Source organism: Hyalangium sp., assembly GCF_045802625.1.
GTDB lineage: Bacteria > Myxococcota > Myxococcia > Myxococcales > Myxococcaceae > Hyalangium.
On the sequence record NZ_JBJMQP010000121.1, the window covers coordinates 1 to 55,006 of the forward strand.

At 69.0% G+C, this 55,006-nt stretch carries 55 protein-coding genes and 1 riboswitch; of the genes, 13 read left to right on the forward strand and 42 right to left on the reverse strand.

What is annotated here, in order from left to right; all coding sequences use genetic code 11:
- On the forward strand, positions 1-142 hold a 142-nt coding region (locus tag ACJ8AT_RS22920), incomplete at its 5' end, for an ATP-binding protein (protein WP_407735493.1).
- Positions 143-375: 233 nt separating this feature from the next.
- On the opposite strand, the gene ACJ8AT_RS22925 is transcribed toward ACJ8AT_RS22920, so the two are convergent.
- Both ACJ8AT_RS22925 and ACJ8AT_RS22930 read right to left on the reverse strand, forming a co-directional pair.
- The gene (locus ACJ8AT_RS22925) at positions 376-759 is read right to left on the reverse strand and encodes an ATP-binding protein (protein ID WP_407739945.1); all 384 of its coding nucleotides are present in this window, start codon (positions 757-759) and stop codon (positions 376-378) included.
- Positions 756-896: a hypothetical protein gene (locus ACJ8AT_RS22930; RefSeq protein ID WP_407739947.1), complete on the reverse strand. Its 141-nt coding sequence runs from the start codon at positions 894-896 to the stop codon at positions 756-758. Before ACJ8AT_RS22930 ends, ACJ8AT_RS22925 begins: the two co-directional genes overlap by 4 nt.
- Before the next feature lie 102 nt (positions 897-998).
- On the opposite strand from ACJ8AT_RS22930, the gene ACJ8AT_RS22935 reads away from it, so the two are divergent.
- The gene (locus ACJ8AT_RS22935) at positions 999-1,208 is read left to right on the forward strand and encodes a hypothetical protein (protein ID WP_407739948.1); all 210 of its coding nucleotides are present in this window, start codon (positions 999-1,001) and stop codon (positions 1,206-1,208) included.
- Between the two features lie 924 nt (positions 1,209-2,132).
- On the opposite strand, the gene ACJ8AT_RS22940 is transcribed toward ACJ8AT_RS22935, so the two are convergent.
- Together ACJ8AT_RS22940 and ACJ8AT_RS22945 are read right to left on the reverse strand one after the other, a co-directional pair.
- Positions 2,133-3,053, reverse strand: a complete 921-nt coding sequence (locus ACJ8AT_RS22940) for a DUF2381 family protein (protein WP_407739950.1) — start codon at positions 3,051-3,053, stop codon at positions 2,133-2,135.
- A 113-nt stretch (positions 3,054-3,166) separates the two neighbouring features.
- On the reverse strand, positions 3,167-5,149 hold the full coding sequence (locus ACJ8AT_RS22945) for a serine/threonine protein kinase (protein WP_407739951.1): 1,983 nt from the start codon (positions 5,147-5,149) through the stop codon (positions 3,167-3,169).
- Between the two features lie 333 nt (positions 5,150-5,482).
- Between ACJ8AT_RS22945 and ACJ8AT_RS22950 the strand changes: the two genes are divergently transcribed.
- Both ACJ8AT_RS22950 and ACJ8AT_RS22955 read left to right on the forward strand, forming a co-directional pair.
- Positions 5,483-5,722, forward strand: a complete 240-nt coding sequence (locus ACJ8AT_RS22950) for a helix-turn-helix domain-containing protein (protein ID WP_407739952.1) — start codon at positions 5,483-5,485, stop codon at positions 5,720-5,722.
- Positions 5,719-6,069 (forward strand): helix-turn-helix domain-containing protein, encoded by a 351-nt coding sequence (locus tag ACJ8AT_RS22955; protein ID WP_407739953.1) that lies wholly within the window; start codon positions 5,719-5,721, stop codon positions 6,067-6,069. The genes ACJ8AT_RS22950 and ACJ8AT_RS22955 overlap by 4 nt, the downstream gene beginning before the upstream one ends.
- Positions 6,070-6,113: 44 nt before the next feature.
- On the opposite strand, the gene ACJ8AT_RS22960 is transcribed toward ACJ8AT_RS22955, so the two are convergent.
- The 9 genes from ACJ8AT_RS22960 to ACJ8AT_RS23000 all read right to left on the reverse strand — a co-directional run bounded on the left by ACJ8AT_RS22960 (position 6,114) and on the right by ACJ8AT_RS23000 (position 15,000).
- Positions 6,114-7,385 (reverse strand): serine/threonine-protein kinase, encoded by a 1,272-nt coding sequence (locus ACJ8AT_RS22960; RefSeq protein WP_407739954.1) that lies wholly within the window; start codon positions 7,383-7,385, stop codon positions 6,114-6,116.
- 173 nt (positions 7,386-7,558) lie between these two features.
- The gene (locus tag ACJ8AT_RS22965) at positions 7,559-8,911 is read right to left on the reverse strand and encodes a sensor histidine kinase (RefSeq protein WP_407739955.1); all 1,353 of its coding nucleotides are present in this window, start codon (positions 8,909-8,911) and stop codon (positions 7,559-7,561) included.
- A complete protein-coding gene (locus tag ACJ8AT_RS22970; RefSeq protein ID WP_407739956.1) occupies positions 8,908-10,332 on the reverse strand; it encodes a sigma-54-dependent transcriptional regulator in 1,425 nt (474 codons plus the stop codon). The genes ACJ8AT_RS22965 and ACJ8AT_RS22970 overlap by 4 nt, the downstream gene beginning before the upstream one ends.
- Before the next feature lie 121 nt (positions 10,333-10,453).
- On the reverse strand, positions 10,454-11,134 hold the full coding sequence (locus tag ACJ8AT_RS22975; RefSeq protein WP_407739957.1) for an ABC transporter ATP-binding protein: 681 nt from the start codon (positions 11,132-11,134) through the stop codon (positions 10,454-10,456).
- A gap of 5 nt (positions 11,135-11,139) precedes the next feature.
- Positions 11,140-11,802 carry an FtsX-like permease family protein gene (locus ACJ8AT_RS22980; protein WP_407739958.1) on the reverse strand — a complete coding sequence of 221 codons (663 nt, stop codon included), beginning with the start codon at positions 11,800-11,802 and terminating at the stop codon, positions 11,140-11,142.
- Positions 11,803-11,877: 75 nt separating this feature from the next.
- Complete coding sequence (locus ACJ8AT_RS22985) at positions 11,878-12,645, reverse strand: ABC transporter ATP-binding protein (protein WP_407739959.1); 768 nt, start codon at positions 12,643-12,645, stop codon at positions 11,878-11,880.
- Complete coding sequence (locus tag ACJ8AT_RS22990; RefSeq protein WP_407739960.1) at positions 12,642-13,886, reverse strand: HlyD family secretion protein; 1,245 nt, start codon at positions 13,884-13,886, stop codon at positions 12,642-12,644. Before ACJ8AT_RS22990 ends, ACJ8AT_RS22985 begins: the two co-directional genes overlap by 4 nt.
- Positions 13,887-14,113: 227 nt before the next feature.
- Entirely contained in the window at positions 14,114-14,737 is a 624-nt protein-coding gene (locus ACJ8AT_RS22995; protein WP_407740000.1) for an IS3 family transposase, read from the reverse strand.
- Complete coding sequence (locus ACJ8AT_RS23000) at positions 14,686-15,000, reverse strand: transposase (RefSeq protein WP_407739961.1); 315 nt, start codon at positions 14,998-15,000, stop codon at positions 14,686-14,688. The genes ACJ8AT_RS22995 and ACJ8AT_RS23000 overlap by 52 nt, the downstream gene beginning before the upstream one ends.
- A 184-nt stretch (positions 15,001-15,184) precedes the next feature.
- Here ACJ8AT_RS23000 and ACJ8AT_RS23005 point away from each other — a divergent pair, with 184 nt between their 5' ends.
- Positions 15,185-16,474, forward strand: coding sequence for a hypothetical protein (locus ACJ8AT_RS23005; RefSeq protein WP_407739962.1), 1,290 nt, complete (start codon positions 15,185-15,187; stop codon positions 16,472-16,474).
- A 77-nt stretch (positions 16,475-16,551) separates the two neighbouring features.
- Here the strand turns inward: ACJ8AT_RS23005 and ACJ8AT_RS23010 are convergent, their stop codons facing one another.
- From ACJ8AT_RS23010 to hisG, 18 genes are all read right to left on the reverse strand, one after another.
- Positions 16,552-17,124: a hypothetical protein gene (locus tag ACJ8AT_RS23010; RefSeq protein WP_407739963.1), complete on the reverse strand. Its 573-nt coding sequence runs from the start codon at positions 17,122-17,124 to the stop codon at positions 16,552-16,554.
- A 51-nt stretch (positions 17,125-17,175) separates the two neighbouring features.
- Entirely contained in the window at positions 17,176-17,844 is a 669-nt protein-coding gene (locus tag ACJ8AT_RS23015) for an NlpC/P60 family protein (protein ID WP_407739964.1), read from the reverse strand.
- 221 nt (positions 17,845-18,065) lie between these two features.
- Positions 18,066-18,572, reverse strand: a complete 507-nt coding sequence (locus ACJ8AT_RS23020; RefSeq protein ID WP_407739965.1) for a MarR family winged helix-turn-helix transcriptional regulator — start codon at positions 18,570-18,572, stop codon at positions 18,066-18,068.
- A gap of 134 nt (positions 18,573-18,706) precedes the next feature.
- Positions 18,707-19,399: a polysaccharide deacetylase family protein gene (locus ACJ8AT_RS23025; RefSeq protein WP_407739966.1), complete on the reverse strand. Its 693-nt coding sequence runs from the start codon at positions 19,397-19,399 to the stop codon at positions 18,707-18,709.
- 155 nt (positions 19,400-19,554) lie between these two features.
- Positions 19,555-19,764: a hypothetical protein gene (locus ACJ8AT_RS23030; RefSeq protein ID WP_407739967.1), complete on the reverse strand. Its 210-nt coding sequence runs from the start codon at positions 19,762-19,764 to the stop codon at positions 19,555-19,557.
- Positions 19,761-20,717, reverse strand: a complete 957-nt coding sequence (locus ACJ8AT_RS23035; RefSeq protein ID WP_407739968.1) for a hypothetical protein — start codon at positions 20,715-20,717, stop codon at positions 19,761-19,763. Before ACJ8AT_RS23035 ends, ACJ8AT_RS23030 begins: the two co-directional genes overlap by 4 nt.
- Entirely contained in the window at positions 20,714-21,781 is a 1,068-nt protein-coding gene (locus tag ACJ8AT_RS23040; protein WP_407739969.1) for a TadE/TadG family type IV pilus assembly protein, read from the reverse strand. The genes ACJ8AT_RS23035 and ACJ8AT_RS23040 overlap by 4 nt, the downstream gene beginning before the upstream one ends.
- A complete protein-coding gene (locus tag ACJ8AT_RS23045) occupies positions 21,781-23,766 on the reverse strand; it encodes a Tad domain-containing protein (protein WP_407739970.1) in 1,986 nt (661 codons plus the stop codon). Before ACJ8AT_RS23045 ends, ACJ8AT_RS23040 begins: the two co-directional genes overlap by 1 nt.
- Positions 23,763-24,491, reverse strand: coding sequence for a TadE family protein (locus ACJ8AT_RS23050; protein ID WP_407739971.1), 729 nt, complete (start codon positions 24,489-24,491; stop codon positions 23,763-23,765). The genes ACJ8AT_RS23045 and ACJ8AT_RS23050 overlap by 4 nt, the downstream gene beginning before the upstream one ends.
- Before the next feature lie 122 nt (positions 24,492-24,613).
- On the reverse strand, positions 24,614-25,252 hold the full coding sequence (gene hisIE, locus ACJ8AT_RS23055) for a bifunctional phosphoribosyl-AMP cyclohydrolase/phosphoribosyl-ATP diphosphatase HisIE (RefSeq protein ID WP_407739972.1): 639 nt from the start codon (positions 25,250-25,252) through the stop codon (positions 24,614-24,616).
- Complete coding sequence (hisN, locus tag ACJ8AT_RS23060; protein ID WP_407739973.1) at positions 25,252-26,034, reverse strand: histidinol-phosphatase; 783 nt, start codon at positions 26,032-26,034, stop codon at positions 25,252-25,254. The genes hisIE and hisN overlap by 1 nt, the downstream gene beginning before the upstream one ends.
- Positions 26,031-26,792 carry an imidazole glycerol phosphate synthase subunit HisF gene (gene hisF, locus ACJ8AT_RS23065; RefSeq protein ID WP_407739974.1) on the reverse strand — a complete coding sequence of 254 codons (762 nt, stop codon included), beginning with the start codon at positions 26,790-26,792 and terminating at the stop codon, positions 26,031-26,033. The genes hisN and hisF overlap by 4 nt, the downstream gene beginning before the upstream one ends.
- Positions 26,792-27,328: an imidazoleglycerol-phosphate dehydratase gene (locus ACJ8AT_RS23070; RefSeq protein WP_407739975.1), complete on the reverse strand. Its 537-nt coding sequence runs from the start codon at positions 27,326-27,328 to the stop codon at positions 26,792-26,794. Before ACJ8AT_RS23070 ends, hisF begins: the two co-directional genes overlap by 1 nt.
- A complete protein-coding gene (locus tag ACJ8AT_RS23075; RefSeq protein ID WP_407739976.1) occupies positions 27,325-28,038 on the reverse strand; it encodes a HisA/HisF-related TIM barrel protein in 714 nt (237 codons plus the stop codon). The genes ACJ8AT_RS23070 and ACJ8AT_RS23075 overlap by 4 nt, the downstream gene beginning before the upstream one ends.
- Positions 28,035-28,628 carry an imidazole glycerol phosphate synthase subunit HisH gene (hisH, locus tag ACJ8AT_RS23080; protein ID WP_407739977.1) on the reverse strand — a complete coding sequence of 198 codons (594 nt, stop codon included), beginning with the start codon at positions 28,626-28,628 and terminating at the stop codon, positions 28,035-28,037. The genes ACJ8AT_RS23075 and hisH overlap by 4 nt, the downstream gene beginning before the upstream one ends.
- A complete protein-coding gene (locus ACJ8AT_RS23085) occupies positions 28,625-29,662 on the reverse strand; it encodes a pyridoxal phosphate-dependent aminotransferase (RefSeq protein ID WP_407739978.1) in 1,038 nt (345 codons plus the stop codon). Before ACJ8AT_RS23085 ends, hisH begins: the two co-directional genes overlap by 4 nt.
- Positions 29,659-30,960 carry a histidinol dehydrogenase gene (gene hisD, locus ACJ8AT_RS23090; protein WP_407739979.1) on the reverse strand — a complete coding sequence of 434 codons (1,302 nt, stop codon included), beginning with the start codon at positions 30,958-30,960 and terminating at the stop codon, positions 29,659-29,661. The genes ACJ8AT_RS23085 and hisD overlap by 4 nt, the downstream gene beginning before the upstream one ends.
- Positions 30,957-31,814 (reverse strand): ATP phosphoribosyltransferase, encoded by an 858-nt coding sequence (hisG, locus tag ACJ8AT_RS23095; protein WP_407739980.1) that lies wholly within the window; start codon positions 31,812-31,814, stop codon positions 30,957-30,959. The genes hisD and hisG overlap by 4 nt, the downstream gene beginning before the upstream one ends.
- A gap of 292 nt (positions 31,815-32,106) precedes the next feature.
- Between hisG and thiO the strand changes: the two genes are divergently transcribed.
- From thiO to moaA, 3 genes are all read left to right on the forward strand, one after another.
- Positions 32,107-33,219 carry a glycine oxidase ThiO gene (thiO, locus tag ACJ8AT_RS23100; protein WP_407739981.1) on the forward strand — a complete coding sequence of 371 codons (1,113 nt, stop codon included), beginning with the start codon at positions 32,107-32,109 and terminating at the stop codon, positions 33,217-33,219.
- Positions 33,220-33,333: 114 nt separating this feature from the next.
- Complete coding sequence (locus ACJ8AT_RS23105; RefSeq protein ID WP_407739982.1) at positions 33,334-34,524, forward strand: HD-GYP domain-containing protein; 1,191 nt, start codon at positions 33,334-33,336, stop codon at positions 34,522-34,524.
- A gap of 164 nt (positions 34,525-34,688) precedes the next feature.
- Entirely contained in the window at positions 34,689-35,711 is a 1,023-nt protein-coding gene (gene moaA, locus ACJ8AT_RS23110; RefSeq protein ID WP_407739983.1) for a GTP 3',8-cyclase MoaA, read from the forward strand.
- A 68-nt stretch (positions 35,712-35,779) separates the two neighbouring features.
- On the opposite strand, the gene ACJ8AT_RS23115 is transcribed toward moaA, so the two are convergent.
- Both ACJ8AT_RS23115 and thiC read right to left on the reverse strand, forming a co-directional pair.
- Complete coding sequence (locus ACJ8AT_RS23115) at positions 35,780-36,163, reverse strand: DUF4870 domain-containing protein (protein WP_407739984.1); 384 nt, start codon at positions 36,161-36,163, stop codon at positions 35,780-35,782.
- A gap of 141 nt (positions 36,164-36,304) precedes the next feature.
- Positions 36,305-38,179: a phosphomethylpyrimidine synthase ThiC gene (thiC, locus tag ACJ8AT_RS23120; protein WP_407739985.1), complete on the reverse strand. Its 1,875-nt coding sequence runs from the start codon at positions 38,177-38,179 to the stop codon at positions 36,305-36,307.
- A 40-nt stretch (positions 38,180-38,219) separates the two neighbouring features.
- Positions 38,220-38,328: riboswitch (TPP riboswitch) on the reverse strand.
- A gap of 184 nt (positions 38,329-38,512) precedes the next feature.
- On the opposite strand from thiC, the gene ACJ8AT_RS23125 reads away from it, so the two are divergent.
- From ACJ8AT_RS23125 to ACJ8AT_RS23140, 4 genes are read left to right on the forward strand one after another with little or no spacing between them, the layout of a single operon-like run.
- Positions 38,513-38,944 carry a CBS domain-containing protein gene (locus tag ACJ8AT_RS23125; RefSeq protein WP_407739986.1) on the forward strand — a complete coding sequence of 144 codons (432 nt, stop codon included), beginning with the start codon at positions 38,513-38,515 and terminating at the stop codon, positions 38,942-38,944.
- A gap of 7 nt (positions 38,945-38,951) precedes the next feature.
- Positions 38,952-39,431, forward strand: a complete 480-nt coding sequence (locus tag ACJ8AT_RS23130; protein ID WP_407739987.1) for a hypothetical protein — start codon at positions 38,952-38,954, stop codon at positions 39,429-39,431.
- Between the two features lie 4 nt (positions 39,432-39,435).
- Complete coding sequence (locus ACJ8AT_RS23135) at positions 39,436-40,848, forward strand: sigma-54-dependent transcriptional regulator (protein ID WP_407739988.1); 1,413 nt, start codon at positions 39,436-39,438, stop codon at positions 40,846-40,848.
- A 60-nt stretch (positions 40,849-40,908) separates the two neighbouring features.
- Positions 40,909-41,064, forward strand: a complete 156-nt coding sequence (locus tag ACJ8AT_RS23140) for a hypothetical protein (RefSeq protein WP_407739989.1) — start codon at positions 40,909-40,911, stop codon at positions 41,062-41,064.
- A 16-nt stretch (positions 41,065-41,080) separates the two neighbouring features.
- Here ACJ8AT_RS23140 and ACJ8AT_RS23145 read toward each other — a convergent pair whose 3' ends face one another.
- From ACJ8AT_RS23145 to ACJ8AT_RS23165, 5 genes are all read right to left on the reverse strand, one after another.
- A complete protein-coding gene (locus tag ACJ8AT_RS23145; RefSeq protein WP_407739990.1) occupies positions 41,081-43,273 on the reverse strand; it encodes a fused MFS/spermidine synthase in 2,193 nt (730 codons plus the stop codon).
- Between the two features lie 12 nt (positions 43,274-43,285).
- Positions 43,286-44,407 (reverse strand): sensor histidine kinase, encoded by a 1,122-nt coding sequence (locus tag ACJ8AT_RS23150; RefSeq protein ID WP_407739991.1) that lies wholly within the window; start codon positions 44,405-44,407, stop codon positions 43,286-43,288.
- A complete protein-coding gene (locus tag ACJ8AT_RS23155) occupies positions 44,404-45,114 on the reverse strand; it encodes a response regulator (protein WP_407739992.1) in 711 nt (236 codons plus the stop codon). Before ACJ8AT_RS23155 ends, ACJ8AT_RS23150 begins: the two co-directional genes overlap by 4 nt.
- On the reverse strand, positions 45,089-46,279 hold the full coding sequence (locus tag ACJ8AT_RS23160) for a protoglobin domain-containing protein (RefSeq protein ID WP_407739993.1): 1,191 nt from the start codon (positions 46,277-46,279) through the stop codon (positions 45,089-45,091). Before ACJ8AT_RS23160 ends, ACJ8AT_RS23155 begins: the two co-directional genes overlap by 26 nt.
- A gap of 73 nt (positions 46,280-46,352) precedes the next feature.
- Positions 46,353-47,123, reverse strand: coding sequence for a hypothetical protein (locus ACJ8AT_RS23165; RefSeq protein ID WP_407739994.1), 771 nt, complete (start codon positions 47,121-47,123; stop codon positions 46,353-46,355).
- A gap of 382 nt (positions 47,124-47,505) precedes the next feature.
- On the opposite strand from ACJ8AT_RS23165, the gene ACJ8AT_RS23170 reads away from it, so the two are divergent.
- Positions 47,506-51,072: an ATP-binding protein gene (locus ACJ8AT_RS23170; protein WP_407739995.1), complete on the forward strand. Its 3,567-nt coding sequence runs from the start codon at positions 47,506-47,508 to the stop codon at positions 51,070-51,072.
- 3 nt (positions 51,073-51,075) lie between these two features.
- On the opposite strand, the gene ACJ8AT_RS23175 is transcribed toward ACJ8AT_RS23170, so the two are convergent.
- The 4 genes from ACJ8AT_RS23175 to ACJ8AT_RS23190 all read right to left on the reverse strand — a co-directional run.
- A complete protein-coding gene (locus tag ACJ8AT_RS23175; protein ID WP_407739996.1) occupies positions 51,076-51,891 on the reverse strand; it encodes an SDR family oxidoreductase in 816 nt (271 codons plus the stop codon).
- Positions 51,888-52,640 (reverse strand): lysophospholipid acyltransferase family protein, encoded by a 753-nt coding sequence (locus tag ACJ8AT_RS23180; RefSeq protein WP_407739997.1) that lies wholly within the window; start codon positions 52,638-52,640, stop codon positions 51,888-51,890. The genes ACJ8AT_RS23175 and ACJ8AT_RS23180 overlap by 4 nt, the downstream gene beginning before the upstream one ends.
- The gene (locus tag ACJ8AT_RS23185; protein ID WP_407739998.1) at positions 52,637-53,605 is read right to left on the reverse strand and encodes a 3-oxoacyl-ACP synthase III family protein; all 969 of its coding nucleotides are present in this window, start codon (positions 53,603-53,605) and stop codon (positions 52,637-52,639) included. Before ACJ8AT_RS23185 ends, ACJ8AT_RS23180 begins: the two co-directional genes overlap by 4 nt.
- On the reverse strand, positions 53,602-55,006 hold a 1,405-nt coding region (locus tag ACJ8AT_RS23190; RefSeq protein WP_407739999.1), incomplete at its 5' end, for a patatin-like phospholipase family protein. The genes ACJ8AT_RS23185 and ACJ8AT_RS23190, both read right to left, overlap by 4 nt.

Below are 55,006 nucleotides of genomic sequence, written 5' to 3' on the forward strand. Positions count from 1 at the left end.
CTGGCACGCCATCATCGGCGACGCCACCCTGGCTGACGCCATCTGCGACAGGCTCGTCCACAACGCCCACCGCCTCAAGCTCGGCGGCGAGTCCATCCGAAAGGCCGAGAGTTTGACCACGACCAAGAAGGCGGCGAAGTAGAGAACACCAGCGTCGTCACGCGGGTGATCGGCTTGCCGGAATCGGTGATCGGCTTGCCGGAATCGGTGATCGGCTTGCTCCGGAACAGGTGTCCGGCTTCGCCGGAATACGCATGCAGAGCTCCTTGCAACCCCCAGGATCCTCACCCGTGCATGGAAGGCTACCGCTGCAAACAGCACACGCAGGACAGGCCCTATGCATGTCAGCCGGACTGGTGAGAGCCTCCAGGTATCTCAGCGCGAGAGCCCGGAGAGTTGCAGCGGGAGCCTCAGCCGCGCCCGGCACCCTGCCCCTTCCGGCCGGTTCTCCAGGCGCAGCGTTCCTCCGTGCGCCTCGGCGATCTGCCGGCTCAATGCCAAGCCGATGCCGCTGCCCTGCGGCTTCGTGGTGAAGAAGGGCACGAAGAGGTTGGCCGTGTCCGCCAGCCCCGGGCACTCATCCTCCACCCACAGCTCCACCGCGTCGGCCGCTGTTGGTGCAGCAGGCCCACCCTGCCGGAACGTGCTCCGCCGCAGCTCGTACGGGCCACCCTCCACGGCGAAGGTGCGCGTCAGCCAGCGTGGCACCGGGCCCTCCAGCAGATCCCTCAGCCCCAGCACTCCCGCGCCCTTGTTCACCAGGTGCGCCCGCGGCAGCCCCAGCAGCCCTCTCCGGCACGGTTGACCAGCCGCAGCCTCCCCTCCGCGTCGAAGGTCAGCACCGTGACGTCGATCTCCGCGATGAAGTCCCGTCCGGCCCCAGGTGGCACATGCATTCTGCGGGCTCAGCGCCCCCGTTGGGTGCCGCCTACCTGCCGCGGCGTGGACACTGCGGAAGCCGCGCTGGTAGCGTCGAGGGGCCTTCACGGGAGGGACTTATGCGTTGGCTCCGGCTGGGCGTCGTCGTACTTTCGGGCATGGCAACAACCGGCTGCCCCTCGGAATTCGGCAAGGACGGCCGCGTTGCCAAGGCCGTTCACAAGGATTCGGACGCACTCGTTATCAGACGCTGCTCAAAAGAGAAGATCGAAGAGGTCTGTGGAAATGGGAAGGAGCAGACGCGGGCGTGCCTGGATTGCCTCGATTGAATTGGCATACGGTCATTGTGGGCTGCCTGGGCATACTGCTGCCGCTGCCATTCGTGCTGCTGTTATGGGGGCTATTGCGGCCGGAGGTACCGGCGGAGGTGCCAAGGGGAGTGCACGTGAGCCCTATGCTCACCCATGACCAGCGCATGCGGTTGATGACATATCTGCGTGAATGCGAATCAAGTACCGCATGCGAGCGCCCTCTGGGCTGCTTGTACGAATCCCGCTACAGGCAGGCGTACTGTTCCGATAGCCAATGCATGACAGATATGCAGTGCCAGGAAGATGAAGTCTGCCGTCCTCTGGCCACGAAGGACAATGGGCTGTTGGTGCGCATTTGCGTTCCCATTGGCGTGCGGCAGGAAGGGGAGAACTGCGATCCAGCGCCGAAGGACAAGGGCTACTCCTGTGCGGCCGGACTTGTGTGCGCAGGCCATGACTACCATTGGTGCGGTCGGCCGTGCCGCCTGGGTGCTCAGGCAGAATGCCCCAAGGGTTTTTTCTGCGCGGATGCCGAACCTGCGCCCGCATGCCTGCCGACCTGCGAGAAGCAGGTGTGCCTCGAGGGTCAGCAGTGCGTCCGGTTCGAGGAGGGAGCCTCGGTATGTGCGGACGTGTATGGTCCCAACTGTCAGCAATCTCCTTGCCCCAAGGGCCGCAAGTGCCGGGTGCTCACAAAGCCAGAGCACCCAGGAAAAGCGTGGATGGAGTGTATTGAGCGGTGCGGCCAAGAGTTGCCCCCGTGCGGCGCAGGAAAGGTCTGCGACGTGTGGCAGTGCCTGCCGGACTGCGACCCGCAGGGCCCCGCCGTGTGCGGCGACGGCTTTCGGTGCCGGCAGAGCTGGCCAGACACCCCCTTTGCATGCCGTCCGGACTGGTAGCTTCCTGGCTCCACGTGTCAACGGAGGCGCATGGGGCGCACCTTCACGGGAAGGTCACTCCAGAGACGATGAGGCTTCGGGTCCCGTCCTCATTCCACACCTTGAGGGTGAAGCTGCCCCGGCTCTCGGTTTCCGTCGCCTCGGCCTCGACCACCACGCGGTTGTCCTCGCCGGCTCCGAGGAGAGCGGGTTGCCAGGGTGGATACACGCGCAACGTGCGGTGGCCAGGGCCCACCAGCTCGGCCCGCACCGCCCGCCAGGGTTGGATGTGCTCGGTGGACTCCAGCACCAACGCGACAACCACCCTGCGGGCAGAGCGGTAGCTGTAGGCCTTATGCACGTTGACGAAGTTTCCGGGGTGCTTCCCGATGCTGCGGGTGAGGTCCTTGGGAGGGATCCCCTCGTCGTCCATGAGCCCTGTGGCCAGCAGGCCCGTGAGGCCCCCGGGGCTCTCCTTCTCGGCAAGCAGCCGCTCGTTGTCCTCCTGGCATTGGTGGAGCCGGGTGTCCTTCTCCTGTACCTCCTGCTGGTAGGACTCCACCGTGCGCTTCTCGCGGTACACCTCCACGAAGGGCTCCACCTTCCCGGCGTCCCTCCCCAGCCAGAAAGCCGCGCTCGCCGGAGCTGCGCCGTCTTTGAAACGCACCGTCAGCCGGAAGCGCTCTCCCGGCATCATGCGCTCCGAGGGCACCAGCCGGATCATGGTGGTGCCCACCTCCACCATCGTGAAGCGCTCCCGCGCGTCCACGGTGACGCCGCCAGGGAGCAGTTCCGCGCCGTAGAAGATGAGCGTGGTGGACAGCCCTGGGCCGATACACAGCTCGGGCACCTCTCCAGTGGGTTCCGCCTTCAGCTCGATGCGCCGTGTCCCTGTCTCGCAGGGGCTGACCCGGGGCAGCGCGGTGGCAGTGGCGCCCACGAGAAGCGCCAGCGCCAGAAGAGCGGTCGGGGACGAGGTGAGCACGGAACAGAACCTCCTGAGTGGGGGCGGGACGTAGTGTCCTGGGACGTCGCCTCTACCACGCCTTCCCGCTCAAGAGTGCCTCGTGCTCCCGGCGCCGCATGCCCGGGCCCACCTCACTCGAAGCGATCCACTGCTTTCACCTCCGCGGAGTTGAACACCCGCGCAGTGTCCGCCGTGGAGCCAGTCTCCAGTTCCATGCCGCGCTTGCCGTTATGGTCCAGCAACTCCAGGCAAACAGGCCACGTGCGGGTGCCATCGTGGTCTCGCGCCTCGGTGAACCGCCCATAGACGCGCTCCCCTCCAAAGATAAGTCGCCCCTTCAGGGTGGTGAGCGGCCGCAGCCCCCCGAACCGCGTTTGAAGGCGCATGCTCGTCCACCCTTGCCTCACGGAGATGACTTCGCCACCTGTCCCGGGAGGGTTGAACAGCGCATCCCGTTTGTCGCCGATGCCGATCTTCAACTCGGCCATGGCCTCGACCGCGCCGGGAGGACACGGCTCGGAGGGAGGCTCAGTCCGCACCTGGGGCCCGGTACAGGCCAGGGTGGTGCAGGCTCCCACCAGGGCCGCAGCCTTCTTCACCGGCCCCAGGCGCTGGGGTTGCTTCTGCTGCTCAATCTTCACGGACGCCTCGTGCTGTGGAGCCGTGGAGCCAAACTCCACGGGCGCGGCCAGAGCTCCCTCGTCTTCGAGGGGAGCCGCGCGCTCAGCTTCCGGCGGTTTGAGAGGGCGCGCCACTTTCCAACCGCCCTGAGAGGTAGGAAGCACCCACTCCAACCCTGCACCCGCCTGAGTGGGTGCGTGGCCGCGAGTCCCGAGCGCGAAGGCCAGCACGCCCAAGGCGAGCAGCAGCCCCACCCCCGCCACTCCGGCTGCGCGGTGCCGCCACGCTGCGGCACGGTGGGCAGATGGCAGCGCCGGGTCAGCGGGCCGCGGCGCCTGTGCCGCGGCCTGTGCCGGCACCGGCTGAACGGCTTCAGTGACAGGAACACCCGGGACTGCGTGCTGCACCGGTGCAGCGGCATCCGCGGGCTCGGGCTCCACCCCCGGGGCTGGGCGCTTGCCACGGCGTGGCCTGGGAGGAGCCTTGGCCCACTGCTCCGTCTCGTCCACGCTGCCTTCACCCTGGGTGGTGCGGTTGTGCTCCGAGTAGGGCTCGAACAGCGGCCCGTCCCACTCCGCGCCCTGACGCGTGAGCAGTTCCTCCACCGCCTGCCCCAGCCCCGCCGCATCCGGCCGGGCCCCGGCCTCCTGGGCCAACAGCCGCAGACACAGCTCGCTCAGCTCTCGCGGCACCCGCGCGTTGCGCTCCTGCGGCGGCACGGGCCGCTTTGTGAGCACCGCCTCCACGTCCACTCCCACCTCATCCTTCGAGGGGAAGGGCAGCTCCTCCGTCAATAGCCAGTAGAGCACCACCCCCAGCGCGTACATGTCGTCCGCGGGCGTGGGCCGGTAGCGCTCGGAGGGCTCTCGGGTGGAGTCGCGCGCGAAGCGCCAGGCCTCGGGGCTGCGGTACTCCAGGGTGCCCGGCGGCATCCTCCCGGGCGTCACCCGGGCGGCCTGCGCGTGCCCGCTCACGCCGAAATCCACCAGCACCGCTTCGCCGTCCTCCTGGCGCACCAGGATGTTGGCCTCCTTCACGTCCCGGTGCACCACCCCCTCCCCGTGCGCCGCGCCCAGCCCCTGGCTCAAGTTCCTCAGCAGCTCCAACACCCTGCGGGCCGAGGGGTTCTCTGCACGGGCCCACTCGTCCAGCCGCTGCCCGGCCACGTACTCCATCGCCAGCACCAGGTAGCGCGGCTGCTTGTCCGGCCACTGGCTGAAGCCACTCAGCCGCGCCACGTTGCGGTGGCGCACGCGTGTGAGCACCACCGCCTCGCGCTCGGCCCAGCCAGCGCACTCAGCCAGCGACAGGAACTTCAGCGCGTACAGCTCGCCGCCACGCCGCGCCCGGAACACGGTGCCGAAGCCGCCTGCCCCCACCCGCGCCTCCACCGCGTAAGAGCCCACGTCCGTGCCGGGGCCTATCTCCAACACGGAGGTGTGCCGCCGCCTGCGGCGCCGGACGACCTGCTGCACTGGCACGCTCTGGCTCATATGCCCCTACCTCCTGGGTAGGTGGCGCACGCTACCACAGCCACGTAGCACGGGGGCGCAGCGGGCATGGGGCCTGCGTCCACATCCCGGCTCATATCGGGAAGGGGTGCACGTTCCAGGGGGCCATGTCTGACCGATCAGACATGCCTCGGGTGGGAGGGATCCCATGTCTGACGGGTCAGACATGCCGGGCTGTAACCGGCTCGCGAGGGCGCGCTCTGGTGCCACCTGGCCCCACGCGGAGACTAACGTACGAGGTATATACGTTTGCTAACCTATTGATATAACCCGCAGCATCACAGCGCCGGTACACACCGGCCAGGAGTGTCCCCCATGTCCTTCATGCTGGCAGAAACCATCGGAAGCGCCGCCCGTGAGGCGCGCACGCAGGCGGGGCTGACCCGTCAACAGGTCGCCGACGCCATCGGGCTCGCCCTTCCTGCCTACGAGCGCTTGGAGCGAGGACGATTGCTCCCGAGCGTTCCCACCTTGTGCCGCCTGGCCCAGGTGCTGACCATCGCCACGGACCTCCTCGTGGGCCTCCACTCCGCTGCCCCGGGCCTCGAGCCATGAGGGAGCAGATCGCCACCACGCTCGGAGATGCTGCCCGGGCCGCGCGCGAACACCTGGGCCTGACCCAAGCGGAGGTGGCCGGGCTGATGGAGTTGTCTCCCGTCGTCTACAACCGCCTGGAGCGCGGCAGGATGCTGCCCAGCGTCCCCACGCTCGTGCTCCTGTGTGAGACCCTGCGCGTCTCTCCGGCCGAGTTGCTCGGCTTCCCCCGCCGTGCTCCACCTCGCAAGGCCGTCGCTTCCGAGGAGGATCCTCCCTCGCTGTCCCAACTGCTCACCCTGGCCCGGAAGCTGGACGACACCGGCCGCCAGGCACTCATCACTGTGGCCAAGGCCCTGTTGCGCTGACGGAGAGAGCTGGGGCGCCACGCCACCGCGCCCCGGCCCGCCCCTCACCCCTCCAGCTCATGGCCGTCGAGGAACTCGGGGTACAGGCCCCCCTCCGTCGGCGCCGCCACGTCACGCAGGGCGCTCGCCTCGGAGAGGAGCCGCTGCACCTCCTCGGCCGCCTCCTGGCGCCCGTAGTGAGGAGCCAGCACGATGAGCTGGGCGCGCAGCTCTTGCCGCACCTCCGCCGCCGACACGTGGCGCCGGGCCGGGTCACGCTGGAGCGCCTTGTGCAGCAGGGCCTTGAGCCCCTCGGGCAAGCCCGCCGCCGCGCGCTCCACATCCTCTGGACCGTAACGCTCGACCAGCGCCAGCATCCGCGCCAGCGGCAGCGGCGTGGCCTCCTCCGCCACCACCTTGACCTCCGCCACCGGAGCGGGCGCCTCCCCCTCCCAACGGTCGAAGAGGTGACGGGCCGTGAGCGCCTCCAGCAGCACCAGCCCCAGCGAGAAGATGTCCGAGCGGGCATCCATGAGTTCGCAGCGGAGGTACTCGGGCGAGGCGTAGAGCAGATCCCCCTTCTTGAGCAGACCCGCCGTCTCCTCCCGGCCTACCAGCTTGGAGTAGGCCGCACCGAAGTCCGTCAGCTTCACCTCGCCGCTCTTGCGGCCCACGCGGATGTTCCGGGGGCTGACGTCCCGGTGGATGATGCCCAGGGGCCGGCCACCTTCCTCCAGCTCGGTTCGCGTGTGGGCATAGTCGAGCGCGTCCGCCACCTCCGCCGCGACGTAGAGCGCGAAGGGGGCCGAAAGCGGCTTGCACCGCAGCGCCGCCGTGCTCAGCAACGACTCGAGCTGCGGGCCGTCCACATATTCCATGATGAGGTACGGCACGCCCCCGAACACCCGGAAGTGGTGCACCTGGGCAATGGCCGGGTGGTGCAGCCGGAACGCCAGCTGCACCTCGTCCTTCATGCGCTGGCGCCGGTGATAGCCGACGGGGTTCTGAAGGCGCTTGACCACGACGTAGCCGCCCACTCCATGCGGCAGGGACCGCTCGAACAGGAGCACCTGCACCCCGTTGCTCCGCTCTGTCAGGACGTGCAGGAACTTGAAGACGACCGCTCCGGCGGAGAAGGACTCGCGCTGCTCGATCAGCCGGGCCAGCTTCTCCATGCCCCTCAACACGGCGGCAAGTTCCCGCCGCGCCTCGGGCGACAACCTCTCCCTGGGAGCCTCCTCGTCGTCCATGTCCTCCGTGAGCCGCTCGTCCGGGGGCAACTCCTGCGTGCTCCGCGCGTCCTCGCCTGGGCCTTCCTCGCGCTTCTTGTCACTCATGGCTGTGCTCCATCTCCCCCGCTTCGCTCTGCCTTGACACCTCAACAACCTCCTTGGTTAGCTTACCTATAAGGTTAGCACAAGAAGCTGCCGGGTGGGAAGCCATGGATCGAAGGCATGGGCTCGCGCTGCTCACACGCGAGACACGTTCGAGACAGCGCTCGCCAGCGCGTCTAAAAGCGCGGCGGCCCGGAGAGCTGCAGCGGGAGCCTCAGCCGCGCACGGCACCCTGCCCCTTCCGGCCGGTTCTCCAGGCGCAGCGTTCCTCCGTGCGCCTCGGCGATCTGCCGGCTCAGCGCCAGGCCAATGCCGCTGCCCTGCGGCTTCGTGGTGAAGAAGGGCACGAAGAGGTTGGCCGTGTCCGCCAGCCCCGGGCCCTCGTCCTCCACCCACAGCTCCACCGCGTCGGCTGCTGGCATCGTCCAGGACACCCAGACGCGGCCCTGCTTCTCCTTCGCCGCGTCCACCGCGTTGCGCACCAGGTTGATCAACAACTGCTCGAGCTGATCCCCATCCCCGCTCACCGTGAGCCCGGGGCCGGGACGCACCTCCACCGGCAGCCGCGTCTCCACCGCCACCACCCTCCGCACCCAGGGCTCCAGCTCCAGCGGCCCCGGCCTCGGCGGAGGCAGCTTCGCCAGCCTCGCGTACGCCGAGAGGAAGCGCGCCAGCGACTCGCTGCGCCGCTCGATGATGCCCAGCCCCGACTTCGCGTCCTCCTCCCAGTCCGAGGGCCGAGGCCCCTGCACCAGTGAGTCCCTCAGCGCCCCCGCGATGGACTGGATGGGCGTGAGCGAGTTGTTGATCTCGTGGCTCAGCACTCGCACCATCCTCCGCCACGCCTCGCGCTCCTCCTCACGCAGCGCCAGCCGCAGATCCGCCACCACCACCAGTTGGTGCGGCAGCCCGCCCTGCCGGAACGTGCTCCGCCGCAGCTCGTACGGGCCACCCTCCACGGCGAAGGTGCGCGTGAGCCGGCGTGGCACCGGCCCCTCCAGCAGATCCCTCAGCCCCAGCACTCCCGCGCCCTTGTTCACCAGGTGCGCCCGCGGCAGCCCCAGCAGCCGCTCTCCGGCACGGTTGACCAGCCGCAGCGTCCACTCCGCGTCGAAGGTCAGCACCGTGACGTCGATCTCCTCCATCACCTGCGTGAGCAGCGCGCCGGCCTCCAGCGCTCCCAGCCGCTGCTCTCGGAGCGTGTCGCCCAGCGCGTTGATCTCCAGCATCACCTCGCCGAGCGGATCATCCGCTCGCGCCCCGCGCCCGCGCACCGAGTAGTCCCCCTCGCGCAGCGCGGCCAGCAGGTTGGCCACCGTCTGCAGCGGCCGGGAGACCCGCTCGCGCACGGCCAGCGCCGCGCCCAGGTGCACCGCCAACACGGCCACGGAGAGCGTCCACTGCACCTTCGGGCTCGCGTCCCCGGTCCACAAAAGCGCCAGCGTGGCAATGGAGCCCGGCAACCCCGCCAGCAGCGCCAGCAGGAAGAGGCGGAGATCGTGCGGCAGCGATCTCCGAGGGCCGCTCACCGCGCTCCCTTGATCCCGTAGTACTGCATCCGCCGGTACAGCGCGCTGCGCGACAGCCCGAGCGCCTTCGCCACCTCACTCACGTTGCCCTCGTTGCGCGTGAGGGAGCGCTCGATGAGGTAGCGCTCCACCTCCTCCAACGTCATCTCCTCCAGGCGGGACGGGCCCTCGCGGCTGGCGCGCCGCAGGAGCAGATCCTCGGGAGTCACCTCGTCCCCGCTGGCCATGAGCAGCGCGCGCTCCACGGTGTGCTCCAGCTCGCGCACGTTGCCCGGCCACGCATAGGACATCAGCGCCTCCAGCGCGCCTGGGGACAGCCGCACCCCCGCTCGGCCATAGCGCCGGCCCTGCTCGGCCAGGAAGTGCGCGGCGAGCGCCGGGATGTCCTCGCGCCGATCCCTCAGCGGCGGCAGCTGCACCTCCACCGTGTTCAGGCGGTACAACAAGTCCTCGCGGAAGCGCCCCTCGGTCACCGCCTTGGACAGATCCGCGTTCGTCGCGGAGACCACCCGCACCGACACCCGCCGGACCTTGGAGGAGCCCACCGGGTGCAGCTCGCCCGTCTGCAGCACGCGCAGCAGCTTGGCCTGCTGCGTGAGCGGCATGTTGCCGATCTCGTCCAGGAAGAGGATGCCGCCGTCCGCCAGCTCGAAGCAGCCGATGCGGTCCGCCTTCGCGTCCGTGAAGGCGCCCTTCACGTGGCCGAACAGCTCGCTCTCGAAGACACCCTCGGACAGGCCGCCTGAGTTCACCGCGACGAAGGGGCTGTCCGGACGCCCGGAGGCCTCGTGGAGCCAGCGCGCCACCACCTCCTTGCCCGTGCCGTGCTCGCCGGTGATGAGGACGTTGGCCCCCGAGGGCGCCACACGCTCCACCAACCGGCGCACGGCCTGCATCGGCCGGGACTCGGCGAGGAACGAGGGCCGCTCGCCGCCCTTGCGCAGGTGGGTGTTCTCCTCCTCCAACCTGCGCGAGCGCTTCAGCGCCCGCCGCAGCTCCAGCTGGGTGCGCAGCAGGGTGAGCAGCCGCGTGTTGTCCCACGGCTTCTGCACGTAGTCCCGAGCCCCGGCGCGCATCGCCTCCACCGCGCCCTCCACGCTGCCCCAGGCCGTCATCACCAGCACCGGCAGCGCCGCGTCCATCTGACGCACGCGGGCGAGCAGATCCAACCCCTCGCGCCCCGAAGTCGTGTCACGCGCGTAGTTGAGATCCATCAACAGCACGTCGACGTCCTCGGCCTCGAGCATGGCCAGGACACCCGCCGGGGACTGGGCCGTCAGCACCCCATACCCATCCCGCTTGAGCAGCAGGCGCAGCGCCTCCAGCACGTCGGCCTGATCATCGGCGATAAGAATGCGCGGCCGCGAGTCGATCTCGGGCTGGGGAGCGCTATCAGCGGGTGCGGGGACGGTTTCGGACACGGCGATACCCAAGGAAGAGGACTCTGCCAGAAGCCCCGTGGGATGGGGGAATGCGATTCAGCGCCCAGGCCCCTTCGGCCGGCCTGGCGAGCAGGGGCTCCTCCCCGCCACAGGGGGGAGCTCAGCGGGGCTCCTGGATCCAGCCGTCGGCCAGCTGCACGACGCGGTGGCCATAGGCGGCGTTCGCCTCGGAGTGCGTCACCTGCACCACGGTGGTGCCCTCGCGGTTGAGGGCCTGGAACATCTCCATGATCTGCCTGGCCTGCGTCGAGTGCAGGTTCCCCGTGGGCTCGTCCGCCAGCAGCACCTTGGGGCTGGCGATCAGCGCGCGGGCAATCCCCACCACCTGCTGCTGCCCGCCCGAGAGCTGGTTGGGGTACAGGTCCTTCTTCCCCACGAGCTGGAAGCGGTCCAGCATGTCTCCTACCAGCGCCTCGCGCTCGGAGCGCTTGAGGTTGCGGTACGAGAGCGGCACCTCCAGGTTCTCCGCCACGGTGAGCCCGTCCAGCAGGTGGTACTGCTGGAAGACGAAGCCCATGGCGCCCTTGGCCAGCTCCGCCCGGTCCTTGGGCTTCATCACGTGCACGGCGCGGCCTTCCAGGAAGTACTCGCCCGTCCACTCGGCATCGAGCATGCCCAGGATGGACAGCAGCGAGGACTTGCCCGCGCCGGAGGGGCCCATCAGCGTGACGAACTCGCCGGGCTGCACGTCCAGGAGGATGCGGCGCAGCACCCACGTCCGCCCGCCCGCGATGGGGTAGGACTTCTCGATGTTCCGCAGGGAGATGAGGGGTTGGGGCATGGTCGTCACTCCGCATGCAGGGTGAGGGCGGGATCCACCTGGGTGGCCCGGCGTGCCGGCAACCAGCTGGCCACCAGCGCCACGGCCGCCAGCAGCACGGCCACTCCCGCGAAGGTCAGCGGATCATGGGCCCGCACGCCGTACAGGAGCGCGCTCAGCAGCCGCCCCAGCCCCAGCGCCAACAGCAGGCCGATTCCCACGCCCAGCAGCGTCAGGCGCAGGCCCTGCCCCACCATCAGCCCGAGCACATCCACCTGTCGCGCCCCGAGCCGTTGCAGCGCCATGAAGCTGCGCAGGAACAGGCCCGCGCCCACCAGCAGCACCAGCGCGAGCGCCACCTGGGACACCACCAGCACGGCGCGCACTCGCCCCGCGCCGTGGGCCGTCGCGCCTCGCTCCCCCTCGCGCATCGCGCCGTGCAGATCCGCGCGGCTCGCGTGGAGCGCGGGCATCACCCCGAAGAGCACCCCCGTCAGCACCGAGAGGCCCGCGGGCTGGCTCGGCTCGGAGAAGGGCAGCGGGCGCAGCAGCACGCCGTTCACCACGCTGAAGACCGCGCTGTTCGCGCCGATACCGAGCGCCAGCGCCAGCACCGCCGCCAGCGTGAAGCCCGGCGTCTTCCGGAGCAGGCGCAGCGCATAGCGCGCATCCTGAAGAAAATGATCCATGTGTGGCTCCTCGAATGAGGCCCGGGTGCTCGCCCGAGGCCCGTCCCCCTGTGCCCTCTTCCGAGGGAGCCGGACTCAGCGCAGGCGCTCGTCCTGGACGACGCGCCCGTCGAAGAGGCTCACCATGCGCGTGCCGAGCCGCGCCTGCGCCGGATCGTGCGTCACCATGATCAGCGTGGCGCCGCCCTGGTGCAGCTCGGACAGCAGCTGCATCACCGACTCGCCGTTCTTCGAGTCCAGGTTACCGGTGGGCTCGTCCGCCAGGAGGATCAGCGGATCGCCCGCCACCGCGCGAGCCACCGCCACGCGCTGCTGCTGACCGCCCGAGAGCTGCCCCGGCATGTGCCGCGCCCGGTGGCTCATGCCCACGCGCTCCAGGGCCTTCTCCACCCGCGCCTTGCGCTCATCCGCCGGCATGCCCCGGTACGTGAGCGGCAGCTCCACGTTCTCGAAGACGGACAGATCGCCAATCAGGTTGAAGCTCTGGAAGATGAAGCCAATGTGCCGGTTGCGCACCAGCGCCCGCTCCGTGGGAGACAACTCCAGCACCGACTTGCCATCCATGAGGTAGGTGCCCTTGCTGGCCGTGTCCAGCAGCCCCAGCACCGCCAGCAGCGTCGTCTTGCCCGAGCCGGAAGGCCCGACAATGGACAGCCACTCGCCCGGCCGCACCGTGAGGTGCACGTCCGAGAGGGCGTGAGTCTCCACCTCTTCGGTCTCGAAGACCTTGGTCACGCCCTCCAGCTGGATGAGCGCCTTCTGCGGCACCGCCTCCGCCGCGCTCCCGGGCGTCGTCACCGCCACATTGCCCGCCTTCGCGCTCTCCGAAACCGTCGTGTTCATCGCACTCTTACCCGATCCACCGCGTCCCACGCGGTCATGTCCGAGAGGACCACCTGATCCCCCTCAGTAAGTCCCTGAACCACTTCGATTGCATTCACCGAACCCCGGCCGAGCTGCACGGGGATACGCACCGCCTCGTCCGAGCCCGGCAGCAGCCGGAACAGCGACACCGTGGAGTTCGGCTGCGCCCCGGCGGGCCGGCCCACCGACAGCACATCCCCCAGCCGCTCCAGCTCCACCGTGCCCTCCACGGTGAGATCCGGCCGCGCGCCCTTGGGCAGCGTGTCCGGCAGCGTCACCTCCACCTTCACCGTGCCCTGGCTGGCCGCCGGCGCCACGCGCAGCACCGTGCCCTCCACCACCCCGTTGCGCGTGTCCACCTGCGCCTTCTGCCCCACCTGGATGTCCCGCGCCTGCGTCTCGGCGATCCGCAGCTCCGCCTTGAGCCGCTCGGGCTTGACGACCTTCGCCAGCACCGTGCCCGGCGTCACCCACTGCCCCAGCTCCAGCGGCAGCTCCGTCAGCACCCCCGCCTCTCCGGCCTTCACCTGCATGGATTCCACCTGGGTCCGGCGGAACCGGGCAACCGCTTTCAGGCGCTCGATCTGCCCCTGCTGCGCCGCGAGCTGCTCTCGCGTGCTGCCCTGGAGCACGACCAGCCGCTTGCGCTCCAGCTCCAGGCGCGTGCTCAGCTCGCCCGCCTTCTCGCGCGTCTGCTGGGCCTCCAGCGTGGGCACAAAGGAGCGATCCAGCAGCGCCACTGTCGCCTGGGCCTGGCGGCCGGCGTTGGCGGCCTCGGTCTCCAGGCTGGCGAGGGTGGCCTCCTGGGAGATGCGCTCCGTCTCCAGCCGGGTGCGCAGGGCGATGAGCTCGGCCTCGGCGCTGGCGAGCTGGCGCTCGGCCTCGAGGGCCTGGAGCTGCACGTCCGGGTTGGACAGCTCCAGCAGCAGGGTGTCCGGCTGCACGGGAGCGCCAGGGCGCACGTGGATGCGCTCGACGCGGCCCGCCGTGTCGGCGGTGAGCCAGCGGATGTATTCGGGAACGAGCGTGCCCGCGCCCTTCACCTGGCGGAGCATGGGGCCGCGCTTCACGGTATCCATCCACACGCTGCCACGATCCACGGTGGGAGCGGCGGTGCGCAGCCGCGAGAGGCCCACCGTCACGCCCACCAGCACGACGACGCCGAGCGCTCCGAAGATCCAGGGCTTGCGATTGGGTTTGCGAGTCCGAGGGATGTCCACGGGCCAGCATAGAGCGAAGGCCGTGCCAGCACCGAGCGGACCTCCAACCGCCTGGAATTCCAAAGGATTGGGCTCCAGTGCCCGGAAGCGCTGCCCGATTGCGCAAAGTGCCGTCCCAAAAACGGACACTGGGCGCGGAGCCTCAGGGGTGCCCGCCCAAGCGAGGACGCGAGCTTGCCCGCTTCTGGAGTTACCCCGATCTCATAGAGGGTTCAGGGCTTTCGGTCTCAGGCGGCAGCCAAGTGCTTCTTGTGGATGACGTCCGTGGGGCGCCTCTGCTTCAGCGCCATGTCTAGCGCTTGGAGCACCAGCTCGGTGCGCAGGTGAGGAGCCATAGCCCAGCCCACGATTCGCCGGCTCCAGACGTCCAGGACGACAGCCAAGTAGAGAAAGCCGGCCCAGGTCGGCACGTAGGTGATGTCGGCCCCCCACAGCTTGTCAGGGCCGTCAGCGGTGAAGTCGCGCTCGCCCAGATCCGGGGCGGGCCGGGCGCGTTCGTCGCGCACCGTGGTGGTGCACCACTTCCTTCGGCTGGCGCCCTGCAAGCCCTCGGCACTCATGAGCCGAGCCACCCGCTTCCTGCTGACGTGCAGGCCTTCCGCAGCCAGCTGCGCATGGACGCGCGGCACGCCGTAGGTGCCCTTGGAGCGTGCGTGGAGCGCCTGGATACGCTCGCTCAGGTTGGCGTCCTGCTGGGCCCGCTGCGAGGGCGGGCGCTCCTTCCACGCGTGGTAGCCGCTCTCGGACACCTGCAAGACGCCGCATAGCGTCGCCACCGAGTGCTGGTCCTGGTTCGCGCTCAGGAATCGGTACGCCGCTTGGATGCTCCCGCGGCCTCCTGAGCGAACCAGGTTGCGGCTTTTTTTAGGATGTCACGCTCCTCGCGCAGCACGCGGACCTCGCGCCGCAGCCTCGTCAGCTCCTCCTTCTCGTCCGAGCTCAGGCCCTCCTTGCGCTCTGGGGTAGCTTGGCCGCCCTGGCGCTGCCAATTGCGAATGCTCTGCTCAGTACAACCGAACTCTTCAGACAGGCTCTTCAACGTCCTTCCTGAGTGCACCAGCTCGAGGATGCGTTGGCGGAACTCCGGATCATACGGCGGACGGGTCTTCGGCATCGTGGACTCCTTTTCCCACAGTGGGGTGGACTCCATGAAACCGGGGTAACTCCACCCGGCCACTTGCCTCGAGCACTTGGGCCAGACGTGGGGGCGCCGGATGACAACACATGAACCCCTAGTGCATGCTCGCACCCGCAGGAGCGATGAAGCGTGCCATCTGCACGCGCCACATGGGGAAGCCATGAAGAACGATGTGACGCTGAAACAAATGCAAGCGGCTCTCGACAAGCTTAGCGCCGAGGTGAGGGTTGTGCTCGCATCCCAAGCGACGCCACATAGCCCCGCCTCAATATCAGACGTAGCCGCGCACGGCGCAGCCACCCAAGCTGCTAGGATTTTTGCCGCGCTCCAACTCGATGAACGGTTGAGTCAGTTCGAGAAGCTTCGTGCAGAGGAATTGGCAAAGCGCACGGAGGAAGGGCCTCTGGCGGTGAACGTCGAGATAGGACCTTTCTCACCCTTCTTGCGTTGGTCCACCCTGGCGTTTGCGTTGATCGGGCTTCTGACAGGACTGTTCGCCGGAATGAGCCAGACTCCTGTCATTGGGACACTGTTGCCGCTGCTCTTCGGCCTTCTGGGTGGAGCTGGTGGCTTCTTCATTGCCAAGGAGAATTTGCGCGCAAGCGGTTCGCTACAACGGGTACGTATCATCAGCGTGAGCGTCGTCGTGTTTGCCTCATGCTGCCTGCTTGGAAGCATTTGGGGTGTTTCCCGCAGGACGGGTGCTCCTGCATGGACCTTCTTCTGGCAGATTCAAGCCTCACCCGAGAGCATCGCGGGCTATGACACGCAGGCGCCGGACAACACCGTCAAGCTCGTCATGCTCCGCAGGCGTTTGCAGGCACTGGGAGCAACAAAGCCAGAGGTCGATTCCATTCTGGATCGAGCCGCTGCTGCACTCAAGACTGCTGAACGAAAACCTCCCCCTTCTGTCCCCCAAAATCTCATAGCGTCACTCCGTGCGTTGGCGAAGAGTCTTGAAACGGCAGCCAAGGAAGTTGCTCTGGTCGAGAGCCAAGGAGGACAACCAAAGAACTACCAGAAAATGGCCCCGCGCATCTCACTCGGCTCGGCGGACATAAATGACTGGGCAGATAGAATCGAAGGAAGAAGAGAGGTACCACTGGATCGTCTGGGCGAACGTCTCAGTGATATTGAAACCCTCCTCAATAGCTTGGTGGGAGGAAGTGATGACAAGGACTTGTGGCTGCTCTCGCACGATGCGCCACGACGTGCCATCTGGGATGCTCTTCTGAGCCTTCATCCCCTCTCTGATACCTTGGGGTTGACGAATTTCGTCCCTGACCCCGTGTCACCAGAAGTTGAGGAGGACGCTGACAGACTGCTGCGCATCTTAAATTCCCAGGCGAGCGCTTCGTCAATCAAAGATCTCTTTGGCCCTAGTCGCGTTCACCCCTTTGGCTTTGCAGGCCTTGGTCAGTCATCGCCAGCGTCGAAACAGGCTCACTGAGTGACTGCGCAGCACTCCAAAGGGGACGCACTCAGTGGGAGTGGCCCGCCAGTACTCAGGTACGCTGAGCACACCGCTCACGCCGGGCCAGACTCCTCCGCAGTCGGAGTCGCCAACCACCGGGCAAGCCCCCCGAGCCCCACGGCCGACGTGAGGTAGAGGAAGGGCAACCACCCCGGAATGCCGAACACGAGCACCTCGTGGTGTACGAAGGCGCCCTCGTGCACCAGGATGATCTCGACGGTGGGCCCAACGATGGCGGTCACCACCGCGATGCCCACCCCGAGCAGCGTCCGATCACAGATCCACCACCCCACCGCGAAGATGCTGGCCAGGATGATGGAGCGCACGAGCCACGGCCAGGGAGCCACGGTGAGCCAGTAGGCCGTGATGAACAGCCCCATGCCCAGGGCCACCTTCCAACCTGGGAGCAGCGGCTCCTCCCCCGCGAGCAGCGGCCGCAAGACGCCCGCTGCATAGGCTCCGGCGAAGAGCGGCGGAACCCACCAGGCCTCCTGCGCCATGAAGGGGCTCGTGTAGCTCAACGCGCCGAAGTGCGAGTGGATGCCATCCAGCGCGGAGCCCAGCGTCACGCCAAGCCCCGCCAGGATCAGGGTGGTCCGCTCGAGGAGGAGCCGTCTTCCAGCCATGGGCTCATTGTGCCGCGAGCCCGCGCGGAAGACACGGTTGTCTCGCTTCGCTCACCGCTGCACGGGAGCGCGACGCGCGGTGCGGACCGGCTCCGGCGCCACCCATCGCTCATCCACCGCGGCGAAGCCCACGAGCAGCTGGCCCGCCAGCCGCCCCGGCCCCTTCCTGTCCGCGCGCCGCAGCCAGTCGTTCAGCACTCGGCCCTGCTCATCCCTCCGGACATCCCGCTGGTACAGGTGCAGCTTCGAGCGCTTCACCCCGCCGCCCGCCCGGTGCACGAACGTCACCAGGCCATCCGGGGACACGTGCTCCACCACGCCGATGTGCGTCAGCCCGTCATTGCGCCGCCCATCGCGGTTGCGATCGTACGTGTCCTGGAAGAAGACCAGGTCCCCCGGGCGCGGCACCTGGCGGAGGGCTCCCAGCGCCTGCGCCTTGCGATAGATGGCGGCCACGCCGCTCTCACCCGGCTGCGTCTGCTCGGGCAGCAGGTTCAGCCCCGGCTTCCAGTAGGCCAGGTAGGTCAGCCCGGAGCAGTCGTCATTCACCTCCCGGCTCACCTTCGACAGCGACGGCAGCCCAACCCACAGCTCCGCGCGAGAAACAGCCCGCTGGGCAATGTCCGAGCGCGCCGCGATCACCTCACGCCGCGCCGCCTCGGCCCCCCGCCCCCAGAGGAGCGCGCCCACCACGACACTCAGTAGGAATCCTCGGTTCACGCTGAGCGAGAGGGAGCAACCTCCGTGCCGCGGCCTTCCCCGCTGGGGCCGTCCACAACACGACGCTCCAGCGGGACTCGAGCCCCTTGCATGGAACGCGCCTTCCCACCGTTACCGAAAAACGGTCCACGCCACCGGAGCGAGCGCTCCAAGGTCCACCCGCCCCGGTGGCGCGGCCGTAGAGCTTCGGGCTCAGAGGCCCAAGAACCCCTACCCAACTCTTAGCTGTCAGAAGCTGACAGGGACAGGGACTCCGAGTCAACCTGCTGGGTCGCCTGGCCGAGTGCTGCCACCCAGCGCTCCAGGATGTCCATGAGCGCGCTCCGGTCCTCGCCGGCCAGCGGCATCAGCAGCCGGGCGATGCGCTCCTGGACCATGCCGTCCACCTGCTCTGCCAGTGCGCGCCCCTTGTCGGTGAGACGCACACTGACCTGCCGGCGATCCTGGCGGATGATCTTCATCCGAGCCACCAGCTCCGCCTCCTCCAACCGATCGATCAAGCGCGACATCCTCGGCATGGCCATCCCCCCGAGCCGCTCTGCCAGAGCATTGATCGTGAGGAAGCCCTCTGCCCGAAGCCACCAGAGCGCCTCGAAGTGAAGCGGCTCGATGTTCACCTCCGGTGGAACCGCCAGCGGGCTGGCAAACGCCCCGCGGCGGCCGACATCGATCAAGAGATGCCGCAACCGGGCCACCTGCACTCGCACCTCTTCCGATAGGTCGGACATCGGGCAAACCTCCCTCATGGGCCCCGTGCCGGCCGCCTCCCTAGCGGTCCAACCGGTTGGACTCGAGCCCATACCGCCTGAACGTCCGCCAAAAAGGGACATATCGGCCGGATTCTCGCCAGGAGAGGGAAACCTCATGGGTTGGATGGTGGGGACCCCTTCCCTCCCAGTGCGAGCAGCTCGGACACGGTGACGAACCGGTAGCCCTGGGCCTTCAGGCTCTCCAGGATGCGGCCAGCGGCCTCGAGCGTGCCCGGCTTCGCCCCCCACCCATCGTGCAGGAGGATGATGGAGCCGGGGCGGACGGCCCCAAGGACCCGCGAGGTGATGAGCCCGGCGTCCTGCGTCGTGTCATCGTCCGGCACGGCGTCGAAGAGGATGTCCTTGCGGTGATCGCGCGCCAGCAGCCAGGGCAGGACGAACAGCTTCTTGCCGTAGGGTGCCCGGAAGAGGATCTCCCCGCGCACGCCCACCTCTCGCAGCAGGGCGTCCGTGCGGGAGATCTCCTCCTCGACGAAGGCGGGCGAGTGGAGCACCAGCCGCTTGTGCGAATAGGAGTGGTTGGCGAGCTGGTGACCCTCGGCGAGCACACGCGCGGCAAGCTCCCGGTGCTTCTCGATGTTCTGCCCCACCATGAAGAAGGTGGCCTTCACCTGGTGACGCGCGAGCAGCTCGAGCACCGCCGGAGTGTTGGCCGGGCTGGGCCCATCATCGAAGGTGAGCGCCACCACCTTCTCGGGCGTCTCCACGCGGGCATACAGCTCGCCGAACACCTGGAACGTCCGCGCCTTCGAGAGCTGCCACAGGCCGATGACTCCAGCCAGCACTACGAGAACTCCGATACCCCATCGTTTCCAGTTCATGGCAGCGCCCGCGTGCAGGAAGCGCACCGGCGCTCAAGCCCTTGAAAAGAGGAGCCGTAGGCTCGAGGTTCCGCACGCGGTGTGGGCGGGATGCCTCGGGCCGCGCGGCTCACGCCTGCTCAGCCGATGCCGAGGTTGAGCGCGTAGAAGTACAGATCGATGTACACCTGCAACGCGTTGAACAGCGCCTCGGTGAAGGGCCAGCCGGCGAACGCGGCCATCGAGCCGAGCAGCAGCACGGTGACGATGGAGATGTACTCGGTCATCGCCTGACCGCGCGCCGCGGCGCCACGAGGGAGGCGCAGCTTCAGGGGGGTGCGCGTCTTCATGGGGTTGCCTCCGAGAGCTGCGTGCCGTGAGCCGTGACGGCGGTGCCCTTCCCCTGTGAGGAGAGGGCGAGGTTCCAGGAGCGCCCCTGGTGGCTGGAGAAGTGCAGCGTCTTCGGGCCGGTGTCGCCGAGATCCGGCTCCTGCTCGCCGGTCGTCTCGGTGTAGCCGCGCTGCGCCAGCTCCTTGCGATAGAAGTCCTCCACCATGCGGGGAGCGTCGGTGGTGTCGAAGCTCACGGTGAGGGCGGCGCTGCCCTCGTCCTGGGCGCGCACGGCCAGCGGATCCGTGCCGGGGTAGACAGGAAGATCCCCGGTGTCGTCATGCTCCGCCATGCCCTTACGGAAAGCCTCCATGTCGGCCAGCCCGAGCACCACGGTGTTGCCCTTGCCGTCGCCGTGCGGCATCACCATCACCGTGAGCTGCAGCTCCTCCTCCAGCACGGTGGCGCTCAAGGCGAGATAGGGCACCAGGTCCTTCGCGCTCGGCACGTTCGTGTAGGGCCAGCCCTGCTGCTCGAAGTGCCGCGCATAGAAGGCCAGCACCTCCTCCTCCTTCATCTCCGTCTCGAAGGCGGCCAGGTTCATCGGCACGCCGTGCGCATCGAGCCGATCTCCAATGGAGACCAGGCGCCCCGCCTTGGGCGGCAGGGGCATGCGCTGCCGGAGGGCGGCCTGTCCCGTGCGCTCCACCTGGGCGAGGTGCTGGGCCAGCTGCGCCCTGTGCGCGGCATCCGCTTCCGGGACGGCGGGCTGAGGCGCGGGCGGAGGTGGGGGCTCTCGATCGAAGCCGAGCGCCTCGGCGATCCGATCATCCTCCCCCTCTTCGAACTCAGCGGGGGGCGCGGCCTCCACGCGCGAGCGGTACGCGTGGCCCAGCACGCTGCCCAGCACGACGCTGAACAGCAAGCTCCCGGCGAGCACGCTCCCGCGGGGCATCTTTCGCAGGAGACTCACGGCCACTGATCGAGGAAGCGGGGGTTGGTGTGCCCCAGGTAGTTGTGGTTGCTGCGCGAGCCGCTGTGGACGTTCTGGGTGCCGTCGAAGGGGCCCTCGCGGTCGTTCCACCCGGACAGGTGCGCCGAGTCCTTGGGGTTGCTGTGGTCGTTGGCGGGGTACTGATGCACCGTGCTCATCGGGTTGTAGAAGCCGAACTTGAACTTGGACGTGTCCCCGTAGTCCTTGTTGTCCTCATCCAGAAGGAACTGCAGCGACTCCTTGATCTGCTGCGTACCAATCCCGCCGGCGATGTCCGACGAATCCGCCCAGTACTTGGCCTCGTAGACCTTCTCGCCGACGTTGAAATACTTCTGGTTGTCGTTCTGCCCCACCCGGCTCCGGGTGCCATCCTCCAGGCCCCAGTCGTTGGTGAGAACCATGACGCCGGAATACTTCCCCGAGCAGCCCCGGAGCGTGTCGCCGCTGCCGCACAGGGTGAAGCCCGCGGCCAGCCCGTTGGACAGCAGATCCTCCTTGCTGTGCAGCCCCTGGCGCAGATCCCGGGGCATGTACAGCGGGGTGAAGCGCACCTCGGCCTGGCAGTTGATGTAGCCGCCCCGGTGCAGGTACTCGCGGGTGCCCACGGGCGTCGCCTGGAAGGTCAGCAGCGAGTCCCCCAGCAGCCCTCGCGCGTCGCGCGGCGCGCACTCGACGCGCTCCAGGCTCTGCTGGCTGACGACGAGGTGCTGTCCATTGCCCGTGCCGTAGAAGCTGTTCAGCCCCGCCATCTGCCTGCGGACCCGGTTGGCCGCGCGGGACGAGATGTCCCGGTAGAGAGAAGGCCCGCCCTCGGGATCGGCCTCGAAGTCGAACCCGTTGATGAAGTCGTGCAGGCGGTAGGCGGTGATGTCCCAGCTGGCGGCGATCTCCGCCTCCTGGGCCCGCGCGCCCAGGATGAACGCCTCTCCCACGTAGATGGAGTAGAGCGCCGTGGGGATGAGCAGGATCATCGACAGCGCGACCTCCACGGTGGAGGCACCGCGCTCCTGGCGAAGCCGAGCGCTGTTGCGGGCGCGAGTCATCAGTAGTTCACCACTTTATAGCCATCGAGCTCGAGCAGGGCGCTCTGGGTCGCGGCGTGGGGGGTGCTCGCGTCCCTCGCGTCGCGCTGGCGCACGGGGTGCAGCTTGGCTCGCCAGAACGGGTTCCAGAGGTTGGGCGGCTCGCCATACTCCTCACCACTGTTAGGCGGCTTGTGGAAGTAGACGAGCCCCCCGGCAAACGCCGCCATGGTGCGGTCCGTCGCCTCGTCTCCCACGGAGTTGGTCGTGGAGAAGGACAGCCACTGGTTGGCGCTCTGATGGGGGAACTGCATCCGGAAGTTGAAGTCCCACGGCATGCGGTCCGGCACCGGGGTGGTGATCATCGTCATCGTCCGCGGCATGTTCCACAGGTTGTTCTCGTTGTCCGAGAGCCGGAAGCGCATGTGCCCGCGGTACACGCCGCGCTGCTCCGAGTTGCAGAGGGCGTTGTCGCACTTGCCGAGCCCGGTGCCATGGCCCGGCACGCGCATCAGGTCCCCGTGGAAGATGTGGTCGCTGTGGGTGATGTTATCGCCTGGCTGGGGATCATGGCCCACCAGCCCGTCGTAGTCGTGCGGGTCTCCCCACACCGTGTTGCGCCCCGCGTCGATCACGGTGCGCTCGCGCATGTTGTTGAACCAGGAGTCCACCCAGCCGTGGTCTTCGGAGGCGATGCCGTCACCGTCACCCCAGCGGTCCTCGGCGTCATTCTCCCGGTGGATGTCGGCCGCGAGCTTCACGCCGCTGGCCGGCAACCGGTAGGCAGGCCGCGGAGGCGCGGTGGCGGGCTGCGGAGGCATGCGGCGGTACACGGGCGGCCAGACGTCCACCAGCGGGCCCGGCGTGTCATTGCTCTGGCCCGGATCGTCCGCGATGGAATCGAGCTTGAGCAGGCGGGACGTGCCATGGCTCGTCACCTGGGTGACGGTGGTGGCACTGACAGTCGCCGCCTTCTTCTTGGCGGCCTTGTCGAGCCGCTTCCAGTTGACGTCGTCTTGGAAGCCGCGCTGGGAGATGAAGGCGGGGAAGCGCGTGCCGGCGAGGATCTCGTCCCAGTCCTTGTGGTAGTTGCCCGTCAGCCCGTCATCCACCGCCTTCTTGTAGTAGTCGCGCGACACGAGCCCGGCGGTCTGCTCCGCCTTGAGCTTGCTGTCCGCGAGCATGACCAGGTGCTGAGGCAGCGAGGCCTGCCGGTGCAGGTCGACGATGTTGCCCCGGAGATCGCTGTACATGGACTTGCGGGTGGAGGCGTCCAGCCGGCTGTCGTCCGACTGCAGCATGTCGTCGTAGTCCCCGGTCATCATCAGCATCAACTGAGCCTCCACGCCGAGCTGGTGGGCGCGCAGCAGCTCCACCTTGCGGAAGTGGTTGCGGCTGGCCTCCACCAACCGGAGGCAGCTGTTGCTGTTCTTCTTGGCGTGCCACTGGTTGTGGAAGAACTCCGCCCCGCGGATGTGGTTGTCGATATCGAGATCGCAGCTGCTGGAGCCACTGCAGACGGAATCCACGGAGCACTTCTTCCCGGTGGGAGAGTTGGGATCCGGGATCCAGTGGCAGAACTTCCCGTCGACGGTGATATCGCTGTTCAGGTAGAGGTCCGCGATGTCTTCCAGGACGGCCTTCGTGGCGCCGCTGGAGCGCTGGGCCAGGAGCCGGTAGTTGTTCGCGGTGGCCGCGAGCATGTCCTCGTAGAAGGTCAGGTAGCTGGTGTGGGCGTGCACCGAGAGGAGGCTCACGTTGTGAGCCACCAGGGCGCGGTTGCTCCACGCGTAGAAGTTGAAGGCGCGCGCCTCGGCCACCGCGAGGCTGTAGGCGGTGGAGTCCGCCACGGCCTGGAGCTGGATCTTCCGCCGGGTCCGCGCGCCGATGGCGAAGGTGAGGAACACCGTCACCGTGACGAACAGCATCAGCAGCACGGTGAGGATCAGCGCCTGCCCACGCCTGGCCCGGCGCCGGGAGGAAGAAGTCCGGAGAGCTCTCGTCATGGCGGGCATATCCCCGAGGTGTTGCCGTCGATGGGGTCGCTCATCATCCGCATGGACCACGTGGAGACCAGGGGCACCGTGAAGTAGTTGCTCTGGAGCGCCTGCCGGACGATGTCCACGTCCAGGGAGGCCTCGGTGGCCCGCGTCACCCGGCCCGCGGTGCGCCGCACCGGGGTGATCGGATCCGCGCCCGTGGCCCAGGCCTGCCCCGTCTGCGAAGCCAACCACACACGGCTGATGATCCAGTTGGCGAAGGGGATGCGGTATTCGAAGAAGTAGGCCAGCCGGACGTGGACCTTCATCGGCTCTTCGTCCTGTTCCAGCTGCTGATCGAAGGGCAGTCCGGTGTAGCCGCTCACCCAGTAGTGCACGCGGATCAGGGGAATGTTGACGCCCCGGTTGGGCGGCCTGTTGTCGCCGATCAGCGTGCGGGCGGTGGCCACGAAGCGCTGGCGCATCCCGGCCTTGGTGTCCGGGAAGAGCTGGCCCAGGCTCACGGAGGGCACGAGCGCCATCAGGCCCGCGCCGATCATGTGATCGCAGTCCAGGCGGTAGACGCTGGCCGAGCGTGCCACCTTATAAGCGGCATACTCGCTCAACAGGCGCGTCTGGTAGGCGATGCTCATCTGCAGCACGCCCAGCAGCATGAACACCAGCAGCGGCAACACGATGGCCGTCTCGACCGCGGCCTGACCCCGCTCGCCGTGATGGCTGGCCTGCTGCACGAATTCCTCCCAACCAAGAAAACCAAAGCCGGGGATACCGCTGTCTCACCCACATCCACCATCGGTCATGTGGCCGAGATCCAGCATTCCGGGAATTCCATGTGTCCGCAGCGAGCCTCTCCTCAGGACTTTTCGCGGGGGAGGGTCAAAGCAGCCGCCTTGCTCGCTCGCTGAGAAAGCACCTGCTTCACGTCGTCCAGGGTGATGCCCAGGGGACGGACGGCGACGAGCAGGTGGTAGAGCACGTCCGCGGCCTCCTCGGCCGCGCGAGCCTTGTCCCCGTCCGCGCACGCCGTCACCAGCTCCGCGGCCTCCTCGCCTATCTTCTTCAGGCGCAGGTTCCGGTCGTCCAGCAGCCGCCGCGTGTAGCTGGGCTTCTCCCCCGCTGCGGGTGCCTTCGCCGCGCGCTCGGCGATTGTCGCATCCAGCGCCACCAGCGCGTCCAGCCGCCCCGGGCCGAAGCAGGTCTCCTCGCCGGTGTGGCAAGCGGGGCCCGCCTTCTCCACCCGCGCGAGCACCGCGTCTCCGTCACAGTCCGCCGTGAGGGACACCACGCGCTGCACGTTGCCGCTGGTGGCGCCCTTGTGCCACAGGCCCCGGGTCCGCGAGCGGTAGTGCATCTCGCCCGTGGCCAGGGTGCGCTCGAGCGCCTCGCGATCCGCGTGCGCCACCATGAGCAGATCGCCCGAGCGAGCGTCCTGCGTCACCACCGTCACCAGCCCATTGCCCTTGGTGAAGTCCAGCTTGGAGAGATCCAGCATCACTTTCCCTTGTTGGCTCCGAGCAGCTCGCGCACCTGCGTCGCGAGCGCCGCGTTCGTCGCAATGCCATTGCCGCCGAACGAAGTGCGCGCCCCCGTCCAGTCGGTGAACACCCCACCCGCCTCCTCGATGATGGGCTGCAGCGCCGCCGCGTCCCAGGGGGAGAGCAGCTCGTCCACCATCACCTCGGCGCGGCCCGTGGCCACCAGGAGGTAGCCGTAGCAGTCGCCCCAGGTGCGATCCATGGCGGCCTTCGCCGCGAGCGCCCGCCACGCGTTGCCTCGCTCCGGGAACTGGAGGAAGCGCTCGTCCGTGGACAGCACCATGGCCTGGGACAGCACCGACACGGAGGAGACCTTCGTCACCTTGTCATTCCAGTAGCAGCCCTGGCCGGGCGAGGCCACCAGCAGATCTCCCACGGCCGGGAAGTACGCGGCGCCCGCGAGGATGCGCTCGCCCTCGGCCACCGCCACCAGCGTGCCCCAGAGCGGCACGCCGCGGATGAACGTCTTGGTGCCGTCGATGGGATCCAGGATCCACCGGCGCCGGGCTCCGGCGCGCGTCTCGCCGAACTCCTCTCCGAGGATGCCATCCTGGGGAAAGCGCGCTTCGAGCCACTCACGCGCGGTCTGCTCGGAGGTGCGGTCCGCCACGGTGACGGGAGTGCCGTCTCCCTTGATGTCCACGGTGACGCCCTTGCGGAAGAACTCGAGCGCCACGTCGCCGGACTTCCGAGCCACCTCCGCGGCGGCCTGCATCAACCCCTGCACTTCCGTCGTCATGCGACGCTCCTGATCCTCAGGCCGCTCGTTCGGAGCAGCGTCTTGATCGCCCCGACCGTGGTGAGGCCGTCGTGGAGGATGCCCGCCACCAGCGCCGCGTCCGCCCTGCCCTCCGTGAGCGCGTCTCGCACGTGCTCCGCGTTCCCCGCCCCACCCGAAGCGATGACTGGGACGTCCACCGCCTCGGCGACGGCCCGCGTCAGGTCCAGGTCATACCCCGAACGGGCCCCGTCGCGATCGATGCTCGTGAGGAGGACCTCGCCTGCGCCACGTTTCACACACTCGCGGGCCCAGGCCACCGCGTCCAGGTCCGTGGGCGTCCGGCCGCCGCGGGTGTAGACACGCCACCGGCCGGCCTCGCGCCGGGCGTCGATGCTGGCCACCACGCACTGGGCGCCGAAGCGCTCCGCGCAGGCCGTGAGCAACTCCGGGTTCGTCACCGCCGCCGAGTTGATGCTCACCTTGTCCGCCCCGGCTCGCAGCGCGCGGCCCACGTCGTCCACGGTGCGCACGCCGCCACCCACGGTGAGGGGAATGAAGAGGCGCTCGGCGGTGCGCTGGACCACGTCCCACAACGTCTCGCGCTCCTCGTGGCTGGCGGAGATGTCCAGGAAGGTGATCTCGTCGGCGCCCTCGGCCTCGTAGCGCAGGGCCAGGGCCACCGGATCTCCCACGTCTCGCAGGCCCTCGAACTGGACGCCCTTCACCACGCGCCCACCCTTCATGTCCAGGCAGACGATCAGCCGTCGCGTCAGCATCACTTCACCTCCAGGGCGACCGAGCCCTTGGTGCTGAACACCGTCCCCGAGTCCACCAGCGCATCGCGCAGCGCGAGCCCCACGGCCTTGAACGCCGCCTCGGTGACGTGGTGGCTGTCCTTGCCTCGGAGGATGCGGATGTGGAGCGTCACCTTGGCGTGCTCGCAGAAGGAGCGCATCCAATGATCGTAGAGCTTATTGCGCAGCGGGCCGCGGTAGTAGAAGCGCCCGCACGTGTCGATGGCCGCGTGCACCAGCGCGTCATCCATGGGGATGGTGCGCTCGCCGTAGCGCGCGGCGGTGGGCGGGATGATCTGGTAGACGGCCGTGCCCACGGCGATGGCCACGTCCTCCATGATGTGGTGCCGCAGGTCTCCGCGCGCGTGGAGGTTCAGATCGAGCCCCGCGTACTTCGCGAAGGTGCCCAGCATGTGGTCGAAGAACTTCAGGCCGGTGTCCACCTTGGCCACGCCCTGACCGCGCGTCAGCTCGACGCGGATCTGCGTCTCCTTCGTCTCTCGAGTCACGACAGTCATGCGAACTCCCGTGCGACCGCGGCCGCGTCGAGCTTCCCGGTGTAGAGCGCCATGCCGATGACGGCGCCATGAGCCCCGGCGTCCGCCAGGGCTCGGAGATCCTCCTGCGTGGTCACCCCGCCCGAGGCGTACACGGGGTGCCGGCTGCTGCGCACCACCTCCTGCATCAGTGGCAGGTCCACGCCTCCCATCTGCCCCTCCTTGTGGACGGCGGTGACGAGCAAGCCACCCAGGGGCAACGGCTCCAGCGCCGAGAGCACGTCGGCGACATCCCGGGAGCTTCCGGCCGTCCAGCCGCGCGTCACCACCTCGCGGCCCTTCACATCCGCGGCCACCACCACCCGGCCGGGGAAGCGGCTGGCCATCTCGGACAGCCACGCGGTGTCCTCGATGGCGCGTGTGCCCACCACGACGAAGGAAGCGCCGCTGGCGAGCACCGCTTCCACCCGAGCCGTGTCCCGCACGCCACCGCCCACGGTGAAGGTAAGGCCCTGCTCGTGGCTCAACAGCCGGGCGATGGCCTCCAGGTTGGAGCCCTTGCCCAGCGCCGCGTCCAGGTCCACGACGTGGAACGTCTTGAAGCCCAGGCTCCGCCACTTCTTCAGCGCATCGAGCGGATCATTCACGCGCACGCGCTCGGCGTCATACGAGCCACCCACGAGCTGCACGCACGCGCCCTCGCGCAGGTCGATGGCTGGGATGGCGATCATGGCGCCACCTCGCGGAGGAACGCCTGCACGAAGCGCACACCCGCCGCGGAGCTCTTCTCCGGGTGGAACTGCACCCCGAGCACCTTGCCTCGCCGCACCGAGGCCGGGAAGCGATCCTCCTCGTGGGTCGTCCAGCCCGCCACCACTCCGGGCTCCTCGGCGCGGCAGACGAAGCTGTGGGCGTAGTAGACGGTGTCCAGCTTCGCCCCCGGCACCGCGGCATCCTCCTCCACCGAGTTCCAGCCGATGTGCGGCACATGCTTCGCGCGCAGCCGCGTCACCCGGCCCTTGAAGACGCCGAGTCCGCGTCCCTCGCCCTCGTCGCTGGCCTCGAAGAGGAGCTGCATGCCCAGGCAGATACCGAGGCACGGGAGTCCTGCTTGCAGAGCCTGGCGCATCTGCTCACGGCCGGGCTCCAGCCGAGCCGCCGCTGCACCGAACGCGCCCACGCCGGGCAGCACGAGCACATCCGTGTCCAGCGCCTTCACGGGATCCGTCTGCACGCGGACCTCCGCGCCCGCCGTGGTGGCGAGCGCCTTGGCCAGCGAGTGGATGTTCCCCGCGCCGTAATCGAAGAGGGTGACTCTCACCGCCGTGCCTCCCGCAGCGCCTGGAGCGCCGCCTCCATCATGGGCCAGGGACCGCAGCCGATCCGCAGCGCGTCTCCGACGCCGGTCAATCCTTTGAACGCTCGCACGTTCACGTCCAGCTCGCGCATCCGCGCGGCCACCTGGGGAGCGCCGGGCAGAGGAATCATGACGAAGTTGCCCTCGCACGGCAGCGGCTGGAGCCCCTGCGCCTTCAGCTCCTCCACCAACCGTTTGCGGATCTGCTTGGACTCCTCGGCCCGGGCCTTCACCCAGGGGAGCCCCTCGGTGAGCGCGGCGATGGCGGCTCGCTCGGAGACGCCGGAGTGCTTGTACGGGCCGCGCGCCTTCTCGATCTCGGCCACCAGCTCGGGGCGGCCCATGGCGTAGCCCACGCGCAGGCCCGCCAGACCGAACGCCTTGGAGAGCGTCCGCGTCACGATGACATTGGGCCGCGAGCGCACCAGATCCTCGAAGGTGACGCTGGAGAACTCCGCATAGGCCTCATCCACGAGGACGAGGCCCGGCGCCGCATCCACGAGCCGCTCGAGCGCCGCGCGAGAGACGATCGTGCTCGTGGGGTTGTTCGGGGTACAGACGTAGATGAGCCGCGCCCCCGTGGCGAGCAGTCCGTCCACGTCGATGTCGAAGTCCGGCCGCAGCCGCACCGGGACGAACTGGAGGCCGTTTACCTTCGCGAAGTAGGCCAGCATCGAGAAGGAGGGATCCGGGACAGCGATGCGCTCGCCCGGCTCCAGGAAGGCGCGCAGGGCACAGTCGATCAGATCGTCCGAGCCGCAGCCCGTGGTGAGCCACGACGGCTCGAAGCCCGTATAGGACGCCAGGGCCTGCTTGAGCTCCGGCGCGTAGCTGATCGGATAGCGCGAGACGAGCGAGGGAGCGAACTCGCGCACGGCCCGCTCGGCGGCCGGGGGCATGCCGAAGAGGTTGGTGTTGTCGCTCAGGTCCACGCGGCAGTGCACCGCTGGTGGCGAGTAGAGCGAGATGCCCTCGTAGGAGGGACGGCGGGGAATCATGGCTTCCTCCAGGCCCGAGCGGCCTCGGCGTGGGCGAAGAGTCCCTCGCTGTCGGCGAGCACGCCCACGTCCTCCGAGAGCCGCGCCGCCGCGTCATGATCCACGCGCTGGTAGGTGGTCCACCGGTAGAAGTCGAGCACGGACAGGCCCGAGTACGCATGGCCCAGGCCCGCGGTGGGCAGGACATGGTTGGCGCCCGTCATGTAGTCCCCGAAGGCGACGGAGGCGCGCTCGCCGAGGAACACGGTGCCACAGTTGCGCACGAGCGCCAGCTGCTCCCGAGCAGAGGCCGTGGCGATGAGCAGGTGCTCGGGCGCGAACTCCGAGACGAAGGGCCAGGCCTCCTCCAGGGACTCCACGCTCAGCACGGCGCCGCGCTCGCGCAGGGCGGTGGTCACAATCTCCTTCCGCTGAGCCCGAGCCGCCGCGCGCTCCACCGCCGCGGCGATGGTCTCGGCCACCGTCACACTCACGGCCAGGGTGACGCAGCAGGCGTCCGGATCGTGCTCGGCCTGGGCGAGCATCTCTCGCGCCACGGCCTCGGGATCGGCCGATCGGTCCGCGACGACGAGGATCTCACTCGGCCCAGCGGGTGCGTCGATCGCCACCGCGTCCACCACCTGGAGCTTGGCCGCGGCGACGTAGGCATTGCCTGGACCCACGATGCGATCCACGCGCGGCACGCTCTGGGTGCCATAGGCCAGGGCGGCCACCGCGCCCGCTCCACCCAGGGCGAAGACCCGATCCGCGCCCGCCAGCGCCGCCGCCGCGAGCACTCCCGCCGCGGGCAGCCCCTCCGGCCCAGGAGGCGAGCAGACGATGATCTCCCCGACTCCAGCCACCTTCGCGGGCACCACGCCCATCAGCACGCTGCTGGGGTACACGGCCCGGCCACCCGGCGCGTACACGCCCACGCGCCCGAGCGGATCCGGCCTCCGGCCCACGATGATTCCCGGCTCCGTCTCGACCTCGATGGCCTGAGGCTTCTGAGCGGCGTGGGCCTTGGCGATGTTGCGGGCCGCGCGCTCCAGGGCGTTGCGGACCTTCGGATCGAGCGACGCGAGCGCCGCCTCCCACTTCGCCCGAGGCACCTCGAGCGCCGACAGGTTCGCGCGATCGAACTCCTTCGCCATCTGCAGGAGCGCGGCGTCTCCCTCGCGGCGGACACGGGCGATGATGTCCCGGACGCGCGAGGCCACCTGGGCATCCGACTCGCCCGAGCGATCCAGCAGGCGGCGGCGGGACTCGGGAGACAGAGCCGCCAGCGGCCCTCGGTACTTCAGGGCAACAGGGCTCACGGCATCAACCTCTCGATGCGGGTGACGAGGATGCCTTCGCAGCCCACGGCCTTGAGGGCGTTGATGGTGCGGTAGATGGTCTTCGCGGGGACGACGGCGTGCACGGCCACGTAGTCACCGCCGTTCATGATGTCCACCACGGTGGGGCCATTGAGGCCGGGGATCACCTCGCGCACCTGGGGCAGCGCCCTGCGAGGCACGTTGGCCATCAGGTAACGCTTGCCCCGAGCGGCCAGCACCGAGCCCAGCGCCTGCTTCAGCTCGTCCAGCCTGTGCACGGCCTCCGAGTCGTTGCGCTTGCAGGCCACCAGCCGGGCGCTGGACTCGAGCACGGTGCCCACCTCGCGCAGGCCGTTCATCTTGAGCGTGGAGCCGGTGGAGGTCAGGTCCACGACGATGTCCGCGATGCCCAGGTGGGGAGCGATCTCGGCGGCGCCGGACACGGGCACCACGACGACCTGCTGCCCGCGCTTGGTGAAGAACTCCTGGGTGAGCCGGGGGAAGCAGGAGGCCACGCGCATCCCGTCCTTCACTCCGTCCGCCGAGGTGATGCCGCTCTCCTCGCGAGCGGCCACCACCAGCCGGCACCGGCCGAACTCCAGATCCATGAGCAGGTCCAGCTCGCGCCCGGCCTCGTTGACGAGATCCCACCCGGTGACTCCGGCGTGCGCGGCGCCATCGGCGACGAACTCGGGGATGTCCTGGGCGCGGACGAAGATGGCCTCGAACTCGCCGCCCAGCGAGGCCGTGAGGGCGCGTTCACCCCGGACACGGACCTCGAGCCCGGCGTCGTTGAACAGCTCGCGGACCTCTTCGGAGAGGCGGCCTTTGTTGGGGAGGGCGATCTTCATCATCGGAGGGTTCCAGTTCGGGGTTGGGAGGAGAACGCTGAAACGAAAAAAGCCCGTCCTGAGGGGGGACGGGCTTTCGGTCACTGCGGCAGGTCCGGGTGGATGAGGCGGCTAGGCATTCATCCAGGCATGCGCGCGGCGAGCGGTCCCGTCAGGGCCGAGCCGATGATGCGCATGGTGATGATGGATGGACACAAAACGCACGGTCAAATGAGTAACGGAAAGTGCCCCCGCGCGTCAACCTGCCCTGGCCGACGCTTGCAAACCTCCAGGGGAGAAAGCACAAGCGGGCGCCATGAGTCTCCCGGACGTCATCATCGTGGGCGGAGGCGTGATGGGCTGTAGCCTCGCGCTGCGGCTGCGCCAGGCGGGCGCGAAGGTCACGGTGCTGGAGCGCTCCATCCCCGGCGCCGAGGCCTCCAGCGCGGCCGCTGGAATCCTCGGACCTCAGATGGAGTCTGATGGCCCGGGCCCCTTCCTGGAGCTGTGCCTGCGCAGCCGCGCGCTCTATGGCGCTCTGGCCACGGAGCTGCGGGAGCTCACCGGCGTGGACATCGCCTATCTGCCCTGCGGCGCCCTCAAGGCCGCCTTCACCGAGTCCGAGGCCCATCACCTGGAAGCCACGGCGGCCTGGCAGCGGGCGCTCGGCCTGCGCGCGGAGCTGCTCGACGGGAAGCAGGCCCGCCAGCTCGAGCCATCACTCTCCCCGCAGGCCCTGGCCGCCGTGCGCTTCCCGGATGATCACCAGGTGGATAACCGGCTGCTCGTCCGAGCCCTCTCGATGGCCGTGGCGCGCGTGGGCGCCACCTTCCGCAGCGGCTACGTGCGCGGGATCGTCGAAGAGCACGGGCGCGCGGTGGGCGTGGACCTGGACGGCGATCTCCTCCGAGCCAGCGCCGTGGTCGTCGCCGCCGGCTCCTGGTCCGGGCTCGTCCAAGGCACGGCGATGAATCCCCACGCCGTGCGCCCGGCCCGAGGGCAGATGCTCGAACTCCAGACGCGGCTGCCCGTCACCGCTCACATCCTCACCTCCGAGAAGGGCTATCTGGTGCCTCGCACGGATGGGCGGGTGATCGCAGGCAGCACCATGGAGTTCGCAGGCTTCGACAAGCAGGTGACCGCCGAGGGCGTCTCCCGCATCCTCGCCATGGCCCTGGAGCTGTGCCCCGCGCTCGCTCAGGCCCCCGTCACCAACATGTGGGCCGGCTTCCGCCCCTTCACCGAGGACCGGCTGCCCATCCTGGGCCCTGGCCCCTTGCCTGGCCTCTTCCTGGCCACGGGCCACTTCCGCAATGGCATCCTGCTGACTCCCATCACTGCGAAGCTGCTTACGCAGTGCATCTTGGGCGAAAGGCCCTCGGTGGACCTCACTCCCTTCCGGTACGATCGGTTCAGTGCTAGGGCTTGAGCCTGAAGCAACCTGTCGCATCTCCAACTGGAGAGCGACCAGGAAGGCAGGGAAGGTGGTAACTTCTCGTACCTATTGGCGATCGAAACCCGGAAACCTCTAGAATCCCCCGCCGTGGAAGCCATTCCCCCAGCCCCTCCTCGCATCCTGATCGTGGACGACGACGATTCCGTCCGCGACGTCATCTCCGTCCTCCTCACGGAGGAGGGCTACAACTGCGTGGTCGCCAGCGGCGCCGAGATGGCCCTGGACATCGCCAGCGAGGCCGAGACGCCGCTGGTGATCAGCGACATGAAGATGCCGGGCAAGGATGGCCTGTGGCTGCTCGAGAACCTGCGCGAGCGTCACCCGGATACCTCCGTCATCATGCTCACGGGCTACGGCGACACGGAGTCCGCGGTGGACTGCCTGCGCCGCGGCGCGGTGGACTACCTGCTCAAGCCACCCAAGCTGACGGATCTCATCCGCGCCATCGAGCGCGCGCTGGCCAAGCGCCGCATCGAGCTGGCGCGCAAGCGCTACCAGAAGAAGCTGGAGCGCAAGGTGCGCGATCGCACCGCGGAGCTGCGCTCGGCGCTGCGAGACATCGCCAACACGTACCAGAACACGCTGCTGGCGCTGGTGGCGGCGCTGGACGCTCGCGAGCACGAGACGTCGGACCACTCGCAGCGCGTGGTGAGCTACACCGCGGCCATCGCGCAGCGCATGAGCATCGGCGGCAAGGAGCTGGAGGAGATCGGCCGCGGCGCGCTCTTGCATGACATTGGGAAGATCGGCGTGCCGGACGCGGTGCTGCTCAAGCCGGGCAAGCTGACGCCGGACGAGTGGCTGGAGATGCGCAAGCACCCGGACATCGGCTTCCAGATGATCCAGGCCATCCCGTTCCTGGACACGCCGGCGCAGATCGTGCTGTCGCACCAGGAGCGGTGGGACGGCGCGGGCTATCCGCGCAACCTGCAGAAGAACGAGATCCACATCGGCGCGCGCATCTTCGCGGTGGCGGACACGCTGGACGCGATGACGAGCGATCGGCCGTACCGCAAGGGAACGACGTTCGCCAACGCGATCCTGGAGATCAAGCGCTGCTCCAACACGCAGTTCGATCCCGAGGTGGTGCGGGCGTTCCTGGACATCGGCGAGGAGGGCCTCGTCCGGATCAAGCTGGAGATGGCCGAGCGCAAGCTGAAGCCGCCCGAGGTGGAGGCCCAGGCCCAGGACGCCGAGGCCGAGCTGGAGAAGCTCACCGAGGACGACGACATGGAGCTGACGCCGGCCCCTGAGCTGCCCGGCAACAAGGTGGCCTGACTCGGGCGCGGAGGTCTTCACCACACTGGCGCTGGAAGGCATGGCCCAGCGGCACTCGGGCGAGTACGACGGGTCGGAAACCGCACTGCCCCTGTGAGGACAGGCGTGCATCCCCGCGCAATAGGGTCCATATTCCTCTTGCTGTATGCTCGCTCTCACCTGAGATGACGCCCCCTCCCTCCGCGCCAGCCGCCGCTCCCGTGCGAGACCCGCTCGCGCCTCCGCTTCTGGACGCCCAGGGGCGGCGGATGACGTACCTGCGGCTGAGCATCACCGACCGCTGCAACTTCCGTTGCACCTACTGCTCGCCCGCCTCCTGGGGAGGCAAGAAGGACCTGCTCACCCCCGCCGAGTTCGAGCGCATCGTCTCCGTGTTCGCCGCCATGGGCATCCAGCGCGTGCGCCTCACCGGCGGCGAGCCCCTCATCCGCCCGGACATCCTCGAGATCGCCCAGCGCATCTCCGCCACGCCCGGCGTGCGGCGGGTGGCCATCACCACCAATGCCAGCCACCTCGAGCGGCTCGCCGTGCCCCTGCGCGAGGCCGGCGTCAGCCAGCTCAACATGAGCCTGGACACCCTCTCCGAGGAGACCTTCCGCCGCATCTCCAAGCAGGGAGACTTCGCCGCCACGCTGCGCGGCATCGACGCGGCGGCCCAGGCCGGCTACGACTCGCTCAAGCTCAACGTCGTCGTCATGCGCGGCGTCAATGACGCGGAGGCCCCGGCCCTCGCCCGCTACGCGCACGAGCGCGGCATCACCCCTCGCTTCATCGAGCTGATGCCCTTCGGCCAGGGCACCCCGGTTCCCACCGCCGAGCTCGTCGAGCAGATCCAGGCCGCCGGCATGCCGCTGATGCCCGAGCCGGCGGAGGATGCCTCCAGCCTCACCTCGGGCCCGGCGCGCTACTGGCGTGCCCCCACCGGCCGCGTGGGCTTCATCTCTCCCCTCACCCAGAACTTCTGCGGCGGGTGCAACCGCGTGCGGGTGGCCTCCAACGGAGACTTGCGGAGCTGCCTCGGCGGGCGCGCCCAGGCTCCGCTGCACCAGCTCATCCGCGGCGGCGCCTCGGACACGGAGCTGGCCCTGGCCATCCGCCGCGCCCTGGGCGAGAAGCCGGACGGCCACCGCTTCACCGAGGCCGGCAACGGCTCCACCCTGCTGCCCATGATGGGCATCGGCGGCTGACCCCGCAGACACCACGGGCGAGGAGAGCTCCCGCGAAGGGGGCCGCCTCGCCCGCGAAGACCTTCCGCCTACTTCAGCAGCCGGAGCGTCGCCGGGTAGCGGTACATCTCGCCGTTGTTGGCCTTGATGCCGGCGATGATGGTCAGCACCAGCGCCGCCAGGCCCACCAGCGGCAGCAACAGGGCGCCGATGGCCAGACAGATGAGGGCGGCCGACACGAAGATGGCGATCGTCACGGTGATCTGGAAGTTGAGCGCCTCCTTCGCCTGGGCCTCCACCCAGGGGGACTCCTTGCCCTTGGTCAGCATGACGATCAACGGGCCGAGGAACGGCAGCCCAATCACGCCTGCGACCAGCGCGCTCAGGTGCGCGATCATTCCCCACGTCTTCTCGTCCTGAGTCGGTGCCGGCGAGCCGGTCAGGAACGGCGACCCTGTCTGCTGCTGCTCCATGAGAGATCCCCTCCAAGAGACTCCGGGGCGCGCATGCCGCGCCCTGTCGCCCGTGTTTTGCCAGCGACCGTGCCAAATGTCACGTAAGGCACATGTCACGGCCCCGGGAAGCCTTGGAGCTCCAACAGACCTCCCGGGCCCTCAGCGGTAGAGCTCGCCGCCCGCCTTCTTGAACTCCTCGCTCTTCTCGGCCATGCCGGCCTCCAGGGCCGTCTCCGCCGCGACGCCGCTCTTCTGCGCGAAGTCCCGCACCTCCTGGGTGATCTTCATGGAGCAGAACTGCGGGCCGCACATGGAGCAGAAGTGGGCCACCTTGGCGCCCTCGGCCGGCAGCGTCTCGTCGTGGAAGGCCCGGGCGCGCTCCGGATCCAGCGAGAGGTTGAACTGGTCCTCCCAGCGGAACTCGAAGCGAGCCTTGGACAGCGCGTTGTCCCGCGCCTGCGCCCCCGGGTGGCCCTTGGCCAGATCCGCCGCGTGCGCGGCGATCTTGTAGGTGATGACACCCTCCTTCACGTCATCCCGGTCCGGCAGGCCCAGGTGCTCCTTGGGGGTGACGTAGCAGAGCATCGCCGTGCCGAACCAGCCGATCATCGCCGCGCCAATGCCGCTGGTGAAGTGATCGTACCCGGGCGCGATGTCCGTGGTCAGAGGCCCCAGCGTGTAGAAGGGCGCCTCGTGGCACACGGCCAGCTGCTTCGTCATGTTCTCCTGGATGAGGTGCATGGGCACGTGGCCCGGCCCCTCGATCATCACCTGCACGTCGTGCTTCCAGGCGATCTTCGTCAGCTCGCCCAGCGTCTCCAGCTCGCCGAACTGCGCCGCGTCGTTGGCGTCCGCGATCGAGCCGGGGCGCAGGCCGTCGCCCAGGCTGAAGCTGACGTCATACGCCTTCATGATCTCGCAGATCTCCTCGAAGTGCGTGTAGAGGAAGTTCTCCTGGTGGTGGGACAGGCACCACTTGGCCAGGATGGAGCCTCCCCGGCTCACAATCCCCGTCAGCCGCTTCGCCGTCAGAGGGATGTACGCCAGCCGCACGCCCGCGTGGATGGTGAAGTAGTCCACGCCCTGCTCGCACTGCTCAATGAGCGTGTCGCGGTAGATCTCCCAGGTGAGCTCCTCGGCCTTGCCGCCCACCTTCTCCAGCGCCTGGTAGATGGGCACCGTGCCGATGGGCACCGGCGCGTTGCGCAGGATCCACTCGCGCGTCTCGTGGATGTTGCGGCCGGTGGACAGGTCCATCACCGTGTCCGCGCCCCAGCGGATGGACCACACCATCTTCTCGACTTCCTCCTCGATCGAAGAGGTGACGGCCGAGTTGCCGATGTTGGCGTTGATCTTCACCAGGAAGTTGCGGCCGATGATCATCGGCTCCAGCTCCGGGTGGTTGATGTTGGCGGGGATGATGGCGCGGCCCCGGGCCACCTCGTCCCGCACGAACTCGGGGGTGATCTTCTTTGGGATCGCCGCGCCCCAGGAGTGCCCCGGGTGCTGCGCCGCGAGCGAGGCCTCCACCTTCAGGTTCTCGCGCACCGCCACGTACTCCATCTCCGGGGTGATGAGGCCCTTGCGCGCGTAGTGCAGCTGCGTGACGTTGGCGCCGGGCTTCGCCACGCGCGGCATGCGGCGGTGGGAGAAGCGCAGCCCGGCCAGCCGCGGATCCTGCTCGCGGGTGCGGCCGTACTCGGAGGTGATGCCCGGCAGCTCCTCGGTGTCTCCCCGGGCGGCGATCCAGCTGGCGCGGAGGGGCGCCAGGCCCTCTCTCAGCTCGATGCGCGCCTCAGGATCCGTATACGGGCCGCTGGAGTCATAGACGTAGACGGGCGGGTTGGCCGTCTCCTTCGCGTCCGGACCGTGGCTGTGGCGGGTGGGCGTCTGGCTGATCTCCCGCATGGGCACCCGCAGCTCCGGGTACCGCTCGCCAGGCATGTACACCTTGCGCGAGGCCGGCAGCGGCCCCCGCGAGATGCCCTCCAGCACCTTGCCATCGACCTTGAGGCTCCTGGACGCTCCACTCATACGGCACTCTCCTCATGGCGGCTCGGGAGGCAGGCGAGGCGGGGCGCGCTCGCCGCTTCCCTCCGCCGGTATGAACCGGTTCAGGTTCCAAGGGTCCGGCCGGGCTTCCGGCCGTCTCAGCCCCTGCCGGGGCACCCCTAGCGACGGGCGGGGTGTACCCCACGAGGGAGGGGCATTCAACCCAGCCGCGCAGCATCTGCGGGGTAGCGAGCAGACGCGCAAACGTTGCGCCCTCACGTGGACAACCCCACCGTCCTTTAGGGCCACCTTGGCTTGGACCCGAACCTGCATAACGGGTCACCACATGCACTCTTCGAGCGGGAGCCTTCATTCATGAAAACCGTTGGCGAGCTGATGACCCGTGATCTGGTCACGCTCAAGGAAACCCAGAACCTGGCCATGGCGGACGAGCTGCTTCGTCTCCACCGCATCCGCCACCTGCCGGTGGTTCGGGAGGGCAAGCTGGTAGGGCTCATCACCCACCGCGATCTGCTCAAGGCCACTTCGAACAAGACCCCGGATCCGGCGAAGAATCCCACGTGGGCGGCGGACATCATGAACCGCGAGGTGCGCACGGTGCGGCCGGACATGTCCCTGCGCGACTCCGTGAAGCTGATGCTGGACAACAAGTTCGGCTGTCTGCCCGTCGTCGGAGAGGACGGCAAGTTGCTGGGGATCCTCACGGAGGCGGACCTGGTGCGCTACGCCCAGCAGCTCCTCACCGAAATGGATCGGATGAGCGAGGCGGCCGAGTACGAGGAGTGACCCTGCCATGACATCCATCTCCGCGACCGAGTTCGAGACACGCCTTCAGTGGCATGGAGAGGAGCGGGCCACGCTCACCACCGAGCATGCCCCGCCTCTTCCGCTCGGCGACAAGATCGACCGGTTGCCGTTCCCGGATCGCTGGTCGCCCGAGACGATGCTGATCGGCGCGGCCGAGGGCTGCACCCTGCAGACCTTCCTGGACCGCGCCCGAGCCGAGCGGATTGAGATCCTCTTCTACCAGAGCTCCGCGATGGGCCGGCGCGTGGAGGGCAACGGGCTGCCGCCCCACATCACGGACATCATCGTCCGGCCCCACGTGGCGGTCCGCACCGAGGAGGATGCGGAGCGGGTGCGCCACATCTTCGCGGAGCTGCCGCGCTGGTGCTTCCCCAGCACCATCCTGCGCCTCACGCCGCGCATCGAGCCCATCGTGGAAGTATGGGATGGTCACGCCCGCCCTACTCGCCCTGAGGTAAGAGCGTAACCCTATGGTCGCTGAACGCATCCTGGTTGTTGACGACGAAGACAACGCCCGCCGGGCCATGGTCACCATCCTGGGCGAGGAGGGCTACGAGGTCGCCGAGGCCTCCAACGGCGTGGACGCGCTGGCGCGCATCGCGGAGTTCGCTCCGGCGGTGGTCCTCTCGGACGTGCGCATGCCGCAGATGGACGGGCTCACCCTGCTCAAGAAGGCGCGCGAGCAGGGCTCGGATGCCACCTTCGTGATGATGACGGCCTTCGCCAGCGTGGAGACGGCCGTCGAGGCCATGCGCTCGGGCGCCGACAACTACCTCGTCAAGCCGCTGGACGCGGACGCGGTGCTCGTCATCCTCAGCAAGGAGCTGGAGAAGCGCAGCCTGCGCCGCGAGGCCGAGTCCCTGAGGGATCAGGTGCGCGAGCGCACCCGCTTCCACAACATCATCGGGGACTCGCCCCAGCTCCAGGGCGTCTACGACCTGGTCCGGCGCGCGGCGCACACCCGCGCCACCGTGCTCATCCTCGGCGAGTCCGGCACGGGCAAGGAGCTCATCGCCCAGGCGCTGCACCAGGAGTCGCCGCGCAAGGACAAGCCCTTCATCCGCGTGCACTGCGCCGCGCTGTCCGAGAACCTGCTGGAGAGCGAGCTGTTCGGCCACGAGAAGGGCTCCTTCACCGGCGCGGTGGCGCGCAAGGAGGGCCGCTTCGAGCTGGCGGACGGGGGCACCCTCTTCCTGGACGAGCTTGGCGAGATCTCCCCCTCCGTGCAGGTGAAGCTGCTGCGCGTGCTCCAGCAGCGCGAGTTCGAGCGCGTGGGCGGCACGCAGACGATCAAGGTGGACGTGCGCATCGTCGCCGCCACCCACCGGGATCTGGCCGCCGAGGTGAAGGCGGGCCGCTTCCGTGAGGATCTCTTCTACCGGCTCAACGTCGTCTCGGTCACCCTGCCCCCGCTGCGCGACCGCAAGAGCGACATCCCCGCCCTGGTCAGCCACTTCCTGGAGAAGTACAGCGACAACTACGGCAAGGAGGTGAAGGGGCTGGCACCGGGCACGCTCCAGGCCCTGCTGGCGCACGACTGGCCGGGCAACATCCGCGAGCTGGAGAACGCCATCGAGCGGGCGGTGGTGCTGGCCCAGGGTACGGAGCTGGCCACGGACGATCTGCCGCCCGTGCTGAGAGGCCCTCGGCCGCTGGGCTCTGGCTCGAACAGCCTCATCCCCGGCGCCACCATGGCCACCATCGAGCGCGAGGCCATCCTCCGCACGCTGGAGATGGTGCAGGGCTCCACCAGCCGCGCCGCGGAGATCCTCGGGATCAGCGTGCGGAAGATCCAATACCGGCTGAAGGAATACAGTAGCGGCAAGACACCCTCCTCGGACGAGGAGCCAAAAGAGGGAGCAGCGGTGGAGTCCTCGGGTTGATAGGGTGAGCCGTGGGCCTGACCATCTCAGGCCTCGTTCAACCGTACTCTGGAGGATCGTGTGGGGTTCTGGGGAGAGCTGTTCATCGGTATGGCGGTGATGATCCTGCTCGTGGTGCTCCTGGGGCCCGGGCTGTGGAGCTCGCGCGTGGACATCCACAAGGCGGATGACCGCAAGCCCAAGGATCAGGGCAAGGACGTCCCGCCGGGCCAGTAGCCCTCCGGCCCAGCGCTCAGGGCGAGGCCTGCGCCGGGAGGACGATCTCCCGCACCTCGCTCTGCCAACTTCCTTTGTTGAGCAGGGGCAGCACGCTGCCTCGCTCGTCCGTCCAGGTGACCGAGGCAGGCCCCAGCAGCTCCAGGCGGCGCACGTTGGAGGTCGCCTTCACGAAGGTGGGCCCCCAGGAGAACTCCGCGTCCGGGCTCAGCAGCACCCACACGCTCCGCGCGGGGTTGTCCTTGGGGTTGTAGACGACCAGCGTGGCGTGCATCCCGAAGGCCCGCGCGTGCGCGAGCGCGATGGGCACCAGATCCAGGTGCGCGTTGCTGATGTGGAGGGCCAGCACCCCGTGGGGCGCCAGGTGCTTGCGGTAGACGGTGACGGCCTCCTCGGTGAGCAGGTGCACGGGGATGGAGTCCGAGCTGAAGGTGTCCACCGCGAGCACGTCGAAGCCCTCGGCCTGGCCCTGCTCCAGCTCCCGCTCGAGTGAGATGCGCGCATCGCCCTCCACCACCTCCACGCGCGCCGGGGTGTCCGCCAGATAGCTGAAGTAGCCGCCCTCGCCTCGCGCCAGGGAGATGATCTTCGGGTTGATCTCGTAGAAGCGGACGGAGTCCTCCGCCTGGGCCAGCGCGGCGGTGGAGCCCACGCCCAGCCCCAGCACCCCGATGCGCAGCCCCGGCGGCAGCCCCACGGCCTCACGCAGGCGCCGGTGCTCGGCGACGGCCAGCCCCAGCCCGCTCTCGGGCGTGAAGTAGGACATGGGGAGCCGCCGCTTCACGGGATCGGTGTATTGGACGCCGTGGGCGATGGCGCCGTGCTTGAGGGTGAAACGGTGCTCCTCGGGCTTGTCCCGGCCTTGCTCCAGCACCTGCACCACGCCGAAGAAGTTCCGCGCCGTCAGCCGGATCTCGCGCCGGAAGTCCGCCACCGCCACGCCCAACCCGACGATCACGAAGGCGAGCAGGAACATCCGAATGCTCCGCCGCAGCCGCTCCAGCCGCTCCTCGCCGGGAGGGCGTGGCAGCATGGTGACCAGGGCGATGAGACAGCAGGCCGCCAGCGCCAATGGATACTCCGCATAGGTGACGAAGATGCGCGGCGCGATGATCGTCACGATGATCCCGCCCAGCACTCCGCCCACGGACACCCAGAGGTAGAAGGCGCTCAGGTAACGGGGCGCGGGCCGCAGCCGGTACAGCTCGCCGTGGCACACCATGCAGCCGGCCAGGAGCGCTCCACCGTACGCGAGGATCTGCAGGCCAAGCGCCGTGTGCGGCCCCGCGAGGACGACCCGCGTCACGCCCGCCACCGCGACGATGAGCAGCAGGGAGAACAGCGTGCGCGAGTACAGCGCCTCCCGCTCGAAGGCGATGATGAAGGTGAGCAGGTAGAGCGCCAGGGGCAGCACCCACAAGAACGGACCAGCCGCCACGTCCTGCGAGAGCTGGTTCGTCGTGGCCAGCAGCAGCACCGACGCGCACCCGCTCAGCCCCAGCCACGCCAGCGTGCGCCCCAGCCCTGGCCGAGCGCTCGCCTCATCCGACAAGCCCGCTGCCAGCTCCGGCGACACGGCCTCCGCGGGCGCGGGCGTCAGCTCCCGGCTCCACACGTCCCTGGCGCATACGGCGCAGCCCGCGACGAACAGGACAAAGCCCGCGGCCCATCCCCACCCCTGCAGGCTGCGCGGCACGGCGGGCTCGACGACAAACGGATAGCTCAGCAGCGCCAGCAGCGAGCCCGCGTTGGACAGCGAATAGAGCCGATACGGCGAGGCGCCCGGCCGAGCCCGGGCGAACCAGCTCTGCAGCAGTGGCGCCGTGGTGGACAGCGCGAAGAACGGCAGGCCAATCGTCACCGCCAGCATCGCCAGGAGCCGGCCGGTGAAGCCCTCTACGCCCGTGGGCCGCCACTCCGGACCGGGCGCCACGGGCGAGCCCACCAGGAGCGCGCGAGCGGCGAGCACCACCACCGTGAGCCCCAGCAAGCCCAGGTGCAGCTTCACCTGAGCCCGAGGCGCCAGGCGCGTAGCGACGACATGCGCGTAGGCGTAGCCGGCCAGCAGCGCCGCCTGGAAGAAGAGCATGCAGGCCGTCCATACCGCGGGCGTGCCCCCGAACCACGGCAGCGCGAACTTCCCCGCCAGCGGCTGGACTCCAAAGAGCAGAAAGGCACTGGCGAAGAGCGTGAGGGCGTACCGACGCATGCGGTACGCAGGCTACCTCACCGCTGGGCCGGGAACAGACGCAGCCTTGGGCAATCGCACCACGAAGCGCGCTCCCCCGCCCGGCGCCTCCGCCACCTCCAGCCCGCCCCCATGCTGAGTCACGATCGAGTGCACGATCGAGAGCCCCAGCCCCGAGCCCTGCGCCTTCGTCGTGAAGAAGGGCTCGAAGATGCGATCGCGCAGCGCCACGGGCACTCCCGGGCCTGTGTCATCCACCGTCACCCAGATCTGGTGCTCATCCTCGCCCGTGGAGATGCGGACCTCCCCGCCCTCGGGCGTCGCGGCCAAGGCGTTGAGCACCAGGTTGATGAGCACCTGCCGCAGCCGCTCCTCCTCGCCCGCCACCCGAGAGCCAGGCACGGGGCCCACCAGCTCGAGCCGCACCTTGCGTGCCTCGGCCTCGCCTGCCAGCAGATCCACCACCCGGCGCAGCAGCGGCTCCACCTCCACCGGCGCCGGGCTGAAGTCCCGAGGCCTCGCGAACTGGAGGAAGTCCTCCAGGATGTGATCCAGCCGCCGGATCTCGTCGCGCACCAGGTTCAACGGCTCGATCAGCGCTTCCTGCTGGGTGTCCGGGAGCTTGCGCACGCGGCGCTCCAGCACCGTGAGCTGCAGCGCCGCCGCGTTGAGTGGGTTGCGAATCTCATGGGACAGGCCCGCCGTCATCGTCCCCACCGCCGCCAGCCGCTCCGTCATCTGCGCCCGGCGCGCCAGCTCCCGCTTCTCCGCCTGCAATCTCACCTGCCGCATGGCCTGCTCCACTGTGAGCAATAGCTCCTGGGGCGCACACGGCTTCATCAGGTAGGCGCACGCCCCGGCACGCACCGCCGCCACCGCCGTCTCCAAGGTGGCGAAGCCGGTGAGCAGCACCACTTCGGACTCGGGCAGTTCTTGCTTCAGCTCCGCTGCGAGCGCCGTGCCATCCCCGTCCGGGAGGCGGAGGTCCACCAACGCCACATCGAAGCCGCTCTTGGCTCGCGCTCGCGCGGCGCGGCAGCTGTCTGCCAGGTCTACCTCGTAGCCCTCGTCCCCCAGCAGATCCTGGAGGTTGTCGAGGAAGGCGGTGTTGTCATCCACCACCAGGACACGAGGACGGTGCGCCGCGGAGCTCATGCGGCGGCCTTGCCCGCGGTGTGCACCTGCTCCAGGGCCTTCAGGAGGGCCGCGGTGTCGAAGGGCTTGGAGAACACTTGGTCCCCTGGGTCGATCGAGGTCATCTCCGGATAGGCGGTGATGATGAAGGTCGGCAGGTCCGGGAAGCGGGCCTTCAGCCGGCGCAGCGCCTCGCCATCGGGGCCGCCGGGCAGGCGCAAGTCCACCAGCGCGGCGAAGGGCTTCACCATGGAGAGCCGATCCGCCTCCATCACCGAGCGGGCCGTGACACAGGAGAAGCCCCGCGTGCGCAGCACCTCGTTGAGGTTGTCCGCCAGCGCCGGATCATCCTCCACCAGGGCCACCAGCCCATCCCGCCGCGCGGACGACAGCAACCCCAACAGCGTGGGCAGCGGCACCGGCTTGGGCAGCACCGCCAGCAGCCCCTCGCTGCGCGCCGCCTCCAGATCGTTCTCTCCCGGGTGGGCGGTGATGACCACGGCGGCGATGCCCGGATCCACCTTGCGGATCTGGCTCACGGTCGCCGCGCCGCTCATGCCCGGCATCTTCATGTCGGTGAGGAGCGCGTCGAAGCGTGTCGTCTTCGCCAGCGCGAGCGCCTCGGCGCCGTCGGTCACCACGGTGGCCGAGTCGCCCGAGTCTCGGAGGATCTCCGCGATGTTCTCCGCGAAGGCCCGGTTGTCATCCAAGAGCAGGTAGTGCCGCACGGGCCCCTCCTTGAGGCGCGATCGGTAGTCGGAGCAGGAAGCGGGCGCCGGAGCCCCCCTCGGGACGCGGCGCGTAGATGATGGAGCCGCCGTGGCGCTCCAGGATTCGCTTGACGAGCGGCAGGCCCAGACCAATGCCGCGCGCCTTGGTGGTCATCAGCGGCTCGAAGAGGCGCCGGCGGATGGACTCGCTCACCCCCGGCCCCGAGTCCTCGAACGCGAGCTCCACGCTGTCGGCGAGCGCCGTGGCCTTCAGCTCCACCGTGCCGGCCTCGCCCACCGCCTGCACGGCGTTCTCCAGGAGGTTGAGGAAGACCTGCCGGAGCTGGTGGGGATCGCCTCGCACCTCGGGCAGCTCCGCCAGCCCCTGCGCGCTCACGAGCACTCGCGCCGGGTGCTGCACCGCCAAGAGCGCGCTCTGCCACACGGTCTCCAGCTTCACGGGCTCGTGCTTCAGCGGCTTGTCGCGGATCATGTCCAGCAGATCCGAGACGATCCGGTTGGCGATCCCCACCTGCTCGCCGATGCGATCCAGGTGCTTGACGGTGCGCTCGTCCCCCTGCCCTACCCGGCCTTTGATGATGAAGAGCGACGTCTCGATCACCCCGAGCGGGTTGCGCAGCTCATGGCCGATGGAGCCCACCAGCTGGCCGAAGGTGGAGAGCCGCTCGTTGCGCGCCTGCTGCGCGAGCAGATCCTCCCGGTAGGTGTGGAGCATGATGGCCAGCTCCAGATCGAGGATCTTCGAGAGCGCCATCCGCATCGCCACCAGCTCCTGGGGCCGCTCGCGGTAGTGCTCGTCGATGAGCGCGTTGAACTCCCGCCGCAGCACGTTCATCGCGCCGAACATGTAGTGCTGGGGAAGCGCGATGCGCACGTGCATGCGCCCGATCCGGCAGCGCAGCTCGTAGTACGCCTCATCCCACGGGCCCCGCAGCAGCTGATCCATCCAGATCTGCAGCGTGCCCTTGAGGTGGCCCACCTGGCGCTCGCCCCCCTCGAGGGCCGTGCGTGCGCCCTCGTGCTCCAGGATGCGGGCGTAGAACACCTCGGCGATCCGGTTGAACTCGCCGCGCGCCACCCCGTGGAGGGAGAGCAGCGCCTGCTCGTCCTCCGGGCTGAAGCCGACGTACCTCTTGAGCTCCTCGAACAAGGTCTCTGCCATCACGAAGCAGCCTAATGCCAGCCCTGGCGCTGGATAGCCACTCTGTGTCCCGTTCAGTTCGTTTGTCCCGCCCTCACCCGGCCACAGGAGCATCCGCCCAGGGCAGCTGCTCCACGCGGCACCCCACCTGCCGGGCCAACTCCATCAGCAGCAGCTCCCGGTGGGTGCGCAGCTCCAGCCGCAGGCGCTGCTGGTGCTTGAGGAAGTGCAGGCCATGGACGACCTCGAGCATGGTGGCCTCGCCCGAGGAGAGCGCCAGCAGCGCCGAGCCCAGCGCCTCTTCAGCGGCCGGCAGCAGCTGGTTCTCCACGGCGTCCAGGCGGTTGTCCACGCTCGTCAGCCGCGCGAGCACCCGCTCCACCCCTGGGCTCGACGCCCTGGAGCCAAGCGCCTCGCGGCTCAACGTCCCATCCGGGGACCACGGCGGCGCCACCTCTCCCTCCAGAATGGCGTTATCGGGATCGGCCTTGCCCTGCTCATCGAGCAGCTCCGTCCGCGCGTCCGCCAGCTCGTCCACCTCCTGCTGCGCCAGGAGCAGCTCCGCGTCGAGCTGTACGCGCTCGTGCGAGTAGATGACGTCCTGGGAGGCGTGGGCCGTGAGCTGGCTGAGTGTGTCCAGGAAGTCCCGCACCCCCTCCTCGATCAGCCGCGCCTCCCGGTTGAAGCGCAGCCATAGCTGAACCCGCGCCTCCTCCTTCCCCGGGGACTCGAGGAAGCGTGACAGGCTCAAGCTCCGTGGCGAGGGCTCGGCCGGCGGCTGCACGCGCTGACGCGGAGGAACCACCGGCAGGGGCGAGCCTGGCTCCACGGCTCCGGCCAGGCTGGCCGTGGCGCTCAGGAGCACAGCGAGGAGGAGGAAAGAAGGGCTGCGGGAAACCATATCGGACTCCGTGAACCGGAGACGGGCCCCCGGGTTCGCGGACCTACAGCAAGCCCCGCGCCACAGCGTCTGCCCAAAAATCCCTGAGCCATCCCGCAAGGCTTGCGGCGAACCCCGAAGGGAGCGCATCCGCTGCGCCAAGGTCAAAAACCAGTGAGAACGGCAAAACAGGGCAAAGCCCTCTTCACTTCCAGTGCCTTTCAGGGGCTCGGGGCGGACAGTCCGCATCTCGCGGTCGTGAAGTGTTTAAATCTGGAACCCGACGTCCTTCGCTCGGGGTGAGTGCGGGGCAGACCGCGGGTCCCCGCACGGCGCGAGACTTGTGGACCGTAAGTAAGGGGAATTCATGGACGCAGTACCGCACGGGAGCACGGTGGGGGAGCTCTCCTCTCCGCTCCTGGCAAGCTCCGAGCTGGTGGGCCGCCGCTACCAGGTTCTGGAGGTGGTGGGCCGAGGCGGCATGGGCACGGTCTATCTGGCGCGGGATCGGCTCGCCGGCGTCGTGGCGTTGAAGCGGCTCCACCGATCGATCGACGAGCTGGCCGAGGAGGCCACCCGCAGCTTCGGTGCCAAGACGGCGCCGCCGGAGATCGCCCTCGGGCTGGCGGACGAGTTCAAGGTCCTCACCTCCCTGCACCACCCGCACGTCATCAGCGTGCTCGACTACGGTTTCGATAGTCAGGCGCGCCCCTACTACACGATGGATCTGCTCAAGGGAGCGCAGACCATCACCGAGGCGGGGAAGAACCAGCCGCACGAGGAGCGCATCCGCCTGCTGGCGCAGGTGCTCCAGGCGCTGGCGTACATGCACCGCTGGGGCGTCATCCACCGCGATCTCAAGCCGGGCAACGTGCTCGTCGTCGATGGGCAGGTGAAGGTGCTCGACTTCGGCCTCGCCATCGCCCGGGAGCGGCTGGATGCGCAGGGCACGGTGGGCACGCCTGGGTTCGTGGCGCCGGAGCTCTTCGAGGGACAGCCGGCCTCGGCCGCCTCGGATCTGTTCAGCCTGGGGATGGTCGCCTACCGGCTCTTCGCCGCGCCAGCCCCCGGGCGCTCCGCGGGGCTGCCCGAGGGCTTCGAGCAGAGCGCGCTCGGGCAGGTGCTGCGCAAGCTGAGCGCCCCGGATCCCAAGCACCGCTACCGCAGCGCCGAGGAGGCCCTGAGCGCGCTCACCGAGGCGACGGGCCACCAGATCGTCACCGAGACCTCGGCCACACGCGAGAGCTTCCTGCAGGGCGCGCGCTTCGTGGGCCGCGAGCGCGAGCTGCACCGGCTGGAGCAGGTGCTGGCGCTGGCGCTCAATGGCCGCGGGAGCGCGTGGCTGGTGGGAGGCGAGAGCGGCGTCGGCAAGTCCCGGCTCCTGGATGAGGTGCGCACCCTGGCGCTGGTGCGCGGCGCCGTGGCCGTGCGAGGCCAGGGCGTCACCGGCGGCGGCAGTCCGTATCAGGAGTGGCGCTCGGTGCTGCGCTGGCTGGTGCTGCTGGCCGAGCCGACCGACTTCGAGGCGGGCGTGCTCCGGCCGCTGGTGGAGGACATCGAGGCGCTGCTCGGCCGGCCCGTGCCCGCCATGGTCGAGCTGGATCCCGAGATGGCGCGGGCGCGCCTGTTCGCCGTGGTGGAGGATCTTTTCCGGCGGATGCCGCAGCCCACGGTGCTCGTCCTGGAGGACTTGCACTGGGCGCACGGCGAGTCGCTGGGCCTGCTGGCTCGAATCTCCGAGCTGGCGAAGACCCTGCCCGTGTTCATCCTCGCCAGCTACCGGGACGACGAGCGCCCGGAGCTGCCGGGAGAGCTGCCGGGGATGGAGGTGCTGCGGCTGCCTCGCCTCGGTGAGGACGCCATCGCCGTGCTCACCGAGTCGATGATCGGTGTTGCCGGGCGCTCACCGCAGATCCTCGAGATGCTGCGGCGGGAGACGGAGGGCAACCCCTTCTTCCTCGTGGAGGTGGTCCGGGCGCTGGCCGAGGAGACGGGACAGCTCGGCCGGATCGGCAGCGCGCCGTTGCCCGCCAAGGTGTTCCCGGGTGGCGTGAAGCAGATCGTCCAGCGGCGGCTGGCGAAGCTCCCCCCGTCGGCGCGCGAGCTGCTCCAACTGGCGGCGGTCATCGGGCGCCGGATTGATCCGAAGGTGCTGAGCAAGTGCGCTCCGAGCATGCGCATGGACTCGTTCCTGTCCGAGTGCGCGAGCGCCGCGGTGCTGGACTTCTCCGAGGGCCAGTGGCGCTTCGCGCACGACAAGCTGCGAGAGGGCGTGCTCGCGGATCTCCCGGAGCGCGCCGAGCCGCTGCTGCACCGCCAGGCCGCGGTGGCCATCGAGGCGGTGTACCCGGAGTCCCACGAGTGGATGGTGGCGCTCGCGTTCCACTGGGGCAAGGCGGGCGACAAGGACAAGGAACTTCACGCCGTGAAGAGAGCTGGCGAGCTGGCCCTGGCGACCTATGCCAGCCGTGAGGCCATCCCCCACCTGGAGCGCGCCCTGACGCTGCTGGCTCCCAGCGGGGTGGATGCCGGGGCCCTGACGCCCAAGCAGCGCGCCCAGCTCGGGCACATCGAGGCGCTGCTGGCGGATGCCTACTTCCAGCTCGGACTGCTGGACAAGTGCCGCGAGCACGCCGAGCGCTCCCTGCGGTACTTCGGCTGGCAGGTGCCCTCGTCCTCCGCGGGCTGGGGGGTGGGCGTCATGGGCCAGTTCCTCCAGCGCGTCGCTCAGGCCACGGTCCCCGAGGCGTTCGAGGTCAGCCACACCGAGCGGCTGGAGCACCGCGCCGAGGCAGGCCGCATGCTGCTGCGGCTCACGGACATGTTCCTCTTCTCCCAGGACATGCCGCGCCTGCTCTGGTCTGGCCTGCGCATGCTCAACACCTGCGAGCCCCTGGGCCCCTCCCCTACCCTGGCCCGCGGCTATGCGCTGATGTCGCTGGTGACTGGCCTCCCGCCCACGCGCCCGATCGCCGAGATCTGGATGCGGCGCTCGCAGGAGATGGCCGAGCAGGTGGGCACTCCCATCGACGTGGCCTATGTGCTGTCTCGCAACGCGGCGGGCGTCATCGCCACCGCGCGCTGGGAGGAGTTGGAGACCTGGGCCGAGCGCTCGCTCTCCATCGCCAGCAGCCTGGGTGACTACCGCCAGTTGGAAGAGGCCTGCGCGGTGCTCACGGCCTCGAACACGTGCCGGGGGCGGTACAGGCGCGCCATCGAGGCAGCCGAGCGGATGGAGAGCTCGGCGCGGCGGCGCGGCGCCACCCAGACCCAGCTCTGGGGGCCCGTCATGCGCATCGGGCCGATGGTGCGCCTGGGCCGCTCCATGGAGGCCGTCCTCATCGCCTCCTCCGAGATGGCCCGAATCGAGGCGAACGTCGACGTCGCGTCGAAGATCGTCCTCTATGGCACCCTGGCGCTGGCCTGGCTGCGGCAGGGCAACGTCGAGCAGGCGCGCCGCCTGGCCTCGCAGACGCTCGAGGTGCTGCGGTCCATCAAGCCCGTCACGTTCTTCCTGTACCCCGGCATCATCGCGATGAACGAGGTGCACCTCACGCTCTGGGAGCGCTCCGCCGAGGGCTCCGCCGAGCGGGAGCAGCTGGCGAAGGACGCTCGGGCGGGGATGCAGATCCTGCGGACCTTCGCCCTGCTCCTGCCCTTCGCGCGCTCCTTCTCGTGGCTGTGCCGCGGGACCGAGGCCCAGCTCTCCGGCCGTCCCGCGGTGGCGCGCCACGCCTGGCTCAAGGCGCTGGCCGAGGCGGAGAAGCTCAAGATGCCCTTCGAGCTGGGCCGCGCGCAGTTCGAGCTGGGCCGCCACCTGGATCTCCAGGACCCCAACCGGCGGACCTACCTGCTACGGGCCCGGGCGCTCTTCTCGGAGCTGGCGATGCCGGACGAGATCTCGCGGGTGCAGGCGGAGCTCGATCGCGGGTGAGCCTCAGCGCGGAGGGTTGAGCACGAGATCGATCAGCCGGAGCGTCATGCCTCCGGTGAAGTCGATGGTGGCCCCGTTGAACCAGTCCACCGCGTCTCCGAGCAGCACCGAGACGAAGCGGGCCACCTCCTGGACGGTGCACATCCGCCCGGCCGGGTTCATCCGGGAGTGGGCCGCCTCCAGCTGCGCCAGCGCCTCCGGCGAGTAGACGTGCTTGAGGGCCGGCGTCATCACCGTGCCGAACTTGAGCAGGTTCACCCGGTGGCCGCGCGGCCCCAGCTCGATCGCCAGGTGGCGCACGTAGATCTCCAGGGCGGCCTTGGCGGCGGTGATGGCGCCCGTGTTGTGGAGGTGAGACTCGGTCAGCGGGTTGGTCAACCCCAGCAGGCGAGCCTGCGGCGCGAGCAGCTCCTTCTCCGCCAACGCCTGGGCCCAGTAAATGAACGAGTGGGCCATCGCATGGAAGGTGCGCTCCAGCTGCTTGGGGTGCAGCTGATCCTTCTCCCCCGAGACGAAGCGCCCCACGGAGCCGCTGGCGATCGAGTGGACGAACAGCTTCACGCTCCGCGGTCCCGCCAGGGCCAGCAGGGCCTCCGCGCCCTGGGCCGCACCCTCAGGAGTTCCCGCGTCTCCCCGATGCATGACGATGCGGCGGCCGGTGGCGGCCACGTCGCGCTCCACCTGCTCGGCCTGCTCCAGGTAGCGCCCCCGGTGCACTCCGAACACGTTGAGCCCCCGCGAGCCCGCCACCTCCACGGCGATGGCGGCCCCCGTCCCTGACGACGCGCCGAGAACGAGCGCCCACTGCTCCGCGCTCATGCGGCCTCCTTCCGGCCTCGAGCCCCATCCATGAGCGCCTGGACGGACCCGCGAACCTCCTGGTGCAGCTCCACCAGCGCCGCTCGGTTCGAGGGATCGATCTTCTCGTCGAGGTGCCGCCGGATCGGCTCGCCAATGAGCTGCGTCATCTTCACTGGGAGCGGCAGCGCGAACGGCCACAGCCCCGTCGCGCCAAGGCCCAACCAGAGCGGGAGCCCTCCCGGAATGTGGAGGCGGCGCCCGAGCGCATAGCCATCATTGAGGCCGATATAGGCATCATCCACGCCGTCGCCGGCCACGGGGACGATGGGCAGGCCATGACGGATCGCCAGGCGCAGGTACCCGAGCCGCTCGCCCCAGTCGACCTGGTAGCGGTGGCGGAAGCTGCGGCAGCCCTCACGGGTGCCGCCGGGCTGCACGAGCACATGCTCGCCCCGCGCCACGGCCGCTTCGATCCCGGGCCCATCTCCGGTGACGAAGCCCAGGCCATCGCTAAACCAGCGCAGCACCCGGTTCTGACCGAAGTAGCCGTGGATGATGCCGTGAGGCAGGTAGCCCAGCCGCTCGTAGAGGGTGACCGTGAGCATGCACTGATCGAGCGCAAAGGGCCGGCCGTGGTAGGCGACGATCAACTTCGCGCCCGGCTGCAACAGGGTCTCCAGCCCGAGGACTTCGTAGCGATGCCACGCGCGCAGCACCCGGAACGCCGCCAGCCATGCCGCCAGGGGAGCCCCTCCAGCCTGGCTCATCCGCCCACCTGATAGAGGAGCGCGCCCTGGGAGACGCCCGCTCCGACTCCGATCATCAGGATGAGCTCCCCCGGGCGCACGTCCCGGGTCCGCAGCAGCAGATCGAGGCTGTACGGAATCGCCACGCACCCCACACTGCCCACGTCCCGAACCATGGGGACGAGCTTCGCCCTGTCCAGGCCGAGCCCGTCCACGACGGCATCGAGCAGCGCGCCGTTGGGCTGGTGGGGCAGCAGCCACTGGACGTCCTGCAGCTTCACCCCCGCCTGCTTCAGTACGGCCTGGGTGGAGGAGCCCAGGGCATCCACCGCGATCTGGAAGATGTCCTGCCGCGAGGCATGGAAATGGATCTTCTCGAGCTTGCCGGTGAGCAGCGACTGCCCGAAGCCGGTATCCGGAGGCAGGGTGCCGTTGTTGGCGAGCGACACCCCCAGCACGCCCTCCCCCGGGCGCGCGGTGCCGAGCACCGCCGCCGCGGCCCCATCCCCCAGGACGAGATAGGGCCGGGGATTGCTCGGGTCGAGGCCGCGCGAGGTGAACTCGACGACGACGATCGCCACGGGCCCCAGGCCAGTGGCCACCGAGCGGGCGGCCACATCGAACGCCGAGAGGAAACCCATGCACGCGTTGTTGATGTCGAACGCGTCACACGAGCCGGTGAGCCCGAGCGCTCCGGCGATCATGCTCGCGGTGGCGGGAGCGGTGGCATCCCCTCCCGTGGCGGTGACGAACAGGATGCGCCGCAGATCCGTGGCCGCCACCTTCGCGGCATCGAGCGCGCGCCGGAGCACCTCCACGCCCACGTCCGTCATGCGAGTGCCGGGCTCGACCCAGTAGCGAGTGCGGATGCCCGTGCGCTCCTCCACCTTCGCGGGATCCCGGCCCACCTTCCGAGCCAACTCCTCGGTCGTCACCGCCCGCCCCGGCAACAGGCCGGCGGTCCCCAGGATCCGAACCGGGATCATGCCGACTCCCGCTCGTGCGGCAGCCCGATCCCACGCTTCTGCAGCAACGTCTCTCCCAGCGAGAGCGCCTTGGAGAGCAGATCGCCCCGGCGCAGGGACATCAGCTTCCAGCGTGCCTCGATCTCATCGAGGGTCGGCCCCAGGACGCTCGCCGCCTTGTCCACGAACTCCTGCCCCTTGCCAAAGGCCCAGGGAGGAATCGGGGTGAAGGGCAGGCCGAAGACCACGTCGGCGCCGTACGCGTTCTTGTCCCCATCCGAGTGGAACAGGATGAGGGTCGAGCGCACCAGATCGGCGAAGCGCAGGATCGGGTTGAGCCCATGCAGGAACCACCCCACCTTGCCCGGGAACATGGGAGCGGAGTCCTCCTTGTCCGGAGGATCCGAGAGCACGTTGGAGGCGATGACCAGGTTGGCGCGCTGGGAAACGAGCACACTGGCGGGGACGCTGTTGATGAAGGCGCCATCGACGACGCGGCCGTTGTTGTCGGTGTAGTCCGGAGACAGCATGCCGGGCATGATCCCGCTGGAGCGGATGGCCTCCCCCAGCGTGCCTTTCTGGCGCACCCACGCTTGCGACAGGGAGACGTTCGTCCCCACGGGGAAGAAGGGCAGCGCGACCTTCTCCAGCCGCCGGTGGTCGAGGATGCGATCGAAGGCGTAGGCGATGGCGCTCGAGTTGATCATGCTGAGCGCGACGACCCCGAGGAACTTGTAGCCCTCCTTCAGGAGCAGCTCCAGCCCCGCCTCGCCCATGCTGCTGAAGAAGGCGCCCGCCACGGCCCCGAAGCTCGTCCCGCTGACCACGTCGATGGGGATCTTCCGCTCGAGCATCCCCCGGATGACCGCGATCTCGGCGTAGCCCCAGGAGCCCCCCGCGCCCAGCGCGAGCCCCACCACGCGCTCGGTGATGGCCCGCGCCCAGCGCTGGAACATCTCCTGCTCCGCCCCGGTGGAGCTGGAGAAGGAGCGGCTGGAGAACGACCGCGGGTCGAGCACGAGGCGCATCGTCCCCGCGGGGAACGCGGGGCCCGGTTCGCGCTCCGAGCCCGGCACCAGCAGGGCGGTGTACAGGATGGAGCCCTGAGTGAAGCCGGGAGGTTGCCCCGCGGCGAGCGGATCGCGAGAGAGGTAGACCAGCTTCCAGGACACCTCCCCACCCAGGAACGGCCGGAAGCCCGAGGCGCTCCCCTCGGGAGGCACGAGCCCCTGCCACAAGCGGGGATCCACCTGCACGAAGAGGTAGTCCCACTTGCCCCGGAGTTCCTGCGCCAGCTGCTGGAGCGCCTGGGCCGCGGCCGGGCCGTTGGGAGCCTGGAGGCGATAGGACGGCACCTCCCCGCGGCGGAACTCCGGCACGGGCTCCGGCGGGCTTGGCTGCGCGGACGCGACCAGCTCCACC

Bases quoted from the DNA above. Each gene is read 5' to 3' on its own strand.
- ACJ8AT_RS22930 (WP_407739947.1), bottom strand. From the start codon at position 896: ATGCATGTGCCACCTGGGGCCGGACGGGACTTCATCGCGGAGATCGAC.
- ACJ8AT_RS22935 (WP_407739948.1), top strand. From the start codon at position 999: ATGCGTTGGCTCCGGCTGGGCGTCGTCGTACTTTCGGGCATGGCAACA.
- ACJ8AT_RS22945 (WP_407739951.1), bottom strand. From the start codon at position 5,149: ATGAGCCAGAGCGTGCCAGTGCAGCAGGTCGTCCGGCGCCGCAGGCGG.
- ACJ8AT_RS22950 (WP_407739952.1), top strand. From the start codon at position 5,483: ATGTCCTTCATGCTGGCAGAAACCATCGGAAGCGCCGCCCGTGAGGCG.
- ACJ8AT_RS22955 (WP_407739953.1), top strand. From the start codon at position 5,719: ATGAGGGAGCAGATCGCCACCACGCTCGGAGATGCTGCCCGGGCCGCG.
- ACJ8AT_RS22960 (WP_407739954.1), bottom strand. From the start codon at position 7,385: ATGAGTGACAAGAAGCGCGAGGAAGGCCCAGGCGAGGACGCGCGGAGC.
- ACJ8AT_RS22975 (WP_407739957.1), bottom strand. From the start codon at position 11,134: ATGCCCCAACCCCTCATCTCCCTGCGGAACATCGAGAAGTCCTACCCC.
- ACJ8AT_RS22980 (WP_407739958.1), bottom strand. From the start codon at position 11,802: ATGGATCATTTTCTTCAGGATGCGCGCTATGCGCTGCGCCTGCTCCGG.
- ACJ8AT_RS22985 (WP_407739959.1), bottom strand. From the start codon at position 12,645: ATGAACACGACGGTTTCGGAGAGCGCGAAGGCGGGCAATGTGGCGGTG.
- ACJ8AT_RS23000 (WP_407739961.1), bottom strand. From the start codon at position 15,000: ATGCCGAAGACCCGTCCGCCGTATGATCCGGAGTTCCGCCAACGCATC.
- ACJ8AT_RS23005 (WP_407739962.1), top strand. From the start codon at position 15,185: ATGAAGAACGATGTGACGCTGAAACAAATGCAAGCGGCTCTCGACAAG.
- ACJ8AT_RS23010 (WP_407739963.1), bottom strand. From the start codon at position 17,124: ATGGCTGGAAGACGGCTCCTCCTCGAGCGGACCACCCTGATCCTGGCG.
- ACJ8AT_RS23020 (WP_407739965.1), bottom strand. From the start codon at position 18,572: ATGTCCGACCTATCGGAAGAGGTGCGAGTGCAGGTGGCCCGGTTGCGG.
- ACJ8AT_RS23030 (WP_407739967.1), bottom strand. From the start codon at position 19,764: ATGAAGACGCGCACCCCCCTGAAGCTGCGCCTCCCTCGTGGCGCCGCG.
- ACJ8AT_RS23040 (WP_407739969.1), bottom strand. From the start codon at position 21,781: ATGACTCGCGCCCGCAACAGCGCTCGGCTTCGCCAGGAGCGCGGTGCC.
- ACJ8AT_RS23045 (WP_407739970.1), bottom strand. From the start codon at position 23,766: ATGACGAGAGCTCTCCGGACTTCTTCCTCCCGGCGCCGGGCCAGGCGT.
- hisIE (WP_407739972.1), bottom strand. From the start codon at position 25,252: ATGCTGGATCTCTCCAAGCTGGACTTCACCAAGGGCAATGGGCTGGTG.
- hisN (WP_407739973.1), bottom strand. From the start codon at position 26,034: ATGACGACGGAAGTGCAGGGGTTGATGCAGGCCGCCGCGGAGGTGGCT.
- hisF (WP_407739974.1), bottom strand. From the start codon at position 26,792: ATGCTGACGCGACGGCTGATCGTCTGCCTGGACATGAAGGGTGGGCGC.
- ACJ8AT_RS23070 (WP_407739975.1), bottom strand. From the start codon at position 27,328: ATGACTGTCGTGACTCGAGAGACGAAGGAGACGCAGATCCGCGTCGAG.
- ACJ8AT_RS23075 (WP_407739976.1), bottom strand. From the start codon at position 28,038: ATGATCGCCATCCCAGCCATCGACCTGCGCGAGGGCGCGTGCGTGCAG.
- ACJ8AT_RS23085 (WP_407739978.1), bottom strand. From the start codon at position 29,662: ATGATTCCCCGCCGTCCCTCCTACGAGGGCATCTCGCTCTACTCGCCA.
- hisG (WP_407739980.1), bottom strand. From the start codon at position 31,814: ATGATGAAGATCGCCCTCCCCAACAAAGGCCGCCTCTCCGAAGAGGTC.
- thiO (WP_407739981.1), top strand. From the start codon at position 32,107: ATGAGTCTCCCGGACGTCATCATCGTGGGCGGAGGCGTGATGGGCTGT.
- moaA (WP_407739983.1), top strand. From the start codon at position 34,689: ATGACGCCCCCTCCCTCCGCGCCAGCCGCCGCTCCCGTGCGAGACCCG.
- ACJ8AT_RS23115 (WP_407739984.1), bottom strand. From the start codon at position 36,163: ATGGAGCAGCAGCAGACAGGGTCGCCGTTCCTGACCGGCTCGCCGGCA.
- thiC (WP_407739985.1), bottom strand. From the start codon at position 38,179: ATGAGTGGAGCGTCCAGGAGCCTCAAGGTCGATGGCAAGGTGCTGGAG.
- ACJ8AT_RS23125 (WP_407739986.1), top strand. From the start codon at position 38,513: ATGAAAACCGTTGGCGAGCTGATGACCCGTGATCTGGTCACGCTCAAG.
- ACJ8AT_RS23130 (WP_407739987.1), top strand. From the start codon at position 38,952: ATGACATCCATCTCCGCGACCGAGTTCGAGACACGCCTTCAGTGGCAT.
- ACJ8AT_RS23135 (WP_407739988.1), top strand. From the start codon at position 39,436: ATGGTCGCTGAACGCATCCTGGTTGTTGACGACGAAGACAACGCCCGC.
- ACJ8AT_RS23145 (WP_407739990.1), bottom strand. From the start codon at position 43,273: ATGCGTCGGTACGCCCTCACGCTCTTCGCCAGTGCCTTTCTGCTCTTT.
- ACJ8AT_RS23150 (WP_407739991.1), bottom strand. From the start codon at position 44,407: ATGAGCTCCGCGGCGCACCGTCCTCGTGTCCTGGTGGTGGATGACAAC.
- ACJ8AT_RS23160 (WP_407739993.1), bottom strand. From the start codon at position 46,279: ATGGCAGAGACCTTGTTCGAGGAGCTCAAGAGGTACGTCGGCTTCAGC.
- ACJ8AT_RS23170 (WP_407739995.1), top strand. From the start codon at position 47,506: ATGGACGCAGTACCGCACGGGAGCACGGTGGGGGAGCTCTCCTCTCCG.
- ACJ8AT_RS23175 (WP_407739996.1), bottom strand. From the start codon at position 51,891: ATGAGCGCGGAGCAGTGGGCGCTCGTTCTCGGCGCGTCGTCAGGGACG.
- ACJ8AT_RS23180 (WP_407739997.1), bottom strand. From the start codon at position 52,640: ATGAGCCAGGCTGGAGGGGCTCCCCTGGCGGCATGGCTGGCGGCGTTC.
- ACJ8AT_RS23185 (WP_407739998.1), bottom strand. From the start codon at position 53,605: ATGATCCCGGTTCGGATCCTGGGGACCGCCGGCCTGTTGCCGGGGCGG.